This window comes from Erythrobacter sp. QSSC1-22B (assembly GCF_001678665.1).
Lineage (GTDB): Bacteria > Pseudomonadota > Alphaproteobacteria > Sphingomonadales > Sphingomonadaceae > Qipengyuania.
Window position 1 is genome coordinate 112,032 of record NZ_LZRP01000007.1, and the last position, 57,290, is coordinate 169,321.

A 57,290-nucleotide genomic window follows, 5' to 3' on the forward strand; every position below is an offset into this window, starting at 1 on the left:
GGGCAGCCTGTGGGAGCGCGCGATCCAGTCGCTCGCGGATATCACCGATAGCCCCTGCGGCCTGCTCCTGGTCCCGGACGAGGATGGCGCGCTCACCCTTGCGGCGCGCTGGCGTTGGCCGCAAATCGAAGTTCCCGCGCCTGCCCTGCCATTGGAACTGGGCCGCCTGCTGGAGCGCGAAGGGCTGATCGTCGATCTGGACGAAAGCAGGAAAGGTATCTCGCATCACGGCGAAGTGGCGATGGTGCCTTCCTGGCTACTCGAGGAAACGCTTGGCTGGGCGGCGGTACCCCTGAACCACCATGACCGCCTCGTCGGGGTCATCATACTCGGCCGGCCTACCGTTCATCGCGGACTTGACTGGGAGGATTTCGATCTGCTCGGCGTGGCGGGCAAGCAGGTCGCAAGTTATCTCGCCGAACAAACCGGACAGGAAGCGCTCGAGGAGGCGCGCCGCTTCGACGAATTCAACCGGCGGATGGCCTTCGTGATGCACGACATCAAGAATCTGTCGAGCCAGATGGCGCTGTTGCTCGCCAATGCCGAGAAGCACGCGGATAATCCCGAATTCCGCAAGGATATGCTGATCACGCTACGCAACAGCTCGGACAAGCTGAACGCCCTGCTCGCACGGCTTGGCCGTTATGGCGGTACCGATTCCGGTCGGCGCGAGCGGATCGATCTGGTTGAGCTGGGGCGCAGTCTCGTGACCCGCTTCGCTCGCACTCATCCGTTCCAGCTTTTGGACAACGGTCGCTGTCCGGTGCTTGCCGACAGCGAGTGCCTCGAACAGGCGCTCATCCATCTGGTTCAGAACGCTATCGATGCCAGCGCCTCGGATGCTCCCGTGCAGATCGAAATCCGCAACGAGGGCTTGCGCGGCACCATCGTGGTCGCGGACACCGGGCGCGGCATGAGCGCGCCTTTCGTTCGCAACGAGCTGTTCAAACCTTTTGTGTCCACGAAGGAGGGCGGCTTCGGGATCGGTGCGCACGAGGCGCGCGTGATGATCCGGGCGATGGGCGGGCGGCTCGATGTCGAATCGCGCGAAGGCTTCGGCAGCCGCTTCGCGATCAGCCTGCCGACCGACGCCGCGGAAAAGCTGCTCGCCGCGCGGAGCGAGCGGAGTTCGAGCGATGAGTTTGAGATCGCAGCGACCCGCGCCACAACGAACGAGGTCGCATAATGGCAGGTAGCAAACCCAAACTGCTGGTGGTGGAAGACGACGAGGGGCTGCAGGCGCAGCTCAAATGGGCCTACGATGGCTTCGACGTGCTGATCGCTGGCGATCGCGAATCGGCGCTGACCGCGCTTCGTGCCGAAGCGCCAGCGGTGGTCACACTCGATCTCGGCTTGCCGCCCGATCCCGACGGGACCAGCGAGGGCTTCGCGGTGCTCGACGCGATCATGGCCCTGAAGCCCGATACCAAGGTAATCGTCGCCTCCGGGCATGGCGCGCGCGATAGCGCGCTGCAGGCGATCCAGCGCGGGGCCTATGACTTTTACCAGAAGCCGATCGATATCGAGGCGCTGGGGCTGATCGTAGAGCGCGCGCTGCGCTTGCATGAGATCGAACACGAAAACCGGCGCCTGGCCGACCGGGTCGGCGAGGATCGCACGGTTCTAGGGACCATGATCACCGCCGCGCCCGAGATGCTCAAGGTCTCGAGGACGATCGAACGAGTCGCGCATACTAGCGTGTCGGTGATGCTGCTGGGCGCGAGCGGAACTGGCAAGGAACTGCTGGCCCGGGGGCTCCATGATGCCAGCGACCGCCGCGACGCGCCCTTCGTGGCGATCAATTGCGCGGCGATCCCCGAGAACCTGCTCGAAAGCGAGCTGTTCGGGCATGAAAAGGGCGCCTTTACCGGGGCGGTCAAGACCACAGAGGGCAAGATCGAGCTTGCCCATGGCGGCACCTTGTTCCTCGACGAAGTTGGCGACATCCCGCTGCAATTGCAGGTCAAGCTGCTGCGATTTCTTCAGGAGCGCACCATCGAACGTATCGGTGGGCGCAAGGCGATCGCGGTGGATACGCGGATCGTCTGCGCGACCCATCAGGATCTCGAGACGATGATCGGCGAAGCGACCTTCCGCGAGGATCTGTTCTATCGCCTCGCCGAAATAGTGGTGAAAATTCCGACCCTGTCCGAACGCGCCGGGGATTCGATCCTGCTCGCCAAGGCTTTCCTTATCCGCCATGCCAAGGAGATGAACCCGCAGGTGCAGGGCTTTACTCCGGATGCGCTGGCGGCGATCGACGGATGGGGCTGGCCCGGCAATGTCCGCGAGCTGGAAAACCGGGTGAAGCGCTCGGTCATCATGGCCGACGGCAAGCTGGTGACCCCTGATGACCTCGACCTCTCCACTGCGCAAGACGAGGGGGGCGAGTTGCCGCTCAACCTCAAGAGCGCGCGCGAACAGTCGGATCGCAAGGTAATCCGGCAGGCTTTGGCGCGCAGCGAAGGCAACATTTCCAGCACCGCCAAGCTGCTGGGCATCAGCCGGCCCACGCTCTACGATCTGCTCAAGCAATATGATCTCCAGAGCTGACTTTGCGCGCTTGGTGCTGCTGGTGGGGTTGCCCGCGCTCCTGGTTTCCTGCGGGGAACCGGAAGAACAGGCCTCGCCGCTCGAGATCGCACAATCGGCGCTGGCACGCGGTGACGGCCAGACCGCCGAAAGCCGATTGCGCGCCATGCTCGAGCAGGATCATACCGCGCCCGACCTGGCCGCATATCTGGGTCAGGCCGCCTTGCAGCAGGACGATCCGGCCAAGGCGCGCCGCTGGCTGGGCGACGGTGTTTTTTCGCCCGAGACCGCCGGATTGGGCTTTCGCATGCTCGGCCAGCTCGAAATGCGCGAAGGCCGTCTCGCCCAAGCCGGAGCGGCTTTCGATCGGGCTCTGAGGGCCGACCCGGACAATGCCGAATTGTGGACCGATATCGGTCGCCTGCGCTATCGTGGCGGGGAGCAATTTCAGGCGATCGAGGCCGCCGCACGCGCGCTTGCGATCGATCCCGACAATCCCGTCGCGCTCCGCTTTCGTGCCCAATTGGTGCGCGATTCGCACGGGCCGCGTCAGGCGCTCCAATGGTACGAAACTGCACTTGAAGCGGCGCCGGGCGATGCCGGATTGCTGACCGACTATGCCGCGACGCTGGGCGACGCAGGAGAAGCCGCAGAATCATTGGCCGCCTTGCGCCGTGCGAGCGAATTGTCTCCGGGCGACCCGCAGATCATCTATCTCAACGCCGTCGTCGCCGCGCGTGGGGGCAATTTCGACCTCGCCCGTTCGCTGCTTCTGCGCGCGCCCGCTTCGGAACTTGAGAACCCTGCGGGTTCGCTGCTGGGCGGCATTCTCGACCTCGAGCTCGGCTATTACGCGAGTGCAGCGCAGACTTTCGACCGGCTTGTGCAGAACCAGCCCGACAATCGGCGCCTCGTGCATCTGCTGGCGCGCTCGCTGATGCTGAGCGGCGGCGAGCGCGAACTGGTCGCACGCATGTCCGAGCGAGCTTCCGCGCCTCGTGCCTCTCTCTACCTCAAGACCTTGGTAGGCAGAGCGCTGGAAGCGCTCGACCGGCGGGAGGAGGCGGCGGTGCTTCTCGATGCGGCCGCCCGCCCGTCCAACCTGGCCATTGCCCCTCTGCCGAGTCGTACCTTGCCCGCAGCCTTGCGTTTCGAGCAACTCGACAGTGGCACCGATTTGCGCGATTTCGTGCGGGATTACCTGCTCCGGGGGCAGACCGGAAAAGCGGTGACCGAAGCCGGAGAATTTGCGCGTCGGCATGCCCGATCGGGAGACGCCCAGAGCCTGTTCGGCGATGCCTTGCTCGCAGATGGCGAGATCGACCGTGCGATCGAGGCCTATTCGCGCGCGGCACAGGTCCGCCAGGATTGGCCGCTGACCCGGCGGCTGATGGCGGCATATATTATGAAGGACGATTCAGCAGCGGTAGGGGAGGTGCTCGAACGCTACCTTTCTGGCGGTCGGAACAACGTATCGGCTGCGGGCCTCTACGGCGGGTGGCTGACTTCGCGCGGGCAGTTCGGCTCTGCTGCAGCAATGCTCGACAGCGCCATCGCGCACGGCGCGCGACGCGATCCTGCTATCCTTGCGCTGCGTAGCGAACTGGCGGCGCAGCTTGGCGATGCCGCGGGTGCGCGCCAATTTGCCTGGAGCGCGTACAAATTGCAGCCGCTGTATCCTCCGGCGATCCGGGCGCTCGCGCAGGTGAGCGAGGACGAAGCTCTGGTGGCGCGCCTGGAACGCAAGCTCGCCAAGGTGACGGCCCGCTAGGGCATCGCGATCTCGGCCCTCGACAGCTGCGGGTCGGCGGGGCAGGGGCGCAGAGTATGGCGCTGCGCACCGTCCTCTCCGATCCGATGCTGCGCATGCTCGCCGGCTCGGTTCTGCTCGCGGCGATACTTCCGGTAGGTGGCGATGCGCGACCTTTCGCCGATCTGCTGGTCAGTGCGGGCGTTTTCGTGCTGTTCCTGCTCAACGGAATGCGAATTGCCCGTAGCGAAATCGGCGCTGGTCTGCGCAACTGGCGGTTTTTCCTGCCCTTGCTGCTGTGGGTCTTCGGCGCAATGGCGCTGGCCGGACTGGCGCTCGCGAGCGTGGGGCAAGGGCTGGTGCCGCCGCTGATCGCGGTCGGTTTCCTCTATCTCGGTTCGCTGCCCTCGACCGTTCAGTCCGCGACTTCCTACAGCGCGCTGGCCGGTGGGAATCTCGGGCTTTCGGTGATCAGCGCGGCCCTGCTCAACATTGCCGGTATCTTCGTAACCGTCCCGTTGTTCTTCCTCCTCGGTGGCACGGGGGCCGAGGCGCAGATCGGGTGGGAGACCGCGGAACGTATCCTGCTGATCCTACTGCTCCCCTTCGTCATCGGCCAGATCGTCCAGGGGTGGACGCGGGACTTCATCTCCCGGCATGGCAGAAACATCGTCTGGATCGACCGGTGCGTCATCGCGCTGGCGGTCTATGTCGCCTTTTCGGGCGCTGTCGAACAGGGCATCTGGCAGAAGGTCGATGCCAGCGCCTGGGCATGGCTTGGCGGAATGGTCGCGCTGTTCCTGCTGTTCGGCCATGCCGGCTCGTGGCTTGTCGGACGGGCGCTTGGTCTTCCCCACCGCGACCGGATATCGTTCATGTTCGCCGGCACGCAGAAGAGCACCGCAGTTGGCGTGCCGCTTGCCGCAATCCTTTTCGCCCCCGAAGTCGCGGGATTTCTGGTGGTGCCGCTGATGCTCTACCACCTTTTCCAGCTGGTGGTGGCGGCGCCTGTCGCCGGAGCGCTGAAGCGGGAGGGTTAGGCGGTCGCCTCAAGCGTGCCGTGGCGCTTGTTCCAGCGGACAGACCACCACAACGAGATTCCGATCAGCGCTGCCCCGATCAGCCCCGTGATGGCCTCGGGAATATGCACCACCACGGAAGCGAGCATGATCCCCCCCAGTGCGATGATTGCCCAGAAGGCTCCGTGCTCGAGGAAGCGATAGGCCGCCAGCGTCCCCTTCCTGACGAGATGGATCGTCATCGACCGGACGAACATCGCGCCGATCGACAGCCCGAGTGCGATGACGACCATATTGTTGGACAAGGCGAAAGCGCCGATCACCCCGTCGAAGCTGAACGAGGCGTCGAGCACTTCGAGGTAGAGAAACCCGCCGAGCCCCGAGCGCATCACCACCCCGCTCGCGCGCTTGGCCTGCTCGCGCATGTCGAGGAAAGTGCCCAGCGCATCGACCGCGATAAAGGTGACGACCCCGAGCAGACCGGCGGTGAGGAAGGTCAGCGCCTCTTCATCGGGCAGGGCCGTGGAAATCCCCCACATCACCAGCAATAGCATAGCGATCTCGACCGCGGGCAACGCGGAGACGCGGGTGAGCTTTTCTTCGACCACCGCGATCCAGTGCACTTCCTTGTCGGCGTCGAAAAAGAACTTCAGCCCGACCATGGTGAGAAAGGCGCCGCCGAAGCCGGCGATGCCGACATGGGCGCCCGAAACGATCCGCTCGTATTCCTGCGGGTTGTTCAACGACAGGTCGATCGCGGCCAGCGGCCCGAGCCCGGCGGCAATCGCGACGATGGCGAGCGGGAAGATGATCCGCGTGCCGAACACCGCGATCGCGATGCCCCAGACGAGGAAGCGCTGTTGCCAGACTTCGCTCATGTCTTTCAGCACTGTGGCATTGACCACGGCATTGTCGAAACTGAGCGAGACTTCGAGGACCGAGAGGATTACCACGATCCAGAGCAGACCGAGGGTGCCGACCAGCGTGCCGGTGCTCGCGGCGCCGTACCAAACCGCCAGCCCGAGACAGATCAGGGTGAATACGAGCGAGAATTTGTAGAATTGCAGGAGCGTGGACACGCGGGGGTGATCCTTCAGGATTTGGGCTGGTACGTCTGGTCTTCGCTCGGGAAGCTGCGGTTGCGCACTTCCTCGGCATAGGTCGCGGCGGTCCGCTCGATCAGCGCGGCAATGTCCTCATACTTCTTCACGAACCGCGGCACGCGTTCGAACATGCCGAGCATATCTTCGGTAACCAGCACCTGCCCGTCGCAGCGCGCCGAGGCGCCGATCCCGATGGTCGGGGCGGAAACGGCTTCGGTCGCGGCGATGGCGATGCTCTCGACCACGCCTTCGATCACGATCGCGAATGCCCCGGCCGCATCGAGTGCCTTGGCATCGCCGACGATTTTCTGGGCTTCGGCATCGCTACGACCGCGCGCGGCGTAGCCGCCGAGCACATTGACCGCCTGCGGGGTCAACCCGACATGGCCCATCACCGGAATGCCCCGCTGCGACAGGAAGGCCACGGTTTCGGCCATCGCCTCGCCGCCTTCGAGCTTCACCGCCGCTGCGCCACTTTCCTTGAGCAGCTTTGCAGCGCTGTCGAAGGCCTGTTCGGGCGAGCGCTCGTAGCTGCCGAACGGCATGTCGACCACGACCACTGCGTGATAGCTCCCGCGTACGACCGCGGCGGCATGGTTCGCCATCATCTCCATTGTCACGGGGATGGTGGAGGGCAGGCCGTAGATCACCTGTCCCAGCGAATCGCCAACCAGCAGCAGGTCGCAATGCGCATCGAGCAATTGCGCCTGGCGCGCGGTGTAGGCGGTGAGCATCACCAGCGGTTCGCCGGTCATGCCATCGGTCTTGCGCGCCCGTATTTTCGGCACGGTGAGCCGCTTCATCGGTGCCGGCGTGGGATTGGCCCTGCTGGTCGAAGTGTCGATCTGAAAGGTCGTGGACATGGTCGCAACGCCTAGCGCCCTGTGAACGCAAAGGCAAAGCACCCTCGACGCAGACGCGAAAACATTGCAGATGAGCCCTGGGCAACGCGCCGGACTGCAGGCGCGCGATGGAGAGGTTTTGGAATAATGGTCGCGACAACGACAAGCACGAGCGAGGGTTGGTCCTCGCGTTCGGCCTTCATTCTCGCTGCGATCGGCGCGGCGGTCGGGCTCGGCAATATCTGGCGCTTCCCGACGCTGGCGGGTGAAAGCGGCGGCGGCGCCTTTGTGATCTTCTACATCGGCTGCGTGTTCCTGATCGGCCTTCCGCTGATCCTGTCCGAAATCTTCATCGGCCGCGCCGGGCAGACCGATGCGGTGGGCTCGATCAAGCGCGTCGCGGCGCAATCCAATGCCTCGACCAATTGGTCGATCTTCGGCGCCATCGGCGCGATCGCGGCATTCCTGATCCTGTCCTTCTATTCGGTCGTTGCGGGCTGGGTGCTCTACTACGCGGGCGTCATGGGCGGTGACCTGTTGCAGGCGCTCGGCGAAGGCCAACCCTTCCGCGGTGCGCTTGAAGGGGAGAACCAGGCGCAGGTGCAGCAACGCCTCACCGACATGTTTGCCAACCCCGGGCTGCTGCTCGCGATGCATCTCCTCTTCATGGGCACCACGCTCTTTATCGTCGCGCGCGGGGTCCACGCGGGGATCGAGAAGGCGGCGTTGTACCTCATGCCGATGTTCTTCGCTCTGCTGATCGGCCTTGTGCTCTACGGGGCGATCGAAGGCGATATGGGCGATGCCTTCACCTTCCTGTTCACGCCCGACTGGTCGAAACTTACGCCGCAGGTGATGAATGCCGCGCTGGGCCAGGCGCTATTCTCGCTCTCGCTGGGCGTGGCCGGATTGATCACCTATGGCTCCTACATCAAAGAAGGCAGCGCCCTTGGCTCGACCTCGGCAATCATCGCCTTCGCCGATATCGGCGTGGCGCTGCTGGCCGGGCTGATGATCTTCCCGATTGTTTTTGCGGTCGGGCTCGACCCCGCTGCAGGGCCGACGCTGGTGTTCCAGACCTTGCCATTCGCCTTCCAGACCATGCCGGCGGGGGCGCTGTTCGGCTTCCTGTTCTTCGTGCTGATTCTCGTCGCGGCGGTGACCAGCTCGATCTCGCTGCTCGAAGTGCCCACTGCCTGGGGTATCGGGGAGCGCGGCTGGAGCCGATCGAAGTCTGCGACGATCTTCGGAGGCGGTGCCTTCGCGATCGGCATCCTGTGCCTGCTCGGCTACAATGTGCTGTCCGAGGTTCGGCCGCTCGGGTTCTGGTCGCTGTTCGAAGACACTGACATTCTCGACACGATCGACGGCTTCACCGGCAAGGTGATGCTGCCGCTGGGTGCTTTGCTGACCTCGCTGTTCGTCGGCTGGAAGGCCGATCGCACGCTGGTCCGCAGCGTCACCGGCCTGGGTCCGCTGGCGTTCGGCCTGTGGCGGTTTCTGATCGCCTGGCTGTGCCCGATCGCGGTCGCCGTCATTCTTGTCACCGGTCTTTTTCCCGGCCTGCTGGGCGCCTGATCTTTTCTGTTGCCGGTCCCGAAAAAGAGCTTAAATCACGGCGTTGCAGGCTGGCAGGGCGGAAACGTTCCGCTGCGGGCCTGGGGGTCTCCGGCCAATGTTACTGGACAGGGTAAAGCCGCTCGACGCGATTCTCGCGACGGCGAAGAAGAAGGCCCTCAAACGCACACTGGGACCGATACAGCTGATGCTGTTCGGGATCGGCTGCATCATCGGCACGGGGATATTCGTGCTGACCTCGGCCGGAGCGCAGAAGGCCGGTCCCGGGCTGATGCTCGCCTTCGTGATCGCCGGGCTGGTCTGCATCGTGGCGGCGCTGTGTTATGCCGAGATCGCCTCGATGATACCGGTAGCCGGGTCCGCCTACACCTACTCCTACGCTACCATGGGCGAAATGCTCGCCTGGACGGTGGGCTGGGCGCTGATCCTCGAATACGCCATTGCCGCTTCGGCGGTTTCGGTGGGCTGGTCGGGGTATTTCACCGGGACGATCTTGAACGAATTCATCGGAATAGAGCTGCCGCGCTGGCTGGCAGCCGGCCCCCTGGCGCTGGGGGGGCAGCCGGGCGGGTTCATCAACCTGCCCGCTATGGTAATCGCGCTGTTGGTCACCTGGCTGCTGATGGTCGGCACCAATGAGAGTGCGCGCGTCAATGCGGTACTGGTGATGATCAAGGTTGCTGCGCTTACGATCTTCATCGCGCTGACCTTTACCAGCCCCGAGTTCGACGCCGACAAGTTCAATCCTTTCCTGCCCGCGGGCGTGTTCGGCGGCTTTGGTTCGGGGGTCGGCGCGGTCGGCGCGGCGGCGACGATCTTCTTCGCCTATGTCGGCTTCGACGCGGTCTCGACCGCTGCGGAAGAAACCAAGAACCCGCAGCGTAATGTGCCGATCGGTCTGGTGGGCTCGCTGCTGTTCTGCACCGTTTTCTATATCCTCGTGACGGCGGGCGCGATCGGCACGATCGGCGGGCAGCCGATCATGGGTCCGGGGGGCATTCCCTTCCCGGCAGGGTCGGAGCAGCTCGCATTGCAATGCGCGATGCCACAACACGCCGCTGCGCTGGTTTGCTCGGACGAGGCGCTGGCGCATGTGCTGCGCCAGATCGGCTTCTCTGGAATCGGCAACATGCTCGGGATCGCGGCATTCTTCGCGCTGCCTTCGGTGATCCTGGTGCTGCTGTTCGCGCAGACCCGCATCTTCTTCGTGATGAGCCGCGATGGCCTGCTTCCCGAGGTTCTGTCCAAGGTTCATCCCAAGTGGAACACGCCCTATGTGGTTACCGCGATCACTGGAGTGATCGTGGCGCTGGGTGCGGCGTTCTTCCCCGTGGGGCAGCTGGCCGATATCGCCAATGCCGGGACGCTCTACGCCTTCCTGATGGTGGCGGTGGCGGTGATGCTGCTGCGCCGTAGCGACCCCGAGCGCAAGCGCGGTTTCCGCACCCCGGCGTTGTGGCTGGTCGGACCGGCGACGATCTTCGGTTGCGCCTTCCTGTTTCTCAACCTGCCCACCGAGGCGATGCTGGTGTTGCCGGTCTGGTCGCTGATCGGCTTGGTAGTCTATCTGGGCTACAGCCGTCGGCACAGCCATTTGGGCCGCGGCATCGTCGAGGTGCACGAGCCCGAATATGCCGATGTCGAACCCGGTATCCCCGGAGTCGATTCACTCGATCGCTCATAGGGCGCTGCACGAAAAAGGGCCGTTCTCGCGAACGGCCCTTTGATGCGGTAGGGTTCGATGGCTCAGAGCGGCGTGCGCTTGACGTGCTGCTCCTCGGCTTCGTCATGGACATCCATTCCCAGCGCCATCTTGGCGGTGTTGAGCAGCCCCATGTCGCCGTCCCAGATCTCGGCATTGCCCAGATCCATCCGCATGAAGAAGATGTCGGGATCGGTCTTGCCGCCTTCGTACCAGGCCTCGACGAAATTGTTCCAGAACTGATCGAAGCGTTCGCGACTGGTTTCTTCGACCAGCGTACCCCCGAAGCGCGCATAGATACCGTGATCGTTACCCTTGAAGGTCGCGGTGGCCGGACCAAGCGCGCGGAACGGGCTCTTGGTGTGGGTGAAGAACCAGACCGCGCTGTTGGCGTCCTTGTCGAGCTGTGGGCTCATCGGGACCGCGGTGTCGGGCTGGCCGTCGAGCTGGAGGAAGAGAAAAGGCGAATCGGCCAGCGACTTCCAGAACTTGGTTTTGAGTTCGTCGGCATTGCCTGCTGCGTATTTCATGCGTGTCTCCTGTTGGATGGTTCAGTGTTTCAATGATCGAACAAAGCGTTCGGTCCCGGCGGCCTGAGAGTGAGACAGGGATGGCGGGGATGAAAGCGGCACCGGGATTGCGAATCGGAACCAGACGGAACATAAGTGGAACAGATGAATCGTTCCACCATGCCTCTCGAGACGCTTTCGCAGAACTGCGATGTCGCCGCGCTGGCAGCTCGGCGTAGCATTCGCTGGCAACCCGGCCTTGCCGCGCAGTCGGGGCCGGTCTGGCATAGTGAAGTCTTCGCCTCTGCCAATCACGCCGGGGGTGCGGCGGCAGCGCTGGCGCTGGCGCTCGACGACTGGCGCCACACCCCGCGCGGTGAGGCCCGCGAGACGCAGGATTGCCGCGCGATACTCTGGGTGCAGACCCGCGAGGCGGCGCGGCTGACCGGGCGGCCCTATCGCGCAGGCCTGCCCGAAGAACTGCGCCACCGCGTCATCCACGTGCTCGCCGAAAAGCCCGAGGATGCGCTGTTCGCGCTCGAAGAGGGCGTGCGCTGCCGCGAGATCGCCTTCGTGATCGGCGAGGTCTCGGGCAATCCGCGGGCGCTCGATTTCACCGCCTCGCGCCGGCTGACGCTGGCGGCGGAGCGGCACGGCGTCCCGCTCTATCTCGTGAGGCTCGAGGCGGCACGCGATCTCAGCTCGGCGCGGATGCGCTGGGAGGTGGGGTGCGCGCCGTCAGCCGCGCCCGTCTGGAACGCGCAGGCGCCCGGCGCGCCCGTGTGGCAGGCCGAGCTGTTTCGCGCCCGCGCCCACCCGCCGGGCGCCTGGCTGCTGGGCGAGGAGGGCGGGCGATTGTGCGCCGGGCGGAAGCGCGGCCCGGATGGCGAAGGCGAGGACGAATCGCCGCACTACAACTGGACCGGCGGATTGCAGCAACGGCGGCGCTCCCGCGCCGCGAGGCGGTGAGCGGCAGGCAGGGGCCGTCCTCGCCACCGCCCCGCCGCATTCTCTCGATCTGGCTGGGCGCGCTGGCGATGGATCGCTGGCACTCGGCGCAGGAGCAGGTCGAGGACGGGCCGCTCGTACTGATCGCCGACACCGCGCACGGGCCCCGCATCGAGGCCGCCAATGCCGCGGGTCGCGCGGCCGGCGCGCGGGCTGGCATGATGCTGGCCGATGCGCGCACGCTGTGCCCCGCGATACGCACCGCGCCCTCGGACCCCGCCGGCGATCGCGCGCTGCTCGAGAAGCTCGCCGAATGGGCGATACGCTGGGGGCCGTGGTCGGCGCTCGATCCCCCCGACGGCCTGCTGGTCGATGTCACCGCGGTGGCGCATCTGTTCGGCGGGGAGCCGCAGCTGCTCGAGGATGTCGCCGCCGCTTTCGCGCGCCGTCATCTGACCATTCGCGCCGCGATCGCGCCGACCGCCGGGGCCGCCTGGGCGCTGGCGCATTTCGGTGTCCAGCGCAGCATCCTTGCATCCGCTGAGCGGGATCAGGCGGATATGCCCGCGCTTCTCGCCGAACTCCCGGTCGCGGCGCTGCGGCTGGATAGCGATGTACTAACCGTGCTGCGGCGGCTCGGGCTCAAGCGGCTGGGCGAGCTCACCACCATCGGCCGCGATGCGCTCCAGCGGCGCTTCCGCAACCGCCGCTCGCCCGCCGCCAATCCGCTGGTCCGGCTCGACCAATTGCTCGGCCGCGTTCCCGAGCCGCTGCTGCCGGTGGTGCCGCAGCAAATGCCGCTGGTGCAGCGCCGGTTGCTCGAACCGATCCGCCATCGCCCGCTGCTCGACCGGGTCTTGGAGGATCTGGGCGAAGACATGGCGCGGGCGCTCGAGGGCAGGGCGCAGGGCGCGCGGCGACTGGAACTGGGGATGTGGCGCGTCGATGGCGAGGTGATGGTGCGCCGTCTCGAGCTCGCCGCCGCGACCCGCGACCCGGCGCATATCTGTCGGCTGTTTGCAGCCAGGCTCAACGATGTCGATGCCGGTTTCGGGATCGAGATGCTGCGGCTGCGCGCCAGCTGGGCCGAACCGCTGGCGCTCGGGCAGCAGGATCTCGAAGCGGCGGCGGAGCAGCATGGTACTTCGCTTGCCGCGTGCATCGACCGGCTGTCGGTGCGGCTGGGCGAGGGCGCGGTAACCCGGCCGGTGCTCCATCCCAGCCATATCCCAGAACGCGCGCAGCGCTGGCAGCCGCCGCTCGCAGCCCAGGCGCCTGCGCAGGCCGAACTGGCTTTCCACCAGCGCCCGCTCAAGCTGCTCGACCGGCCCGAGCGGATCGCGGTGCTCTACGCCACCCCCGACGGCTATCCCCAGCGCTTCCGCTGGCGCGGGGGCGTCCACGATGTGGCGCGCGTCGAGGGGCCCGAGCGGATCGCGCCCGAATGGTGGCGCGAACGCGGCGCGGCACGGCTGCGCGATTATTACCGCATCGAGGACCGCGAAGGGCGGCGTTACTGGATCTACCGCCAGGGCCTGGTCGGCGACGGCCGCGGCGGCTTGCCCGACTGGTATCTGCAGGGGTTGTGCGCTTGAGCTGACGAAAGGGCTAGGCGAAACCACCAAGGGAACATATAAAGAACAGATGGCGTCGCAAACCCCACTCGAGAAGCTCGCAATCCTGGCCGATGCGGCCAAATACGATGCCTCCTGCGCCTCGTCGGGGACGGCCAAGAAAGATTCGCTCGGCGGCAAGGGGCTTGGCTCGACCGAGAGGATGGGGATTTGCCACGCCTATGCTCCCGACGGGCGCTGCATCTCGCTGCTCAAGATCCTGCTCACCAACCACTGCATCTTCGACTGCCATTATTGCATCAACCGCAAGAGCAGCAATGTGCGGCGTGCGCGCTTCACCCCGCAGGAGGTGGTGGATCTGACGCTGGCCTTCTACCGACGCAATTACATCGAGGGGCTGTTCCTCTCCTCGGGCATCGTCAAAAGTTCGAACCACACCATGGAACAGATCGTAGAAGTCGCCCGCATCCTGCGGGTGGAACACGATTTTCGTGGCTATATCCATCTCAAGACCATCCCCGAAGCCGATGCCGAGCTGGCGCATCAGGCGGGGCTCTATGCCGATCGGGTCTCGATCAATGTCGAACTGCCGACCGATGCCGGCCTCACCCGGCTGGCCCCCGACAAGAATGCGCGCCAGATCGAAGGTGCGATGGGCAAGGTAAAGGCCGACCTCGTCGAGGCGAAGGATGCCCGCAAGCGCTTCCGCCACGCCCCGCGCTTTGCACCGGCGGGCCAGTCGACCCAGATGATCGTCGGTGCGGACAAGGCAAGCGATGCCGATATCGTCGCCAAGGCAAGCCGGTTGTATGACAATTTCGGCCTGCGCCGGGTCTATTACTCGGCCTTCTCGCCGATCCCCGATGCCAGCGCGGTGCTCCCGCTCAGCCGTCCGCCGCTGATCCGCGAGCATAGGCTCTACCAGTCCGACTGGCTGATGCGCTTCTATGGCTACAAGCCCGCCGAGGTGATGCAGGCGACCGATGCCGACGGCAATCTGCCGCTCGATATCGATCCCAAGCTGGCCTGGGCGCTGAAGTTCCGCGAGAATTTCCCGCTCGACGTCAACCGCGCGAGCCGCGAGCAATTGCTGCGCGTGCCCGGGCTGGGGGTCAAGGCGGTCAATCGGATCGTCGCGAGCCGCCGCCATCGCACGCTCAGGCTCGACGATGTGGCCAAGCTCACCGTCTCGATCGCCAAGGTGCGGCCCTTCATCTGCACGGTCGACTGGCGCCCGGTGACGCTGACCGACCGCGCCGATCTGCGCGCGCTGCTGGCGCCCAGGCGCGAGCAGCTCGAGCTGTTCGCGGCGTGACCGCGCTCCAGCATCTCGCCGTCGGCAGCCGCACTCTCGTCCAGCTCGCCGAGCCCGACGATTTCGAGGCCTGGCGCGAGCGGGCGCGGGTGCTGGTGCAGGGCGATGTTCCGCCCGAGCGGATCGCCTGGGTCGAGCCGGGCGGGAGCGGCGATCTGTTTGCATCCGCAGGCGGTGCGGGCCAGCAATGCCTCCCCGTAGCGCCTGCGGATGCGCCGCCGGTGCGCGCCAACCGCCGCTTCGTCCAGCTGGCCCGCAACGCGCTGCTGCACCGCGATCCGGAACGCTTTGCGTTGCTCTATCGCCTGCTGTGGCGGTTGCAGGCGACCCCGCGGATCATGGAGGACCGCGCCGATCCCGACATCCGGCGGGTCGAGGAGCTCGCCAAGGCGGTGCGCCGCGACAACCACAAGATGCACGCCTTCGTGCGCTTCCGGTTGGTCGAGAGCGGGGAGGGCGACGAGGCAGGAGAGGCGAGCGAGCATTACGTCGCGTGGTTTGAGCCCGAGCATCATATCCTGCGCGCCAATGCCGGTTTCTTCATGCGCCGCTTCGCCAATATGCGCTGGTCGATCCTCACCCCGGCGGGTTCGCTGCATTGGGATGGCGCGGTCATGCACGAGGGGCCGCCTGCGCAGCGCGGCGACGCGCCGGCGGGCGATCCGATGGAGGATCTGTGGCGCACCTATTACGCCGCGATCTTCAACCCGGCGCGGCTCAAGGTCGGCGCGATGCTCAAGGAGATGCCGCGCAAATACTGGAAGAACATGCCCGAAGCCGCGCTCATCCCCGAGCTGATCGCTGGCGCGCAGCGGCGCGAGGCGGCGATGGTCGATGCCGGTGCGCTGGAATTCGCCGAGCGGCCCGAGACTTTGGCGGCGATCGACACGGCGATCCACGCCTGCCGCAAATGTCCGATCGGTGCGCTTGAGAACCATGCGGTGATGGGCGAGGGGCCGCAGGACGCCACGCAGGGGTTTTCGGGGCTGATGATCGTCGGCGAGCAGCCGGGCGATCAGGAGGATCTGGCCGGGCGCCCCTTCGTCGGGCCTGCGGGGCAGTTGCTCGACCGGCATCTGGAGAAGGCCGGGATCGACCGGGGCGGCGCCTATGTCACCAATGCGGTCAAGCATTTCAAATACGTCCAGCGGGGCAAGAGCCGGCTGCACCAGAACCCCGGCGCCAAGGAGATCGACACCTGCCGCTGGTGGCTCGAGGGCGAGCGCGCGGTGGTCCGCCCGCGGCTGGTGCTCGCCATGGGGGCGAGCGCGGCGCGCGCGTTGCTGGGCAAGACGGTGAGCATCTCCAAGGCGCGGGGCGCGCCGCTCGCGCTCGAGGACGGCAGCGAATTGTGGATCACCGCGCATCCGTCCTATTTGCTGCGGCTCGACGGCGAGGCGCGGACCACGCAGGCGGCGCTGTTCGACGCCGATCTGGCCGCGGTCAAGGCGCGGCTGACCGAGCTTTGCGCGTGAGAGTGGCGCCATGCCCGAACAGCCTCTCACCCCCGACAAGCGGCGGATCGAGCTCGATCCCGATCTGATCGACGCGCCGCCGCGCGCGCAGTTCGTCGAGCTTGGGATCACCAGCTGTTTCAGCTTCCTGCGCGGGGCGAGCGATGCGGTCGATCTGGTCACGACTGCCCGGGCGCTGGGCTATGACGCGCTCGGGATCGCCGATGCCAATTCGATGGCCGGGGTGGTGCGGCTGCACACCGAGGCAAAAACGCTCAAATTAAAGCCACTTATCGGCTGTCGCTTGGAAACCGTCGAGGGCTTGGCCTTCCTCGCCTATCCGATGGATCGCGCCGCCTATGGCCGGCTGTGCGGGCTGATCAGCGCCGGGCGGATGAGCACGCTGGAAGGCGAATGGCAGGCCAAGGGAGCCTGCGAGATCGATCTCGCGCTGCTGGCAGGACACTGCAAGGATGTGCAGCTGATCCTGCTACCGCCGGATGACCTGGACGCAGAGTTCACGATAGCGGTCGAGAGCAACGTCATCCCCCTCCCGCTTGCGGGAGGGGCTAGGCGTGGGCGCGAGCAAAGCGAGCTTCAGGACCGGCCCACCCCCGATCCCTCCCGCAGGCGGGAGGGGAGTTCGCTCACCGGCCCCTTCGCCGAATTGCTCCCGCAACTCGTCCACCTCCTCCCGACGCTCCGCCATATTGCCGCCGCCTATCTCTACCGCGGCGACGATACCGCCCGCATCGCACGGCTCGATGCGCTGGCGCGCGCCAGTGGCCTGTCGATCCTCGCGACCAACGACGTCCATTACCACATGCCTGCACGGCGGCCGCTGCAGGATGTGATGACGGCGATCCGGCACAAGACCACGGTGGCGGCGGCGGGCCATTTGCTGGCCGCCAATGCCGAGCGCTATCTCAAGCCGCCTGCGACCATGGTGCATCTGTTCGCGCGCTGGCCTCATGCCATCGCCGCGACCCGCGAAGTGGCGGATCGCTGCCGTTTCAGCCTCGACGAGCTCGCCTATGAATATCCCGAGGAGATCCATCCCGACGGCATGACGCCACAGGCGTTTCTCGAGGCCGAGACGTGGAAGGGCGCCGCCTGGCGCTACCCAGTGGACGAGATGGGGGCGGGCCTTCCCGATGCCGTCCGCGAGACACTGGAGCGCGAACTCGCACTGATCGGCAAGCTCGGCCTTGCCCGCTATTTCCTCACCATCAAGGACATCGTCGATTTCGCCCGCGCTCAGGATCCGCCGATCCTGTGCCAGGGGCGCGGCAGCGCCGCCAACTCTGCGGTCTGCTATTGCATCGGTATCACCAGCGTCGATCCGGCTAAGCACGCGCTGCTGTTCGACCGCTTCATCTCCGAGGAGCGCAAGGAGCCGCCCGATATCGATGTCGATTTCGAGCATGAGCGGCGCGAGGAGGTGATCCAGTACATCTATCGCAAATACGGCCGCCACCGCGCGGGGCTGTGCGCCACGGTGATCCACTACCGCCCGCGCATGGCGATCCGCGAGGTCGGCAAGGCGATGGGGCTGACCGAGGATGTCACCGCGGCGCTGGCCAAGACCGTCTGGGGCGGGTGGGGGCGCGAGATCAGCGAACGCCACGCGCAGGAAACCGGGATGGATATCACCGATCCGCACCTCCGACGGGTTCTCAAGCTGACCGAGCAAATGATTGGCATGCCACGCCATTTGTCGCAGCATGTCGGCGGGTTCATCCTCACCGAAGGACCGCTGACCGAGACCGTCCCGATCGGCAATGGTGCGATGCCCGCGCGCAGCTTCATCGAATGGGACAAGGACGATATCGAGGCGCTGGGGATCCTCAAGGTCGATGTGCTGGCGCTCGGCATGCTGACCTGTATCCGTAAATGCCTCGACCTGCTCGAGGATCACCACGGCCGTGCGCTGACGCTGGCCACCGTCCCGCGCGAGGACCCCGAGACCTACGCGATGCTGCGCAAGGGCGATTCGCTGGGCGTGTTCCAGGTGGAAAGCCGCGCGCAGATGAACATGCTTCCCCGGCTGCGCCCGCGCGAGTTCTACGATCTCGTTATCCAGGTCGCGATCGTCCGCCCCGGGCCGATCCAGGGCGACATGGTCCACCCCTATCTCAAGCGCCGCCGCGGCGCCGAGCAGGTGGTGATCCCCGCGCCGTCGCCGCAGCATGGCCCACCCGACGAGCTCTCGAGCATTCTCGAGCGCACGCTGGGGGTGCCGATCTTCCAGGAGCAGGCGATGAAGATCGCGCTGGATGCGGCGCGCTTCTCCGGCACGGAGGCCAACCGCCTGCGCAAGGCGATGGCGACCTTCCGCAGCCGCGGCATGGTCGACGAATTGCAGGATATGATGGTCGAGCGGATGGTGAACCGCGGCTACGACCGCGACTTCGCGCAGCGCTGCTTCAACCAGATCCGCGGCTTTGGCGAATACGGCTTTCCCGAAAGCCATGCCGCCAGTTTTGCGCATCTGGTATATGTCTCGAGCTGGCTCAAGTGCCACTTCCCCGCAGCCTTCGGTTGCGCGCTGCTGAACTCGCAACCGATGGGCTTCTACGCGCCCGCGCAGATCGTCCGCGACGCGCGCGACCACGGGGTTGAGGTGCTGCCGGCGGATGTGAATTTCTCGCAGTGGGATTGCACGCTGGAGGAGGCCGGAGACCAAAAATCCCAAGATCGCCCGCTCGCCCTCCGCCTCGGCCTGCGCCAGGTCGATGGTCTGCCCGAGGCCGTGGCGGCAAGATTGATCGCGCAGCGTGACGTCAACGGGCCCTATGTCGATGTCCGCGCTCTGCGCGACCGGGCGCGGCTGTCGCCGGCGCATGTCGAGCGGCTTGCCAGCGCCGATTGCTTCGGCTCGATGGCGCTTTCGCGGCGTCAGGCGCTGTGGGATGCGCGCAGCCTGGTGGGGGGCGAGGATCTGCCGCTGTTCGCCGCCGCCGCGGCGCGCGACGAGGGCGCCGAGCGCGTCGCCACGCAGCTCCCGCATATGCCGCTCTCCGAGGAGGTCGTCGCCGACTACCAGACCACCCGGTTGAGCCTCAAGGCGCATCCGCTGGCCTTTCTGCGCGCCTCGCTGGGTGACCGCGGTTTCGTGCGCGCCTGCGACCTGCGCGCGCGCAAGTTTCGCAGCATGGTCCAGGTCGCAGGCGTGGTGCTGATCCGCCAGCGACCGGGATCGGCCAAGGGGGTGTGCTTCATCACGCTCGAGGACGAGACCGGGGTGATCAACCTCGTCGTCTGGCCCGATCTCAAGGAGAAGCAGCGCCGGGTGGTGATGGGCGCGCGGCTGATGGAGGTCCGCGGGCGGGTGGAGTATGACGATGAGGTGATCCATGTCATCGCCCAGCACATGACCGATGCCAGCCACGACCTCTACCGCCTCTCGGACGATCTGCTCGACTCGCCGGTGGCGCGCGCGGATCACGTATCCTCGCCACTGCCCGGAAGGCTGATCGCGCCCGGTACCGGGTCTGGTACGGGGCCAAATACCGGGGCGGAGCGCGAAGGCGGGGCGCCACCCTACACCCCCGTCGAACCATGGCAGGAGCCACCGCCCGGCAATCGCGGGTGTGGCTGGCACGATCCGCAATCGCCCGGTCATCCGCGCGATGTCAGGATCATTCCCAAATCCCGCGACTTTCACTGAGCATGACGAAAAAACCGTTTCGTATTTCCACGCGCGTAGGCAGGCTCACCGGCGACCGGCGGGTGATCGGCCTGCTGCTGCTCGTCGCCATTCTGGTCGGCGGGCGCGGCTGGCTGGCCGAAAACCCCCAGCACAGCCCCTGGGCACCGCTCGACCTCAACGATCCGCCGGGCATGGCCACCGCGACCAAGCTCGCCGCGCTGCGCGACGATATCCCCGAATGCCGCGCGGTGCTCGAACGCTCCGAAATCGCGCACAGCGTCCTCGATGCCCAGGGCGAGGGCGAATGCGCGCGCCCCGACCGGACGCGGCTCGACGAATTCCCGCTCACTCCCAACCCGCCACCGACCACCTGCGGGGTCGCGATCGCGCTCGAACTGTGGCGCCGCAACGCCATCGAACCGCTCGCCGAGGAAATCTTCGACAGCGAAATCGAGCGGATCGAGCATCTTGGTGCCTTTTCCTGCCGTCGTCTCTACGGACGCGGCGAGGGCGACTGGAGCGAGCACGCCACTGGCAATGCGGTGGATATCGCGGGCTTCGTGCTGGCCGACGGGACGCGGATCAGCGTGCTGGGCGACTGGGACGATGAGGGCGAAGATGGGGGCGACAAGGGCGCCTTCCTGCGCCGGGTGCGCGACGGCGCCTGCGACAGCTTCGCCACCGTGCTCTCGCCAGACTACAACGCGGCGCATGCCGACCATTTCCATCTCGACATGTCGCCGCGATGGTCGGGATTGTGCCGTTAGCGGCTCAGCTTTGGGCCGTCAGACCGCCTCAAAGGCGTAGCCGGCCGAGCGGACGGTGCGCACGGGATCCTTGGAGCCCCGAACCTCGAGCGCCTTGCGCAGCCGCCGGATGTGCACATCGACGGTGCGCAATTCGATATCGCTGCCCGTACCCCAGACGCCGTCGAGCAGCTGGCTGCGGCTGAACACCCGGCCTGGGCTTTCCATGAAGAATTTGAGCAGCCGGTATTCGGTGGGACCGAGCTGGAGCGTCTGGCCTCGGCGCGAGACCTTGTGCGCCACCGGATCGAGCGTGATGTCGCCGACTTCGATCGTCTCGCCGGCGAGCGCGGGGCGGATCCGGCGCATCACCGCCGCGACGCGGGCGAGCAGTTCGCGCGGGCTGAAGGGCTTGGTGATGTAATCGTCGGCGCCGGTGTCGAGCCCGCGGATGCGGTCGTCCTCGGCCTCGCGCGCGGTCAGCATGATGATCGGGACATGGGCGGTCGCCTTGTCACGCCGCAGCCGGCGACAGACCTCAATCCCACTGGTGCCCTCGATCATCCAGTCGAGGATGACCAGATCCGGCGTTTCCTCGGAGGCAAGAATCAGCGCCTCGTCGCCATCGGCGGTGGTGCGAACCCGATAGCCCTCGTTGTTGAAACGGTATTCGAGAAGTTCCAGCAATGCCGGATCGTCTTCGACCAGAAGGAGACTTGCCGCGTTCACACCATGACCCTGACGTCGGTTGAAAGGTACTGGGATCGCGATATGACGCTCAAGCTACAGTAATGTGTCAGATGTCGATATCGGGCGCATAAACGCCGGTGGCGGCATAATGCACCATTTCGGCAACATTGGTCGCATGGTCGCCGATCCGCTCGAGATTGCGCGCGACGAACAGCAATTGCGCCGCGCTGCTGATCGAGGACGGGTTCTCGACCATGTGGCTGACCAGATTGCGGAAGATCGAATTGTAGAAGGCATCGACCTTGTCGTCGGCCGCGATCACTTCCTTGGCGAGCTCCGGGTCGCGCGCCGCATAGGCGGTCAGCACGTCGTGGACCATTTCCGAGGTCAGCTCGGCCATTGCCGGGAGCAGCGTCAGCGGTTCGTATTTCTTGCGATCGGGGCCGATCTCGCGGCTCGCCTTGGCGATGTTCTTGGAATAATCGCCGATCCGCTCGATCACTCCGGCGATCTTGAGCGCGGCGATGACTTCGCGCAGATCGTCCGCCATCGGCGCGCGCAGCGCAATGATCCGCACCGCCAGCTTGTCGACTTCGCTTTCCAGCTCATCGATCTTCCGATCGCCCTTGACCACGCGCATGGCCAGCTCGTCGTCGCCGCGCACCAGCGCTTCGATGGCGTCCTGGACGGCGACTTCCGCAAGTCCGCCCATCTCCGCGATCAGGCCACGCAGTCTGGTAATGTCTTCATCGAAGGCCTTGACGGTGTGTTGCATATTCAATGGCGGTCCTAGCCGTAGCGCCCGGTGATGTAATCCTTGGTGCGCTCTTCAAGGGGGTTGGTGAAAATGTCGGATGTGCGGCCATACTCCACCACCTTGCCCAGATGGAAGAAAGCAGTCCTTTGCGAGACACGAGCGGCCTGCTGCATCGAGTGGGTAACGATGACGATAGCATAACGACCCGCGAGATCGTCGATCAGTTCCTCGATTTTTGCGGTCGCAATCGGATCGAGCGCCGAACACGGCTCGTCCATGAGGATCACTTCGGGATCCACCGCGATTGCGCGGGCGATGCACAATCGCTGCTGCTGGCCACCCGAAAGCGCGGTCCCGCTGTCGGCCAGGCGGTCCTTGACCTCGTTCCACAGTCCGGCGCGGACCAGCGAGCGCTCGACGATGGCATCGAGATCGTCCTTGTCCTCGGCGAAGCCATGGATCTTGGGGCCGTAGGCGATGTTGTCGTAGATCGACTTGGGGAACGGGTTGGGCTTCTGGAACACCATCCCGACGCGGGCGCGCAATTGCACCACGTCCATCCCCGATTTGTAGATGTCCTCGCCGTCGAGTTCGATGGTCCCCTCGACCCGCGCCGAGGCGATCGTGTCGTTCATCCGGTTGAGCGAACGCAGGAAGGTCGATTTGCCACAGCCCGAGGGACCGATGAAGGCAGTGACGTATTTCTGCGGGATATCGATCGAGACCGAATCGATGGCTTGCTTGTCGCCATAATAGACGTTCACGTCGCGCGCGCGCATCTTGGCCTCGGTGGCCTCGAGGTTGTCGTGGATTACAGTCACCAGCTTTTCTCGAATTTGTTGCGCAGGTAAATAGCGAGGCCGTTCATCAGCAGGAGGAACAGCAATAGCACGATAATGGCGGCGCTGGTGCGTTCAACGAAGCCAAGGTTGATTTCATCGGACCACAGGAAGATCTGCACCGGCAGGACGGTGGCAGGCGAGGTGAAGCCGTCGGGCGGGGTGGCGATGAAAGCGCGCATGCCGATCATCAGCAGCGGTGCAGTTTCGCCCAGCGCGCGCGCCATACCGATGATCGTGCCGGTGAGGATGCCCGGCAGCGCCAGCGGGAGGACGTGGTGGAACACGACCTGGACAGGCGAGGCGCCAATCGCCAGCGCGCCGTCGCGGATGCTGGGCGGGACTGCCTTGATCGCGTTGCGCCCGGCGATGACGATGACCGGCATGGTCATCAGTGCCAGTGTCATGCCGCCGATCAGCGGTGCAGAGCGCAGATTGGGAAATATCCACAGGAACACCGCCAGCCCGAGCAGGCCGAAGATGATCGAGGGTACCGCAGCCAGGTTGTTGATCGAGACCTCGATCACATCGGTCCAGCGATTGCGCGGTGCGTATTCCTCCAGATAGAGCGCCGAGAGGACGCCGATCGGGAAGGCCAGCGCGAGCGTGACCAGCATCGTCAGGATCGAACCCTTGAGCGCCCCCCAGATGCCGACTTGCTGGGGATTGGTGGCATCTGCGCGCAGCAGGAACCCGGGGTCGAAATTCTTGGCGAGCACCCCGCGTTCGCTCAGCTCAGCAGCCAGTTGGCGCATCTCTGGCGAGCCTTCGCCGGCATAGCCCGCGGCGAGGTTGGAGCTGGCCGGGAGTTCGAAGGTCGAAGTTCCTCGCAGAATGCTTTCATCCGCGACGATCGCTTCGGCCACTTCGCGCCAGGCATCGCTGTCTAGTTGCCCCGCGGCCTCTTCGCCGAGCGCTTCGCCGGCATAGAATTCGACCACCGACTGCAGGTCCTGTGCACCCAGGCTCTGGATGGCAGCGCCTTCATCCGCGGGCAGCGAGCCGCCCGTGATTCCGGTCTCGGTAAAATCGATCGGGACCGCAAGCTCGGCGCGCTGGAATCCGCCGATCCCGTTGATCGTCATGGTCACCAGCAGAAAGGCCAGCACCAGCACCGAGAACAGGATGGCGCCCAGGCCCAAAGCCTTGAATCGCCGCTCCGAAGCATAGCGTTGCTTGAGCCGCTTTTCGAAAACCGCGGTCCGGGTGGGGAGGGTGCGATCAGTCATAGGCTTCGCGGAACCTCTTGACGACGCGCAGCGCAATGAAATTGAGCGCCAGCGTAACCAGGAACAGGACGAAGCCGAGCGCAAAGGCGCTGAGCGTCGCGGGATGATCAAAACTGCCTTCGCCCGTCAGCATGGCGACGATCTGCACCGTCACGGTGGTCATTGCCTCGAGGGGGTTGGCGGAGAGATTGGCTGCGGTGGAAGCGGCCATAACGACGATCATGGTCTCGCCGATCGCCCGGCTGACAGCCAGCATCACACCCGCGACGATGCCGGGCAGGGCAGCAGGGACCAACACCTTGCGGATCGTTTCGGACTTCGTGGCACCCATCGCCAGGCTGCCATCGCGCATCGCGCTGGGCACCGCGGCGATGCTGTCGTCGGCCATCGAGCTGACAAAGGGGATGATCATCACCCCCATCACCAGACCCGCCGCCAGCGCGCTTTCGCTGGAAGGATTGGAGGCGCCGAAAAACAGCGCGATGTCGCGGATCGAGGGCGCGATGGTGAGCGCGGCGAAATAGCCATAGACGACCGTCGGCACGCCCGCGAGGATCTCGAGCGCGGGTTTCACCCAGCGGCGCATCGAGGGTGCGGCGTATTGGGTGAGATAGATCGCGCTCATCAGACCCAGCGGTATCGCGACGATCATGGCGATGATCGCGCCGATGAAGATCGTGCCCCAGAACAGCGGCACCGCTCCGTAGCGCGAGGAATCCGGATTTTCGGCGCTGCTCATCGGATCCGGGCCCCAGTGAAGGCCGAACAGGAAATCGAGCGGATTGACCATCCCGAAGAAGCGGATGGTTTCGAACACCAGGCTGACCACGATCCCGATCGTGGTGAGGACCGCGATCAGAGAAGCGAGCAACAGGATCGCCATCACGATCCGCTCGACCCGGGTGCGGGCGCGGAAATCGGGCTTGAGCTTGAGGAACGACCAGGCCCCGCCCAGGAAGGCAAGCACCAGGCTGACCGCAATGCCGATCCAGGCGTAGCGCGTCATGGCCTCGCGGAACGGTTCGACCAGCGCCTGCGCCTTGGGATTGAACACTGCGCTCGATGCGCCGCTGGCGACGTTGCGTGCCTCGGAGAGAATGGTGTCGCGCTGGAAGCCGAAGGCGGGCAGGCTTGCCGCCTCGGGACTGGCGAGCACGGCCTGGTTGACCAGATTTGGCGCCAGGATCGTCCAGAGCACTCCGAACAGCAGCATCGGCAGCGCGATCCACAGCGCGACATACCATGCGTGATAGGTCGGCCGCGCGGCCATCCGCACACCGGGCTCGGCGGTGCGAAAGCTCCACGCGCGGGCGCGGGCGGCCAGCCAGCCGGCCAGCGCGAGCCCTAGCGCGAGGAGGAAGAGAATGGCAGGCGACATGCGCTGGGTGCGACCTATTCGAGCTCGGAGCCGTCGAGAGTGGTGTATTCGGTCGCCACGCGCAGACTCTGGGCCTTCACTTCATCGGGCGAGGGCACAAGGCCGATCCGCGCCAGTGCACCGTCCTTGTCCCAATTGCGCGTCCACTCGAGCAAATACTCCTTGAGCCCCGGGATGGCCGCGAGATGGGCCTTCTTTACGTAAATGAACATCGGGCGCGCGCCGGGATAGGCGAAGCTGGTGATGTTCTCATAGGTCGGGGCAACCCCGTTGACCGGGAGACCCTGCACCTTGTTGGCGTTTTCCTCGAGATAGGAATAACCGAAGATGCCGATAGCGCGCGGATTGTTCTCGATCTTCTGGACGATCAGATTGTCCTGCTCGCCCTGGTCGACGTAAGCTCCGTCTGACCGCAGTTCGGTGCAGGTGCGGGAGTATGCCTCCTTGTCGCTGTCCTCGAGCGCTTCCATCGCCGGATCGGTCTTGCAACCGACCTCGAGGATCAGCTCCTTGAGCGCATCGCGGGTGCCCGAGGTCGAGGGTGGGCCATAGACCAGAATAGGGACATCCGGGAGCGAGGGATCGATATCGGACCAGGTCTCGTTGGTCTGCTCTTCGCCATAGGGATTGGCGGCAATCGCTTCGTATACGATCGCGGGGGTCAGATCCATCATGATGCCACCATTGGCCGAGCCGAATGCAATGCCGTCGAGCCCGACCTGCATCTCCATGATCTCGGTTACGCCATTGCTCTGGCAGCCGGCGAATTCACCCGGCTTCATGCGCCGCGAAGCATTGGCGACGTCGGGGGTGTCAGGGCCGACGCCCTGACAGAACAGTTGGATACCGCCACCGGTGCCGGTCGATTCGATAATCGGCGACTTGATGCCCGAGTTGGAGCGCGCCAGCGATTCGGCCACCGTCTTGGCAAAGGGAAACACCGTCGAGGAACCGACCGAACGCACCCAGTCGCGCGATCCGCCGCCCCCGGCATCGCCGCAAGAGGTCAGGGCCACGGCAAAAATCGTGGCGACTAAAGCTGCTTTGGTCTTACGCATCCCGGAATTTCCTTCAAACGGTGGTATGCCCGCGCGAAAGCGAGGAATTGTTACGTGTTCGCGACAAAAGCATGACTTGTCTTTTTTGTGCTCTCGAAGCCACCGATTCTGTCGGGCGCTCTAGCGCCATCAGGGCCGTAAAGCGAGCAGAGCGCGATTGTCCGTTCAATCCTCGTCTCGGCCCTCGCCCTTGTCGGAGCGCACGATAGGAAACCGGATCGTAACGGTGGTGCCTGAGCCCAGTTCGCTGGCGATATCGAGCTTGGCCATGTGGCGCTCGACGATGTGCTTGACGATGGCGAGACCGAGCCCGGTGCCGCCAGAGGCTCGGCTGCGCCCGGGATCGGTGCGATAGAATCGCCGGGTGAGGTGCGGAATGTGTTCCGCCGCGATTCCTTCACCACGGTCGCGCACCACCAGCCGGACGCGGCGCTTGCCAGAGGGGTGAACCCTGACGGTCACCGGTTGCGCCGGATCGCCATATTTGAGCGCATTGTCGACCAGGTTGCGCACCAGCTGTTCGAGTTGCGGCACATCGCCGAGGATGCGGAATTCGCCCTCGATCGCGAGGTCTAGCCGGTCGGCCCGGTCGGGGCCGGCGCCTTCGTGCGCGGCGCGCGCGACCAGCGGTCCGAAATCGACGATCTCGGTCGGACGATCGTGCTTTTCGGCCTCGATCCGCGACAGCGACATCAGATCGCTGACCAGATACTGGAGCCGCTGCGCCTCGCGGTGGATCGTATCGAGGAACTTGCGCGAGGTTGCGTGATCGAGCGCACTCGCGTCGTCCTGAAGGGTTTCGACATAGCCGATGATCGAGGCCAGCGGGGTACGCAGTTCGTGGCTGGCGTTGGCGACGAAATCGGTGTGCGCGCGGCTGATGTCGGCTTCGGCGGTCTTGTTGATGAACTCGTAGACGCCCATTCCGCCATCGAGCTGCTTGGTGTTGATCCGCCAGATATCCCGCACGCTGGTAAGTCCGCGAACCGTTACCGAACCGCTCTGGTCCGAATCGATGAGCTGAACGGCATCGGGGTAGCGCAACGAGATGCGAATATCCTGTTCGAGAATATGCGCGCCGAAGACATTGCGCGCGGCGCGGTTGGCGATGATCACGCGGTTGCGGCGGGTGACCAGCAACGGGGTGTCGGCACTTTCGAACAATTCCCCCATGCGGTCGGTGGTGAGCGCGGAAGGCGCGACCCTCTCGGCTGGCGGGGGCGGTGAACCGACGCTTAGCCAAAGCGTTCCGACCCAGATCAGGAACACCGACAGCGCCACCAGCGGCGCCACGCCCGTCAGCGGCAAGACCACGCAGCAGACGAATGCCAGCGTTAGACCGGGAAGGGGAAGAGAACGAGCGCTCATGGCGATGCGGGCCTTAGCCGCGGCGTGACCGACTTGCCAAGCCGGGCGGAGATCGTTTCCGGGAGCGCTGCAGGTGGTTGGTGACCCCTACGGGAATCGAACCCGTGTTTCAGCCGTGAGAGGGCCGCGTCCTAACCGCTAGACGAAGGGGCCGTCCGACCGTCACCCCGGTCGTCGGGGTTCGGGTACCAAACGAGAAACGCCACCGTGGTGACCCCTACGGGAATCGAACCCGTGTTTCAGCCGTGAAAGGGCCGCGTCCTAGACCGCTAGACGAAGGGGCCACATCGGTGGCGTGGCGGGCCATCTACGGTCGTGCGGGCAACCCGTCAAGTCCTGCGACTGCCTCAGACGGGCTGGGGCGGTGGCGTCGCTTAATCGGCCCAGGCGGCGTCCTCGAGATGCAGCTCGGCCTGGCGACGCGAACCCCAATCGTCGATCTTGGCGCGGCCCGCCAGCCACAGCCGGCGCCCGTTCGCGCCGTGGAGCAGCGTCTGGCCCAGATCGCTTTCCGCCATGCGAAACCCGATCGCCTTGAAACTGCGCCCGTCGCCGCCCGAAGCGACGATCCGGACATGACCGGTGCCGACGACATCGCATTTGATCAGGCGGACCGGTCCGACTGCGATCCGGGGTCCCGGCCAGCCGACGCCATAAGGTCCGGCGATTTCGAGCGATTCGACCAGCTCGGGGGTCAGGCCCCCGGCGGCGACCGAGAGATCGAGCAGCGTCGTCTGGCTGGCGGTGGCGCGTGCGACCTGCGTCGACAAACGCTCGTCGAGCCAGGCGGCCAGATCCTCGATTCGGTCGGCGGCGACGGTCAACCCCGCCGCCATCGCATGACCGCCGCCCGCGATCAGCAAACCCTGCTGGCGCGCTTCGATGATCGCGGCGCCCAGATCGACCCCGCTGATCGAACGCCCCGAGCCCTTGCCGAGCCCGGTTGCCTCGTCGAGCGCGATCACCAGCGAGGGCTTGCCGCTCGCTTCCTTGATCCTTCCGGCGACGATGCCGATCACCCCGGGGTGCCAGCCCGCGCCCGCGATCACCGCCACCGCCCGGTTGTGCTGCCCGGCAAGCTGCGCTTCGGCTTCTTCCTGGACTGTGGCTTCGATCGTGCGGCGATCCTCGTTGAGTTCGGAAAGCTGCGCGGCGATCGCCTGGGCCTCGGCGGGATTCTCGGTGGTGAGCAGGCGCACACCGAGCGTCGATTCGCCGACCCGCCCGCCGGCGTTGATCCTGGGGCCGAGCGCGAAGCCGAGATCGCTGCAGGCGGGCGCGCGCTTCAACCGGCTGGCGTCGATCAGTGCCGCCATGCCGATGTTCTGCCGCTTTGCCATCACCTTGAGCCCCTGTGCCACGAAGGCGCGGTTGAGCCCATGCAGCGCCGCGACGTCTGCGACCGTGCCCAGCGCCACCAGATCGAGCAGCGCGAACAGATCGGGTTCGGGACGGGTGGCGAAATAGTCGCGGGTCCGCAACACCCGCACCAGCGCGATGGCGAGCAGGAATGCGACGCCGACCGCGGCGAGATGGCCGTGCGAGGCGGCCTCGTCGTCCTCGTCGAGGCGGTTGGGATTGACCAGCGCCACGGTGCGCGGGAGATCGGGCGAGCATTTGTGGTGATCGACGACGATGACATCGATCCCCGCGTCATGCGCCTGTTGCAGCGCTTCATGCGCCATGGCGCCACAATCGACGGTGACGATCAGGCTGCTCCCCGCCTCGCCCAGCCGGACCAGCGCCTCGCCAGAAGGGCCGTAGCCCTCGAGCAACCGGTCGGGGATATAGTAATCGGCGTGATGCCCGAGGTCGCGCAGCAACCGGATCAGCAGCGCCGAGCTGGTCGCGCCATCGACATCGTAATCGCCATAGACGGTGACCTTCTCGCCGCTCAGGACCGCCTGCGCTATGCGGTCGGCGGCGGCATCCATATCGTTGAAGCCGCTGGGATCGGGCAGGAAGGCGCGTAGGGTCGGATTGCGATGGCGTTCCAGATCGCTTTCCTCGACCCCGCGTGCCAGCAACAATTGGGTGACGATGTCGCGATCGAGCGGGATCGCGCCCTCGGTCATCTCCATATTGCCGCGCCGCCAGCGCCAGCCGCGCCCCGAGAGCGAGTGCGAGACGCCGAAGACGTGATTTGCGGCAGGGGTGTTTGCGATGTTGCTGGCCATGGCATCATCCTATCCCGGCCCGAGCTTCAGGCAAAGCCGCGCGTGTTGACAATTCGTTGGCGCAGGCGATGCTCGCGCCCATGTCGACACCCGCGCTTCTCATCGTCTGGCACAGCCGGACCGGCACCAGCGAGGCGCTGGCGCAGGCTGCAAAGGAGGGGGCAGAGGACCGTGCGGTGCTGATGAAGGCGCACGAGGTCGAGCCAGAGCATCTGCTCGATGCGCAGGGTTATCTGTTTGTCTGTCCCGAGAACCTCGCCAGCATGAGCGGCGAGATGAAGGAAATGTTCGACCGCTGCTATTACCCCGTGCTCGGGCGGATCGAGGGGCGGCCCTTCGCCACGCTGATCGCCGCCGGTTCCGACGGGGAGGGGGCGCAGCGCCAGCTCGACCGGATCGCGCAAGGCTGGCGCCTGAAGCGCGTTGCCGAGCCGGTGATCGTCAACACCGAAGCGCAGACTCCCGAGGAGATCCTCGCCCCCAAAACCGTCCCGCAAGCGCGGCTCGACGAAGCCCGCGAACTCGGCGCCGCGCTTGGCGAAGGGCTGGCGCAGGGTATCTTCTAGGCGGTCGCCGCGGTCAGCGCGGTCTTGGCCGCCTCGTACTCACGTTCGAAGCGATCGACCATGTCGGCCACCGGACCCACCGATTTGACCGAGCCGACTCCCTGGCCCGAACCCCAGATGTCCTTCCAGGCCTTGACCTTGGTGTTGCCACCGCTGCCGAAATTCATCTTGCTGGGATCGCTGGTCGGCAACGCCTCGGGGTCGAGCCCGGCGGCCTCGATGCTCGAACGCAGGTAATTGCCGTGAACCCCGGTGAACAGGTTGGTGTAGACGATGCCATCGGCATCGGCCTCGACGATGCCATCCTTGTAACCGGCATCAGCATTGGCTTCCTCGGTCGCGATCCAGGGCGAGCCGATATAGGCGAAATCCGCCCCCAGCGCCTGCGCCGCGAGGATCGAACGGCCATGCGCGATCGAGCCCGAGAGCGCGACCAGCCCGTCGAACCATTCGCGGATTTCCTGCATAAGCGCGAAGGGGCTGAGCGTGCCGGCATGGCCGCCGGCGCCCGCCGCCACCGGGATCAGCCCGGTCGCGCCCTTGTCGATCGCCTTGTGTGCGAAGCGGTTGTTGATGACATCGTGCATCGAGATCCCGCCCCAGCCCTTGACCGCGGAGAAGACCTCCTCGCGCGCGCCGAGCGAGGTGATCACCAGCGGCACCTGCCATTTGGCGCAGGTTGCCATATCGGCATCGAGCCGGTCGTTGGATTTGTGAACGATCTGGTTGACCGCATAGGGCGCGGCGGGGCGATCGGGATGGTCGCGATTGTGCGCCGCCAGCTCCTCGGTGATGCGGTGGAGCCATTCGTCGAGTTCGGACTGCGGCCTGGCGTTGAGCGCGGGGAAGCTGCCGATGATACCCGCCTTGCATTGCGCAATCACCAACTCGGGACCCGAGACGATGAACAGCGGCGAGCCGATCACCGGGAGGCGCAATCTGTCGAAGGGGGCGGGCAGGGGCATGGGTGTTCCTCTCGTCTTGTGACGTTTTCGAAGGTGGGCTTACGAAGCGAGCCGCACGCTGTCGAGATTGACGTTACGGAAGGGAGTCAGGCGGTGGGGAGCACGTGTTCGATATCGTAGATCCGGGCGGCAGTGCCCGCGAACAGCGCGTGCTTCTCGGTGTCGGAGGCGCCGTTGGCCAGCCGCTTGAAGGCGTTCCACAGCACCGCATAGCTCGCACCCCAGCGATCGACCGGGTAATTGCTCTCGAACATTGCGCGGTCGGGGCCGAAAGCTTCGATGCAGGTGGTGATGTAGGGATCCCATTGCTGCGCCAGCTCTTCGGAGCCGCAGCCGCGGTCGGGCCCCTCTTCGGGCATGCCGCAGAAGGCCATCGCCAGCCCGCCCAGCTTGACCGCGACATTGGGACATTCGGCGAGGTCGTGGATGCTTTGCTGCCAGCGGTCGAAATTCTCGGGCAGTGTGCCGCGATAGCAGGCGATGTTGAGCGGGGTGCCGCAATGGTCGAGCACGATTTGCTGCTCGGGGAAGGCGCGCGCCAGATCGAGCAAATCGCCCAGTTGCGGCTCGAGCAGCCAGGCGTCGAAGGTGAGGCCGTATTCGGCATAGGCGGCGAAACCGGCGCGGAAATCGTCGGCGCCGTAAAGTCCCTGCGGTGCGTGAAACGGCGGGCCGAGCACTTCGGGATCGGCATCCCAGGCACCGGCATGGCGGATACCCTTGAAGCGGCCGTTGCCCGCCGCGATCAGCGCCTCGACCACCGGCTTGACCGCATCGCCCAGCGTCAGATCGGCATGGCCGACGATCCCGGCGCAGGGGCGGTAGTCGCCATAGAGCCCGCTCGCGCCCTGCGCCGCGACGCCATTGACGAATTCGACCTCGCCGACCGGCTTCATCGCCTCGCCGCGCGCCGGATCGTAGAATGCGCCGCATTCCATGAACACCGTGGCGATCACATTATGACCGCTGTGGGTGTCGGCGTGGAGCTGGTCGAAGGTGTAGTAAGCCGCCCCGGCAATCGCCTCGATGAAGGCATGGCGCGGCTCGGGAAAGACCGGCACCAGCGCGCGCAAATCCCACAGATGATGATGCGGATCGACGATCGGCAGATCGGGTTCGATTATGGCTTCGGTCACGGTGTTCCTCTCCCAAGGACTGCTGTTTGTGCCGAGCCTATCAAAGCCGGTCCCCGCGCGACAGGCGGATTATCCCGAGCGCGCCGAATTCGCCGCGCTCAGCACCGCGCGGACGCTGGCCGTGGCGACGTCCTCGTCGATCCCGACGCCCCAGATGATCGCGCCCCCTGGGGTCCTGCATTCCAGATAGGCGGCCGCGCGCGCATCGCGCCCGGTGCCCAGCGCGTGCTCGGTGTAGTCGACGACCTCGAGGCTGAGCCCGAAGGCCTGCTCTATCGTCGTCAGCACCGAGGAGATTAACCCGTTGCCGCGTCCGCTGACGGTTTGCTCCTCGCCATCGACCGAGATCGTGCCGGTGAAGAGGCGGGTGCCATCGGCGGCGCGGCGTTCTTCGTAATCGACCAGCTGGAAGTGCTTGTCGGCGGTCTGGACGTGATAAGCGTCGCGGAAAGCCTCCCAGATATCCGCAGCGGTCAGTTCGCGCCCGAGGCGGTCGGCCATGCGCTGGACATAAGGGCTGAAATGCGCCTGCATCCGCTTGGGCAGCTTGAGCCCCTGATCCTGTTCGAGCACCCAGGCGAACCCGCCCTTGCCGCTCTGCGAATTGACCCGGATCACCGCCTCGTAGCTGCGGCCCAGATCGGCGGGATCGATCGGCAGATAGGGCACCCGCCAGCGCTCGTCGTTCTGGCGCTCGGCGGCGGCAAAACCCTTCTTGATCGCGTCCTGATGGCTGCCAGAGAACGCCGTGAACACCAGCTCGCCGCCATAGGGGTGGCGCTCGTGGACCGGGATCTGGTTGCAATATTCCACCGTCTCGATGACCCGGTCGATATCGGAGAAGTCGAGCGCGGGGTCGATCCCTTGCGTGTAGAGATTGAGCGCCATCGTCACCAGGCAGCAATTGCCGGTGCGCTCGCCATTGCCGAACAGGCAGCCCTCGACCCGGTCCGCGCCCGCCATCAGCGCCAGCTCGGCCGCCGCGACCCCGGTGCCGCGGTCGTTATGCGTGTGCAGGCTGATCACCGCGCTGTCGCGATTGGGCAGGTTGCGGATGAAATATTCGACCTGGTCGGCATAGATGTTGGGTGTCGATGCCTCGACCGTGGCGGGCAGGTTGAGGATGATCGGATGATCGGGGGTCGGCGCCAGCACCGCCATCACCGCCTCGCAGACTTCGAGGCTGAAATCGAGCTCGGCGGTCGAGAAGGTCTCGGGCGAATATTCGAAATGCCACTGGGTGCCCGGCTGCTTGCCCGCCTCGTCGCGCATCACCTTGGCCCCCGCCACCGCGATGTCGCGCACCTGTTCGCGGCTCATCCCGAACACGATTTCGCGCCATGCGGGGCTGACCGCATTGTAGAGATGGACGATCGCTGCATGCGCGCCCTCCAGGCTGGCGAAGCTGGTGCGGATCAAATCCTCGCGGCTCTGGGTCAGCACCTGGACCAGCACGTCGTCCTGCACCCGCCCCGAGCGCACCAGTCCGGCGATGAAATCGAACTCGGTCTTCCCGGCGCTCGGGAAGCCGACCTCGATTTCCTTGACCCCGATCTCGCACAGCAGGTCGAAGAAGCGGTTCTTCTTGTGCGCGTCCATCGGGTCGACAATCGCCTGATTGCCGTCGCGCAGATCGGTCGAGAGCCAGCGCGGCGGGGCGGTGATGGTGCGGGTCGGCCACTGCCGGTCGGGCAGGGGCACTTGCGGGAAAGACGCGTATTTGCGGCCGGGATCGCTCAGCATGGGCATGGGACGGACTCTGAAATGGCGAAGATGGGGAGACGGTCGATGGCGGTCCCTTGGGCGTTCAGCGCACCGTAGTGGGCACGCGAACTGTCACGCCCAAGGGCGCGTAAGTCGTAGCAGCAGGCCGGTCTCGCTTCGCATGCTTCGGTCCATGCAGCGGCGCGGCAGGCTTGTAAAGCCAAAGCCCACGCGGCATGGCAGGAAATATTCTTTCGTCTGCTCTCATATCATCGTCCAGCCAGCAACCAGGGGAAACCATGGCCGAACATCACACGCTCTACGAAACCATGGGGCTGATCCGCGTCGTCTCGATGGATCCCGAAGGCCGTGCCACGCTCGAATACGAGGCCAAAGAGGAGCAGTGTCATTCGGGCGGAGTGGTGCAGGGCGGCTTCATCACCGGCTGGATCGACGCGGCGATGGCACACGCGGCGATGGCGAAGAACGGCATGGCTATCGTCCCGATGTCGCTCGAGCTCAAGATCAGCTTCTTCGCGCCGGCACGCCCGGGCAAGGTGATCGCCGAGGGCTGGGTCGAGCGCCACGGGCGGCGCACCAGCTTCTACGAAGGTCATCTGAAAGACGAGCACGGCACGGTGCTGGCCAAGGGCACCAGCACGATCTTGCTGGCGGACAAAAGCCGGGTGGAAGCTTCCGCGCAGGCGGCGCGGGGGGCCTGACGCCCGCTAGCGCCAGCGCAACCGCTCCGGGGTGAGTTGCGAAACGCCGGTCACCCCCATAAGCCGCATCCCGCGCTCGATTTCGTCCTGCAGGATGGCGAGCGCGCGCTCGACCCCGTCCTGTCCCGCCGCGGCGAGCGCGTAGAGATAGAGCCGCCCGCCCGAGGCTGCGGTTGCACCGGCGCACAGGCTCTTGAGCACATGCGTGCCGCGGCGCACCCCGCCGTCGCAGATGATCTCGATTTCGCCGCCGACCGCATCGACGATCTCGCGCAACTGGTCGAAGGGCGCGCGGCTGCCGTCGAGCTGGCGGCCGCCGTGGTTGGAGACCATGATCGCATCGGCGCCGATCTCGACCGCGCGGCGCGCATCGCCCGCGCTCATGATGCCCTTGAGGCAGAAGGTCCCGCCCCAGTCCTGCCGGATTCGCGCCGCGGTGTCCCAGTCCATCCCGGTGTCGAGCATGGTGTTGAAATAGTCCTGGATGCTGACCGGCTTGCCCGTTCCCTCGACCACATGGCCATCGAGGTTGGGGAGCCGGAATTTCGGACTGAAGACATAGCCCGCGGTCCAGCGCGGGCGGGTGGCATAGCTCCACAGCGACGATGCCGAAAAGCGCGGCGGGGTGGTGAAACCCGACCGCAGGCAGCGCTCGCGCTTGCCCGACACGATGGTGTCCACTGTCAGCGCCAGCGCATCGAAACCGCTGGCCTGACAGCGCTGGATCATCGCTGCGTTGAGCCCCTTGTCCTTGTGGACATAGAGCTGGAACAGCTTGGGCCCCGTAGTCAGCGAGGCCACCTCCTCGATCGAATGCGTCGCCAGGCTGGAGATCCCGAACCACACCCCGAACCTGTCCGCCGCCTTCGCCACCGCGCGCTCGCCATCGCGGTGGAAGGCGCGCTGGAGCGCGGTCGGGCTGAGCATCAGCGGCAGTGCGCTCCGGCGCCCCATGATCGTGTAGGAGGTGTCGATGGTGCCGACGCCCGCGAGAACATCGGGCACCAGATCGACATCGTCGAAGGCGCTCGTATTGCGCGCCTTGGTCAGTTCGTCATCGGCGGCACCGTCGATATAGTCGAACACCGGCCAGGGCAGGCGCTTTTTCGCCAGCCGCCGGAAATCGCCGATATTGTGGCAATCGGTCAGACGCATTGCGCGGACGGCCCCCTCAAGATGTCAGGCCGCAACCCGCACTGATCCTCGCCTTACTGTTTTTCAAACGCGACGCTGATCTTGAGGTCGACCGCATCCGAGACCATCGGGATCGCGTAGCCGATCCCCCAGTTCGAGCGGTCGATCGTGGTGGTCGCGGTGAAGCCGACGGTTTCCGCCTCGCTCATCGGGTTGGCGCCCGCACCGCTGAACTCGGTCAGCAGCACGACGGGACCCGTCTGGCCATTCATGGTCAGATCGCCCGCGATCAGCGCACGGGTCGCGCCGAGCTTGGTGACCTCGGTCGAAACGAAGCGCGCCATTCCCGGCTCTGCGCCGAAGAAGTCGGGATCGCCGCCATCCGAGCCGGGACGCAGCAGGTGCTCGCGCAGGCCTGCGCTGGGCACCGCGACCGAGGCGATGGGTATCTGCACATCGACCGTGGCGTTCTCGATCGCCGCAGGATCGAGCGTCAGCGTGCCCGCGACATCACCGAAGATGCCGAAATAGGGATTGAAGCCGAAATGATCGACGCTCCACTGGACCAGCGTATGCGCCGGATCGGTGGTGTAGGTTCCTGCGGTGACGCGCGAGACATCCATCGTGCCGGGCATCGGCGCATCCTGCGCGGTGAGCCCGGTCATGGCGAGCGTGGCCAGGCCGGTAGCGGCGGCGGCGGTGAGGATCGTCTTGCGCATGTCGGGATCTCCGGGTTGAGTCGCTTGGAGCTGCCATTGCGTGGTCGCAGCGTTGCGGCGCACTCTGGCTTGGGTGCGAGGGGTTGTCCACCCGATGGAGGCATTCGTCGGGATCTCTTATAGGATCACGCTGTCGTGGGTTCGGAAGCAGATCCGCACGCGGCAGCTCTCATCTCGCCTTTTGTGCAAAGGCCTGTCGAAGTTCGGCTACTTCTTTGAAATCGCCGTCGCGGGGGAAGAAAACCACCCTGTTCCGGCCCGCTTGCTTGGCAGCGTAGAGCGCACGATCCGCTCGGCCGTAGAGTTCTCGAAACGGCCCATCGGCCATTCCATCGGCCACACCGATGCTGACAGTCACCCGGCGACGCTCCGTGACCGCGCCGAGTTCGCAATCGGCCAACCCCTCGCGGACGGTCTCGGCAAGCTGGCGGAGCGCGGCTGGCTCAAGACCGCTCACTCCCAGAACAAACTCTTCACCGCCTAGCCGGCCTGCTCGACAAGCATAGCGTTTCTCGAACGATTTGAGCCTGGCGCCGAAAGTGACCAGCACCTTGTCACCGGCTTCGTGCCCGAAACTGTCATTGACCGTTTTGAAATGATCGACATCGATTAACAGTAGCCCGAACGGGCTTGTTTTCCGGTCGCCGAACGCCTGCGCGCATCTGGCGATGAAGCCCCTCCGGTTTAACAATCCGGTTAGCGGATCGCGATCGGCCAGTTCGGCAAGCGTATTGCTGGCCTCGACCGCCGAATCCCGTTGAACGCGCAGAGCGCTCAATCGTGCAGTCGCCAGCGCGGACAAGCAGACGGTCTGGAACGCAGACCCGAACAACATGGTAATCTGGGCACCACCGCCCCAAAATACCGTATCCAGATCGATCAGCAGCGTCGCCGCGAGCGTGACCATCGGCAAGGCCCAACTGATTGCCAGATCGCGCCCTTCGACATGGCCGCGCCGCCACGCGGTGGTGATCGAGGCTCCGACCACCGCGAGCGTCAACAAAGTTCCGATTGCCAACAAAACGCCAAACACGACGATATCCGCACCCGGAATGCCAGCGCCGATGCCCAGCGCCGCCACCACGAGGCCAAGCCCCATAATCGATCGCCTGACGGTTTGGGGCAGGGCAGATCGAAGTGCGGAAGCGGCAGAAAACGCGGCAAACATTATTGCGAGACAAGCCAGGGCCGTCGCAATTCGGTTCGACACCGTGCCCGCTGCCTCGGGAAAGATAGGCAGCGCGACTTGCGACCAGACAATGCCCCACAACAGCACCGATGCCGCCCAGCAACCGTGCCATAGAAAAAATCTGCGACGCAGGACCCCGGCGAGGCCGAGATTGTAGAGCGCGGCGATCCCCAGCAAGGCGAGCGCTGCTCCGATTGCGAAAGCAGACAGCTCGAACTGCCGTGAAGCCGCTTCACCCGCGACGAAGCGCACTCGCAGCAGATTGTGATCTTCAAGCTTTTCGAACCGGATCCATGCTGCACTCACGGGAGTGCCCTCGCGGGATGGAAAGGCGATCTGGCCACCGATCCGCCAGTGATGCTGATACACCCCCTGGCTCACGGTCCGGGCGTCGCCAAATCCATCGGAGTATTCGAACATCGCGGTCATCCGCTCGAATCGGGTCGTATTCACGACGAGCGATCCGCCATTTTCAGAGACCGCCGCCGATATCGGCAGCCGCAACCACAAGACCCCGTCCTGGTAACCCGCCGGCGCTTCCGAGCATTGCATTTTGGAGGGGGCGGGTGCGACTTCGGATTGCGACACGACGTAGCAGGTCCCGGCCGGAGGTGTGGCCAACAGCGGAGATCCTGCCGAAATTGTGAGCAACAGCAACATGCCAGTAAGCTGCCGCCGCCATTTGATCAGAAAGTCGATCATATCACTCCGACGGGGAATTATCGAACACGGTAAACGACGGCTGCCTGCCCTACCAAGCACGTCGCAGCGCTACAGGCAAATATCTACCAATTCGATACCTGGCATTGCCTACCGGGCGATTTATCAGCGATTTCGCTTCAATGGACGTTAACCGGAAGCGGATTGGCTGCTTAAGGCGGTTCCATGCCAAAAGCCGACTGGCAGGAAGCGACCCAACAGCAGACGTCCGGAACCTTCCTGCCGAATGCCACTTTTCCCGCGAAGTGGCCGAGTGGAATTCGACAAGGCGGATTCTTCAACTACGATGTTGATGCACGGCACTTTTGTGCCAAAGGGCGTATAGTCAGCCTCTGGTGGCGTGGCGTTGGGAAATGACCATGGAAAACGCGTCGGAGGCCGAAAAGGTCGAGCAGCTTCTGGCTGCACCTGAACTAGCAGGTGCTCTGGAGAGCGATCGTTTCAAACAGTTTTTGGATCATGTCCCGATCGCGATCGCCGTGGCGGAGCTCAAGCCACCCGAAACGATCACCTATTGCAACTTCGAGTTTGAGCGGCTGACTGGGCAAGCGGCTGCGGACATTCAGAACCGGCCGTGGAAATCACTTCCTGGCGTCGCAGCGTCGCAAAATGAAAGCACCTCGCTCGGGGAGGCTATCGTGGGTGACGATGAACATCTTGGGACCTTCACCATCGATACCGGAGACGAGTCTCATGAGGTGGACGCTTGGTCGAACGTGATCGAGAATGACGAAGGAACCCCGCTTTTCCGATTGGTGGCGCTTGCCGCGACCGAAGGACGGGTCCGCATCGCCGGTGAACAGGATCGGCAACTGCTGCGCGACAAAGATGTGCTGCTTCGCGAGTTGCAGCATCGTGTAAAGAACAACCTCCAAATGGTTACCGCCCTAATCAGGTTGGAGGCCCGCAACCTGCCTGAAGGAGAAATCGGAGAGCGATTCGACCGCCTGGCCGGTCGCATCAACTCGCTCGCTCTCCTGTATGACCTGCTCTCTGGTGAGGGCGTCGTCGAGGGCATCGATCTCGGCATCTATCTCAGCAAAATCGCTTCCTCGGTAATGGAGGCGCACGGCGTAGAGGGTGTTCGCCTGGAACTGAAGGTCGATGCATGGCCCGTGTCCATCAATGTTGCCATGCCGACAGGGTTGGTCGTCAACGAGCTCATGACCAATGCGCTGAAGCATGCCTTTGTTGGCAGGGACGGCGGTGTCATCACTCTCTCAAGCCTCGTCGATGAATCCGGTTGCCGCGTGATGGTTTCGGACAACGGCATCGGGCTTCCAGACGGTATAACATGGCCGCACCCCGGCAAGCTGGGCGCCTTGATCACTCAGTCATTAAGAGAGAACGCAAAAGCCTGCGTTGACGTGCATTCCGTAGCCAATCAGGGTCTAAGGGTAACGATCTCCTTTGCGCGCGATGCAGCCAAAGCGACTAAAGCCTGACGTTCGCTGGTTGGCGACGGCAAGGCGACCCGAACCCCGCTTGATGCCAACTTCAACGGTCAGAGCCTTTGGATTGCGTTACCGGGCCGGCCTTTGACAGCGGATCGTCAGCTTACCACCCCAACCTCGGACATGATGCACCCGCGCTGACTGCGTCGAAAGCGGACCCTCGACAATAAGTCGAGGCTCAGTGCTGTCGCGGGGTCCTCGGGTCCGGTCGCGCCTGCCAGGCCGCCCCGTCTGCGACCCTCAGTTCCGCTCCTTGTCGACCAGCCGGTTCGCCCCGATCCACGGCATCATCGCACGCAATTGAGCGCCGGTCTTCTCGATCGGATGCGCCTGCGCGGCCTTGCGGCTGGCCTTGAGCTCGGGCTGGCCGGCCTGGTTGTCGAGCACGAAATCGCGCACGAAGCGGCCCGACTGGATATCGGCGAGGACGCGTTTCATCTCGGCCTTGGTCTCGTCGGTGATGATCCGCGGGCCGGTCTTGATGTCGCCATATTCGGCGGTGTTGCTGATCGAATAGCGCATGTTGGCGATGCCGCCTTCATAGAGAAGATCGACGATCAGCTTGGTCTCGTGCAAGCATTCGAAATAGGCCATCTCCGGTGCGTAGCCGGCCTCGACCAGCGTCTCGAACCCGGCCTGGATCAGATGGGTGATCCCGCCGCAGAGCACCGCCTGTTCGCCGAACAGGTCGGTCTCGCATTCCTCCTTGAAATCGGTCTCGAGGATGCCGGCTCGCCCACCGCCCACTGCGCTGGCATAGGAGAGGGCAAGCTGCTTGGCATAGCCATTGCCGCCGCTGGCGCTGCTCTCCTGATGCACCGCGATCAGGCACGGCACGCCGCCGCCCTTGAGATACTCGCTGCGCACCGTGTGGCCCGGACCCTTTGGAGCGATCATGATGACATCGAGCTCGGCGGGGGGCTCGATCAGCCCGAAATGGACGTTGAGCCCGTGGGCGAAGGCGAGCGCTGCGCCGGGCTTCATTTGACCCGCGATCTCGCCGGCGTAGATTTGTGCCTGATGCTCGTCGGGGGCGAGGACCATCACGAGATCGGCCCATTGCGCGGCCTCGGCGACGGATTTGACCTCGAAACCGGCCTCGCGCGCCTTGGCGGCGCTGGTCGAGCCATCGCGCAGCGCGACGACCACCTCGGTCACCCCGCTGTCGCGCAGGTTCTGGGCATGGGCATGGCCCTGGCTGCCATAGCCGATGATCGCGACCTTCTTGTCCTTGACCAGCTGCTGGTCGCAATCGGCATCGTAATAGACTTGCATAATTACCTCGTTTGTCGTGCCGGCGCTGGCCGGGATTGGGGTGCGAGGGACGCACCCTGCTGAAACTATTTCCGGCCTGCGCCGGGACGGATACTAATCCTGCTGGGCTCCGCGCATCATTCCCACGATGCCCGAGCGGCCGACCTCGACCAGCCCGAGTTCGCGCATCAGCGTGATGAAGCTGTCGAGCTTGGCGGGCGAGCCGGTCAGCTCGAAGACGAAGCTCGATGTCGTGGTGTCGACGACATTGGCGCGGAACAGCTCGGCGATCCGCAGCGCCTCGACCCGTGGCTCGCCCTTGCCGGCAACCTTGACCAGCGCCAGCTCGCGCTCGACATGCGCGCCGTGCTCGGTGAGGTCGATGACCTTGTGGACCGGGACCAGCCGTTCAAGCTGGGCGCGGATCTGGTCGATCACCGGCTCGGGGCCGCGGGTGACGATGGTGATCCGGCTGACCGCGTGGTCCTCCGAAATATCCGCCACCGTCAGACTGTCGATATTGTACCCGCGCGCGGTGAACAACCCGGCGATCTTGGCGAGGATGCCCGCCTCGTTGTCGACGATGACATTGAGGACGTGGCGTTCGGAAGCGGATTGGTCGTGCGGGCTCATCACACCAGCGCCTTGGCTTTGTCGTCCATCGTACCGCCGACCTTGTCGCCATACATCAGCATCTCGGTGTGCGCCGCGCCCGAGGGGATCATGGGGAAGCAATTGGCGTCGGGCGATACCCGGCAATCGACCATCACCGGGCCGTCATGCGCGAGCATCGCCTCGATACCGGAGTCCAGTTCGGATTCGTCGGTGATGCGGATGCCCTTCCAGCCATAGGCTTCGGCCAGCGCAACGAAATCGGGCAGGCTGTCGGAATAGGAATTGGAATAACGGCTTTCGTAGGTCAGCTCCTGCCATTGGCGGACCATGCCCATGTATTCATTGTTGAGGATGAAGACCTTGACCGGCAGACGATACTGGCTCGCGGTGCCCAGTTCCTGGATGTTCATCTGGATCGAGGCCTCGCCGGCGATGTCGATCACCAGCGCGTCGGGATTGCCCAATTGCGCGCCGATCGCTGCGGGCAGGCCATAGCCCATCGTCCCCAGGCCCCCGCTGGTCAGCCAGCGGTTGGGGGAGAAGAACCCGAAATATTGCGCCGCCCACATCTGGTGCTGGCCGACTTCGGTGGTGATGATCGGGTCGCGATCACGGGTCAGCGCGAACAATCGCTCGATCGATTTCTGCGGCATGATGGAGTCGGTACGGTCGGGATAGGCGAGGCACTCGCGCGCCTTCCAGCCCGCGATCCGCGCCTTCCATTCGCTCATGTCCCGCGCGGCGCGAGAGCCCCAGGCCTCGAGCAATTGTTCGAGCACCTGCGCGCAATCGCCGACCACGCCGAGATCGACGCGGACGACCTTGTTGATGTTGGCCCGGTCGATATCGATGTGGATTTTCTTGGCCTGCGGCGCAAACGCATCCAGACGTCCGGTCACCCGATCGTCGAACCGCGCGCCGACCGCGACGATCAGATCGGCGCGGTTCATGGTCATATTGGCCTCGTAGGTGCCATGCATACCCAGCATGCCGAGCCAGTCGGGATGCTCGGCGGGGAAGGCGCCCAGACCCATCAGCGTGCTGGTGACCGGCGCGCCGGTAGCCTGCTGGAGCTGGCGCAGCAGTTCCGAAGCGCGCGGCCCGGCGTTGATGACCCCGCCGCCGGTGTAGAACACCGGACGCTCCGCTGCCGCCAGCATGGCGACCGCTTCTGCGATTTCATCGGGTTCGGCGCGGGTGCGCGGCTGATAACGGGCGGAGGGCAGTGGTGCCTCGCCGTGTTCGGGTGTGTCCACCATGGCGATCTGGACGTCCTTGGGGATATCGATCAGCACCGGGCCGGGGCGCCCGGTGGTGGCGATGCGGAAGGCTTCCTCGATCGTCGCGGCGAGCCGTGACGGGTCCTTCACGAGATAATTGTGCTTGGTGCAATGCCGCGTGATGCCGACCGTGTCGGCTTCCTGGAAGGCGTCGGTGCCGATCAGCCCCGTGGGAACCTGGCCGGTGATCACCACCATCGGGATCGAATCCATCCAGGCATCGGCGATCCCGGTAACCGCGTTGGTCGCGCCCGGGCCACTGGTCACCAGCACCACGCCGGGCTTGCCGGTCGAGCGGGCATAGCCTTCTGCCGCATGCGCCGCGCCCGCTTCGTGGCGGACGAGGATATGGCGCAGGCGCCCCCCGCTCTCGGCATCGGCGAACAGCTCGTCATAGATCGGCAGCACCGCGCCGCCGGGATAGCCGAACACGAATTCGACCTCCTGCGCAGCGAGGCAATCGATCAATATCTGCGCACCGTTGCGCTGGGCAGTCACAGGTCTCTCCATTGGTTGCACGCCCTTGTGGCAATATATTGTGGCAATATGCCGACTGGCAGGCGCAGATCGGCCCAGCGCAGGGGTGACGCGCCGGACCGACGCCAACCGCTATGCAATCCGAAAAGTGCGCTGTCAACGCGTGCTTTGAAACAAAGAAACAAAAATACTGCGGGCCGGACAATCAGCGCTATCCTGTCGCGGCCAATGGGGCGGGGGTTGGTTGCGGAACCAGGTGTACTGCCGTTTGGCATATTGACGCGTCGCGGTCTGGCCAGCGGCGATGGCCTCCTCGCGGGTCAGGTCGCCCTTGATCAGCGCCGCTATCTCCGGAACGCCGATGGCGCGCATGACTGGGAGCGCGGGATCGAGGTCCCGTTCCAGCAGTGCCGCCACCTCGTGCTGGGCGCCACGCTCGAGCATCTCGGCAAAGCGCCGGTCGCAGCGGGCGAACAGCCACTCGCGTTCGGGGAGCAGGATCAGCGGATGCAGCTCGATCTCCTCGCCGATCCCGCCGGTCTTGCGCGCCTGCCAGTGACGCTGGGTGTGGCCGGTCGCGCGGACGATCTCGAGCGCCCGGGTGGTGCGCGAACGGTCGGCGGGAGCGAGGCGGGCCGCGGCTTCGGGGTCCTCGTGTTCGAGCGCGGCGCGCGCATCCTGCGGCGAAAGCGCGCGAACTGCCGATCGCGTGGCTGGATCGATATCCGGAACCGGTGCAATCCCGTCGATCAGCGTGCGCATATAGAGCCCCGTTCCGCCGCACAGCACCGGCACCGCCGCCGCCGCATGCAGTTGGGCGATCTCGCGCTTTGCAGCCGCGGCCCAATCCGCAGCGGAGCAGGGCACCGCGCCGTCCCAGGTGCCGAACAGCCGGTGCTCGATCCCGCCCATCTCGGCCGGTGTGGGCCGCGCGGAGAGTACGCCGAGATCGGCATAGACCTGGGCGCTGTCGCAATTGATCACCACCGCACGCCTGCCGTCGGCCTCGATCTCCTGCGCGAGACGCACCGCCAGATCGCTCTTGCCGCTGGCGGTTGGCCCTGCAATGAGCGCCACCGGCGGGTTCGACGGTTGTTTTTCAGGAGTTTTGCGCGTGCTCATTGTCCGGATGATAGCAGACCAGAGCGGCCTCGAAACCCGCCTCGACGCTGCCATGACAGCGCTGGACGAGGCGGGGATGCCGGTGGCGATGGCAGGGATGCTCGAGTTCTGCGGCGATGTGCTCCAGCTTTCCTTTCCCCATGCGGAACTGGGACCGGTGCGGACGATCCTCGACGCACATTTCGGAACCTGCGACATGCTTGCAGCCGATCACCTGATCGAACTGCCGCGATTGCTCGTCTCGGATATGGATTCCACCATGATCGGACAGGAATGCATCGACGAGCTGGCCGATTACGCGGGCATCAAGGATCAAGTCTCTGCCATCACCGAACGCGCGATGCGCGGCGAGCTCGATTTCGGTCAAGCACTGACGGAGCGGGTAGGGCTGCTAGAAGGTCTCGGCGAAGACGCGATCGCGCGTTGCCTCGCCGAGCGGATCGCGCCGGTGCAGGGGGCGCGCACCTTGGTGGCGACGCTCAAGTCGCGCGGGTGCCGTGCAGTGCTCGTGACTGGCGGATTCCACCACTTCGCCGATGCGGTTGGCGAGCAGCTCGGTTTCGACCGGGTGGTCGGCAATCGCCTCGCGGTAGCGCAAGAAAAGCTGACCGGTAAACTTGCCGGTCCGATCAGCGATGCCACGACCAAACGCGCCACCTTGGCAGATGAGCGGGGGCAATTGGGCGAGGGCGCGCGCGTGCTCGCAATGGGCGACGGCGCCAACGACATTCCGATGTTGCAGGCGGCGGATTACGGGATCGCCTATTGCGCCAAGCCAAAGGCGCGCGACGCCGCCAACGGGCGCCTCGAAAGCGGCGATATTTCTGCGGTACTCAAGCTCTTCGACATTCCGGAAAACGAATGGGTCGCGCGATAGCTTTACCTTCGGTCGGCGATGGGTCTATATTGACATTACTGTCAGTAGAGGCCCGCCGATGACCCACCAGAACCGCATCCAGTCCACCATCGAACGTGCCCGCGACGGGACGCCGTTGCGCGATCCGCGCCGCGTCGAACCGAAATATTCGCTCCCCCGGGCCTATGGCCATTTCCGTGACCTGCTCAAGGATAAGGAAGAGACCAGCCACGTCTTCAAAATTTTCGAAGCGCTTCCGTCCAGGAGCTTCATGCCTCGCGTCCGCGCGCTCACGCTCAGCGAACAGGGCGAGCAGCTGCGCGCCGATGAACCCTTCCTGCCGCCGATCCTCGACGATCACGAGGCATTGCGCCGCCTTCCCAAAGGATCGGTCGCGCAAGCCTATTGCGATTTCATGGAGCGCGAAGGCCTTTCCGCCGCTGGTCTGGTCGCCGAGGCGGACAAGCTGGGGCGTCCCAAATATGGCGATCTGGTCGAATGGTTCGGCTACCGCTCGCGCGACACGCATGATTTGATGCATATTCTCACCGGCTACGGGCGCGACGGGCTTGGCGAACAATGCGTGCTGCTGTTCACCCATGGCCAGTCACCCAGCCACGGCCATCTGCTGATCGGTTACGCCGGTGCGCTCAACATCAAGCAATCGGTCAAGAGCAAGGCGCCGGTCTACCGTGCCTGTCGCCAGGCGCAGCGAACCGGCGCTGCCTGCCCGCCGCTGGTGGGGATTTCGATACGCGAGTTGCTCGCAAAAGGTCTGGAGCAGGTCCGCGCGGAGCTCAACATTCCCGAGCCGCACTGGTACCGCGAATGCCACCGCATCTGGCGCGAGGAGGGGATCGATCCCTACGATTTGCTGGCCAAGGACCAAGAACCGAATCAGGCCAAGGCTGCCTGAGCGCGCACCACGGCGAGGCTCTCAGCGAAGTTCCTTGCGGATCACCAGCTTGATGCTGTTCCAGGCCGGATCGACTGCGGCCTCCTTGGTGTCGACAAAGCCCAGCGGCTTAGCCGCGGCACGCAATCTGTCGGCGTCGATATCGCTTGGCGTTCCCGAAGAAGCTTCGGGCCAGCTGACCCAGAGCTGGCCATCGGGCGCGATCTGCTGGCGCAGCGTCGTCAGCTTGGCGGCCAAATCAGCGAGTTCGGTTACGAAGATATGCGCCGCATCGACGCCCTCGGAGGGGTCGGCTACGAACGTGAGTTCGAGCGCGTATTCGTCGATTTCATCGATCACCGTTTCGGGCATGGCATCGAACCAGACCCGCTGTCCGTCGCGCAGGTCGAGCGTCCGCACCAGCGGTGTGTCCCATCGATTCACACTTCCATCCAGTCGCGGAAAAAGCTCGCATGCGCCTCGCGCAGATCGGCGAGCGAAACCGCGCTGCCGTTGAGCACCAGCGCATCGCCGCCGGTGCGTCCGATATCGGTGAAAGGCACATCCTCGGGGTCGAGCTCGGTGCCATCGCGATAGGTGACGACGTAAAGCGCCTGCGTCTCGCTGAAGGCGAAATCGCTGGTCATTTCCTTCAGTTCCGCTCCAATGCCGCTCGCCAGCGCCATCTCGGCCAGCGCGACCGCGAGTCCGCCATCGCTGACATCGTGGACCGCGGTGACCTTGCCTTGCTCGATCAGCCGGCGGATTATCGTGCCGCACAGCCGCTCGTCCCCGAGATCGACCATCGGGCTCTCGCCATCCTCGCGACCATGGATTTCACGCAGCCACAGCGACTGGCCGATCGCCTCGTGATGGAAGCCGATGGTGGCGATCCGCTCGCCCTCAGCCTTGAAGGGCATGGTCATCATCTTGGCGTAGTCATCGAGGATACCCACCCCGCCGATCGCCGGCGTGGGGAGGATCGCGCTACCACCGCCGGTCGCCTTGCTTTCGTTGTAGAGGCTGACATTGCCGCTGACGATCGGGAAGTAGAGCGCCCGGCACGCATCGCCCATGCCTTCGAGCGCGTGGACGAACTGGCTCATGATCTCGGGCCGCTGCGGGTTGCCGAAATTGAGGCAGTTGGTCACCGCCAGAGGGCGCGAGCCGACTGCGCACAGATTGCGATAGGCCTCGGCGATCGCCTGCTTGCCGCCTTCGTAGGGATCGGCATAGACATAGCGCGGGGTGCAATCGGTGGTGATCGCCAGCGCCTTCTTCGTACCGTGGACGCGGACCACGCCGGCATCGCCGCCGGTCTGCAGCGTGTCGGCGCCGACCTGGCTGTCGTATTGCTCGGCGATCCAGCGGCGCGAGGCGAGTGCGGGGCTCGCCATCATCTTCAGCAGGTCAGCTCCGATGTCTTGGCTTTGCGGCACCTCGCCCAGCGGCGCGACCTTGGCCCAGGCCTGGTATTCCTCCTTGGAGAGATAGGGTCGATCGTATTCGGGTGCATCGGCGGCGAGCGGGCCGAGCGGGATGTCGCAAACGACCTCGCCGTCGAATTCGAGCACCATGTGGCGGGTATCGGTCACCTCGCCGATGACGGCGAAATCGAGCTCCCACTTGGCGAAAATCGCCTCGGCTTCGGCCTCGCGTCCCGGCTTCAGAACCATGAGCATGCGCTCTTGGCTCTCGCTGAGCATCATCTCATAGGGGGTCATTCCCTCTTCGCGGCAGGGGACCTGGTTCATGTCGAGGCGGATGCCCGCCTTGCCATTGGTCGCCATCTCGACGCTGGAGGAGGTCAGCCCCGCTGCGCCCATGTCCTGGATCGCGACGATGGCATCGGTCGCCATCAGTTCGAGACAAGCCTCGATCAGCAGCTTCTCGGTGAAGGGATCGCCGACCTGCACGGTGGGGCGCTTGGCGTCCGAATCCTCGCCGAAATCTGCCGAAGCCATCGTCGCGCCGTGGATCCCGTCGCGACCGGTTTTCGAACCGACATAGACGATCGGATTGCCCAGACCGGTGGCGGCGGAATAGAAGATCCTGTCGGCATCGGCGACCCCGACGGTCATTGCGTTGACGAGGATGTTGCCGTCGTAGGCGGCGTGGAAATTGGTCTCGCCCGCGACGGTTGGCACGCCGACGCAATTGCCATAACCGCCGATGCCCGCGACCACGCCCTGCACCAGATGTTTCATTTTGGGATGCTCGGGCCGCCCGAAGCGCAGGGCATTGGCATTGGCCACCGGTCGCGCGCCCATGGTGAAAACATCGCGCAAAATGCCGCCGACCCCGGTCGCGGCGCCTTGGTAGGGTTCGATATAGCTGGGGTGGTTGTGGCTCTCCATCTTGAAGATGGCCGCCTGGTTGTCACCGATATCGATGACGCCCGCGTTCTCGCCCGGACCGCAGATCACCCAGGGTGCCTCGGTCGGCAGCTTCTTCAGATGCAGCCGCGAGCTCTTGTAGGAGCAATGCTCGGACCACATCACCGAGAAGATGCCGAGCTCGACCATATTGGGCTCGCGCCCTAGCGCGTGCAGGACGCGCTCGTATTCCTCGGGGCTGAGACCATGCTGTTCGACGGTCTCGGCGGTGATTGGGGGGGTGATCGCGGACGGGGTGTTTGCCATGCGCGCGCGCTTAGCGCCGCACGCTCGCCACCGCTAGCCCCACGTGGCGCTTGTGCCACCGCGTCCGCCCGACCCAGAACGCCAGCGCGGTGACAATTGCAAAGGCGAAGATCATGGTCAGCACCATTGCCACGGGCGATCCTTGCGGCTCGGGGCCGAACCAGCTGAAGGCCTGGAGCGCGAGCATCACCGCGATCAGGATCAGCGGCGGCCCCAAAGGACCCTTGGTGGCGCGGAGGTACCAGATGAACGCGCCAAGCGTGAGTGCCAGCTCGAGCGGAATGGCGATTCCGGGATAGTCCCACAGTCCCCAGCCGAGCTTCTCGTCTCCGCCAGCCAGCGTGAGATCCGGGCGGTGGACCAGAAGATCAAGCAGCCAGTGGCTGAGCACCACCACCGCGGCCCATGTCCCGGCAACCGCATTGCGCAGCCCGACGCCGATCGCCACGCCGAACACCAGAGCGAAAACTGCGGTTCCCAGCAGGCTGTGCGACAGCGGCATGTGGTAGAGGTCGAGCGGGTTCATTGCGGTGATGCCGGGGACCAGGCGCAGATTTTCGAACCCGCCGAGAACGAAGAGCGCGAACGCCCAGTCGACCAGCTGCGCGGCGATGAACAGCGTGCCCAACCGCGGGCTTTCGGGGGCGACGGCTGCGGCGGCGAAGGCAGGGGCCCAATGTCCGATGAACATCGCTCTACTCCGGGATGGTCGGCTTGACCGGTGCAAGGCCACCGGCGGCACGGATAGCGACAATCCACTTCATTAAGCATTCCCCCTGGGTTGGTTACTTGACCCCGTGGAGCCGCGCGGTCAATGCTCCTGACCCATGGATACCGGACAGGCAGGAGGGGGCGCTGCGGATATCGCCCCGATGAATTTCGAGGATGCGCTGAAAGCGCTCGAAGAGGTCGTGCGTCGGCTCGAAAGCGGCGATGTGCCGCTCGATGAAAGCATCTCGCTCTACGAGCGCGGTGCGGAATTGCGCAAACATTGCCAGGCGCGGCTCGATGCTGCCCAGGCGCGGATCGAAAAGATCGTCACCGATGGCGCGGGCAAGCCGTCGGGCACGGAACCCTTCGACGCCGAAGGATGAGCGTGACCGCAGTCCCGAATTCGCACGCCGAGCTCAAATCGGCGCTGGAGCGGATCCAGACCGACATCGATGCCGCTTTCGATGCCTATCTGCCGGTCCCCAACGACACCAGCGCGCGACTGGTCGAGGCGATGCGCTATGCCACCATCGGCGGCGGCAAACGGGTCCGCCCGCTGCTGCTGGCAGCGGTCGCCGAGCTTTATGGCGTCGACCGGACCGCCGCCATCCACGCGGGCTGCGCGGTGGAAGCGATCCACGCCTATTCGCTGATTCACGACGATCTGCCCTGCATGGACGACGACGATCTGCGCCACGGCAAGCCCACCGTCCACCGTGCCTTCGACGAGGCGACTGCGGTGCTGGCGGGCGATGCCCTCCACGCGCTCGCCTTCGACATTCTGGTCCGCCCCGAGATCACCGGCGATCCCTTCGTCCGCGCCGAACTGGTGGCCGCGCTGGCGCGCGCCAGCGGGCACGAGGGGATGGCGGGTGGCCAGATGATGGACATGGCTTCCGACGGGCAGGATTACGATCTGCGGCAGGTCACCCGGCTGCAGCAGCTAAAGACCGGCGCATTGCTGGCGGCGAGCGTCGAGATGGGCGCGATCCTCGGCCGGGTGGCTCCCGAGGGACGCGTTCACTGGCGCGCCTATGCCCGCGATATCGGGCTGGCTTTCCAGATCGCCGACGATCTGCTCGATGTCGAGGGCGACCCCGACAAGGCCGGCAAGGCGCTGCGCAAGGACGAGGGGCAGGGCAAGGCGACCTTCGTTACGCTGATGGGGGTCGAGCCGGCGCGCGCGCAGGCCAGGATGCTCACCGAACAGGCGATCGCGCGGCTTGCATCGCATGGCGAGGACGCCAGTCTGCTGAAGGCGCTGGCGCGCTACATCGTCGAAAGAGACAGGTAATATCTATGAGCAAGCGCATCGGCATCTATCCCGGCACCTTCGATCCCATCACCCTCGGCCATGCCGACATATTGCGGCGTGGCAGCAAGCTGGTCGACTGGCTGATCGTCGGGGTGACCACCAACCCGTCCAAGAACCCGATGTTCGACACCGCGGAGCGCCTCGCCATGGTCGAGCGCGAAGTTGCGACTTTGGGTCTGGGCAATGTCGAAGTGGTGAGTTTCAATGCGTTGCTGATGAAATTTGCCAAGATGCAAGGGGCTAGCGTCATCGTTCGCGGGCTGCGCGCGGTCGCGGACTTCGAATACGAGTACCAGATGGCGGGGATGAACCAGCAGATCGACGACGATATCGAGACGGTGTTCCTGATGGCCGATGTCTCGCTCCAGCCGATCGCCTCGCGGCTCGTGAAGGAGATCGCGCTCTATGGCGGCGATATCTCGCCATTCGTCAGCACCCAGGTGCGCGACGACGTGGTGGCCCGGGTCGACGAGATCGGGCGCAAGGGCGACTACTGAACCATTCATTGAACCGACAGCGGGTCGGGGCTAGACCGCGCTCCGATCTCAGATTTCATCAGACGCCCATATTCCAACCGACGGATATTCCATGTTGAAGCTTTCGCCTGCACTTGTCGCGCTCGCAGCGCTGGTCGCCACGCCGATGGCGGGACTTTCCACGATGGCTCAGGCCCAGGAGACTCCGGCCCAGGAAGCTCCGTCCGAGGAGGCTGAGGTCGAAGCTGCAGCGGATGAAGCCGCGCCGGTCTATGCGCCGATCAACTACAGCATGGAGGAAGATCGCGAGAACATTCTGCTGCTCGATCTCTCCAACGGCGAGCGGGTTGCAATCCGCCTGATGCCGAGCTGGGCGCCCAGCCATGTCGAGCGGATCAAGACGCTGACCCGCGAGGGGTTCTACGACGGCGTGATCTTCCACCGCGTGATCGACGGCTTCATGGCGCAGACCGGCGATCCGACGGGAACCGGGCAGGGCGGCTCGTCGCTTCCCGACCTGACGGCCGAGTTCAACCCGATGCCGCATGTGCGCGGCACGCTGTCGATGGCGCGCGCGCAGGGCGAGGACAGCGCAAACAGCCAGTTCTTCATCGTTTTCTACCCCCGCTTCAGCCTCGACAAGCGCTACACCAATCTCGGCCGGGTTATTTCCAACATGGCGGCGGTCGATGTCATCAACCGGGGCGAGCCGCCCGCCGATCCGACCCGGGTCGTCCAGGCTTCGCTTGCGAGCGACAATCGGCCGGTTCCTCCGCCGCAGGCGCCGCAACCGGTTCCGACGGCCGAGATCACCGCCGACGATCTCAACGCGCCGATCGCGGAGTAACTCTCGCGAGCGGCTTGCCCGAGTTGCCGGGACGGGTTGTGCCATGAATATCGACCTTTTCGATTTTGCGCTTCCACCCGAGCGGATCGCGCTGCGCCCCGCGCGTCCGCGCGATGCGGCGCGGATGCTCGTGGTGCGCGGCACTGGAACAAGGCCCTTCGAGGATCGCGGTGTCGGCGACCTGCCGCAATTGCTGCGCGCCGGCGACGTGCTGGTGTTCAACGATACGAGGGTGATCCCCGCCCAGCTCGAAGGCCGCCGGGGCGAGGCGAAGATCGGCGCAACGCTGCACAAGCGTATAGATCTGCGCCGCTGGCAGGCTTTCATCCGCAACGCCAAGCGGCTGAAGGAGGGCGATCTCATCACATTCGGTGGCGGGGTGAGCGCGCAGGCCGAGACCCGCCACGAGGATGGCAGCTTCACGCTGTGTTTTGGCGGCGACGAACCGGTCGAGCTCCTGCTCGAGCGCGCCGGGACGATGCCGCTGCCGCCTTATATTGCCGGTAAACGCGGCACCGATGCGCAGGACCGCGAGGACTACCAGACGATGTTCGCGCGCGAAGATGGCGCGGTCGCGGCGCCGACGGCCTCGCTGCATTTCACCGACGCGCTGGTTGCGGCGCTCGACGAGGCCGGGATCGGGCGCGAGATGCTGACGCTGCATGTCGGGGCGGGGACCTTCCTGCCGGTCAAGGCGCAGGACACCGCCGACCACAAGATGCACAGCGAGTGGGGCCGGATCGAACCCGCGGTTGCGGACCGGCTCAACGCGGCACGGGCTGCGGGCGGGCGGATCATCGCGGTGGGCACCACCTCGCTGCGACTGCTCGAAAGCGCCACCGGCGAGGACGGTGTAATCGCACCCTTCGCCGGGGACACCGACATCTTCATCACGCCGGGCTACGCGTTTCGCGCGGTCGATGGCTTGATGACCAATTTCCACCTGCCGAAATCGACGCTGTTCATGCTGGTCTCGGCGATGATGGGCCGCGAGCGGATGCAGGACGCCTACGCCCATGCAATCGCAGCGGAATATCGCTTCTACAGCTATGGCGATTCGAGCCTGCTGCTGCCCTGATCCGCGTTTCCGCTCCGCTGCATTTGCTTCGCCGCTTGCATTCCCGCCGCGTCGGGCACAACTGCACCCGATGCCAGAACCAATTCTCGAACTCGCCGGCCTGACCAAGGTCTATCCCGGCGGGCTCAGAGCGCTCGACAATGTCGATCTCACCATCCGCAAGGGCGAAATCTTCGCGCTGCTCGGGCCCAACGGGGCGGGCAAGACGACGCTGATCGGCGCGGTCTGCGGGCTGGTGACACCGTCGTCCGGATCGATCCGTGCATTCGGCCACGATCTTTCGGGCGATTGGCGCCAGGCGCGCAAGCGCATCGGGCTGGTGCCGCAGGAACTCGCGACCGACATGTTCGAACCGGTGCGGCGCGCGGTCGCCTTTTCGCGCGGCCTGTTCGGCCTGCCGCCGAACCCGGCGCGGATCGAGGAGATCCTCCGCTCGCTCAGCCTGTGGGACAAGCGCGACGAGCGGATCATGGCGCTGTCGGGCGGGATGAAGCGCCGGGTGCTGATTGCCAAGGCACTCGCGCACGAGCCCGACCTGCTGTTCCTCGACGAGCCAACCGCGGGCGTCGATGTCGAACTGCGCAAGGGCATGTGGCAGCTGATCGACCAGATGCGCGCGCGCGGCGTAACCGTAATTCTGACCACCCATTACATCGAGGAAGCCGAAGAGATGGCCGATCGCGTCGGGGTGATCCGCAACGGCCGTCTGTTGATGGTCGACGAGAAGAGCGCGATGATGGCGCGGCTCGGACGGACCGAAGCGCATATCACATTGGCCGAGCCCCTGGCCGCCATCCCGCCCGCGCTGGCGCAGTTCCCGATCGAGATCGAGCAGGGTGGGCTGGGCCTGTGCTATCGCGGCGGCGACGGCACCGGGAAGGGCAAGGAAGAGGTGGCAGCGCTGACCAAGGCGCTCACCTTCGCGGGGATCGACTACACGGGAATCGACGTGCGCGAGAGCAGCCTCGAGGATATCTTCGTCTCGGTGCTCGGCGAGGACGCCGTACCCCACGAGACGACCAGCGAAAGTGAGCCCGTCTGATGCATTTCAGTGTCCGTTCTGCCTGGTCGATCTTCATCCGCGAGATCATGCGCGCCCTGCGCACGGTCTTCCAGTCGATCATCGCCCCGGTACTCACGACTTCGCTCTATTTCATCGTCTTCGGCGCTGCGATCGGCGCGCGGATGCCCGATCTCGGCGGGGTCGATTACGGCGCATTCATCATCCCCGGACTGCTGATGCTGACGCTGCTTGGGGAGACGACCAGCAACGCCAGCTTCGGTATCTATATGCCGCGCTTCACGGGTACCATTTACGAACTGCTGTCAGCACCTGTGGGAGTTGGCGAGACGTTGGCGGGCTTCGTCGGCGCAGCGGCGGTCAAGAGCCTGATCCTCGCGGCGATCATCCTTCTGACCGCGCGATTGTTCGTCGACTATTCGATCGCCCATCCGGTGCTGGCGGTAATCTATATCGTTCTCGTGGCGGCCAGCTTCAGCCTGTTCGGTTTCATCCTCGGCGTCTGGGCGGACAATTTCGAAAAGCTGGGGATTATCCCGCTGCTGTTCCTCACCCCACTGACCTTCCTCGGCGGGACTTTCTATTCGATCGACATGCTGCCCGAGCCCTGGGACACGATCGCGCTCTTCAATCCGATCGTCTATCTGGTCAGCGGATTGCGCTGGACCTTTTACGGCAGCGCCGATGTCGACATCTGGATCAGCTTTGCGATTACGCTGGGCTTCCTCGCGACCTGCATCGCGATCATCGCCACCATCTTCAAGACGGGCTGGCGACTGCGCGCCTGATTGGCTATCGGCGCTGGCGATGATCCTGCACGCCCGCCATTCGCTACTCGCTGCCGCACTTCTCACTTGCTGGGCCACGCCCGCCCATGCCGAGCTACCCGAAGGCGTGCGCGCAATGATCGAGGCTGCACGCGAAACCGGCGACGCTGCGAAAGTTGCCACGGCCTTTGAACTGGCTCGCACCGCCTACCCTGACGAGGCTGAAGACATCGCCGCGATCGAGGCGGAGTGGACCGCTGCAAAGGCCGAGCGCGATGCGCTTGCGGCTGTAGAGCAGGAAGAGACCTTGCGCCGCGCCGGACCGCTCGACCTTTGGAGCGGCGAAGGCGAACTGGGTGGCTTCCTGTCGAGCGGCAACAGCGACACCGCCGGGCTGGCAGCTTCGCTCTCGCTCCTGCGTCAGGGTATCGACTGGACCCACCGGGTGCGCGCCCGCGTGGATTACCAGCGTCAGAACGGGGTCACGAGCCGCGAGAGCTTCGTCTTCGCCTACGAGCCGCGCTGGCAGTTCGACGAGGACATGTTTATCTACGGCCTGGCACAATACGAGCGCGACAGGGTGCAGGGCTTTACCGGGCGCTACGCCGTCTCGGGCGGGCTGGGCTACAATCTCGTCCAGTCCTCGGACGTGTCGCTTTCGCTCAAGGCTGGCCCTGCCTTCCGCATCACCGAATTCGTCGACGGACGCAGCGAGAGCAGGCTCGGTGGCCTCATTGGTCTCGACTTCGACTGGCGCATCATCGACCAGCTGACATTGACCCAGGATGCCAACGCGCTGGCGGAAACCGGAGGCCAGGCGGTGGTGGTGTTCGACAGCGCCAACACCACGCTCAATCTCGTCACCGGGCTCGATTTCGCGGTCACCCCGCGCCTGCGGACACGTCTTTCCTATCAGGTGGATTACGACAGCAACCCGCCCGCCGGCGCGGTGACTACCGACACGCTGACCCGCGCCACCATCATCTACGGGTTCTGATCATGGCCGAACGGTTTGACTTCCGGATCGATGCCATCGACGGCAAGGCGCGCACCGGGCGCATTGCGATGCTCCGCGGCGAGACCCGCACCCCCGCCTTCATGCCCGTGGGGACAGCGGCGACAGTCAAGGCGATGAAGCCCGAGGCGGTGCACAAGACCGGCGCCGATATCATCCTGGGGAACACCTACCATCTGATGCTGCGGCCCGGCGCCGAGCGGATGGCGCGGTTGGGCGGGCTCCATTCCTTTATGAACTGGTCGCGCCCGATCCTGACCGATAGCGGCGGCTATCAGGTGATGAGCCTGTCGGATCTCAACAAGCTGACCGAGGAAGGGGTCGAGTTCCGCAGCCATCTCGACGGCTCCAAGCACATGCTGACCCCCGAACGCTCGATGGAAATCCAGC

Annotated in this window: 51 protein-coding genes and 2 tRNA genes (2 of these 53 cut by a window edge); 27 read left to right on the forward strand and 26 right to left on the reverse strand. The window is 65.0% G+C overall.

The annotated features are described in order from the left end of the window. The 4 genes in view from prsK to A9995_RS12535 are tightly spaced (at most 56 nt apart) and all read left to right on the forward strand, a layout consistent with a single transcriptional unit that may run on beyond the window. Window positions 1-1,186 carry the 3' portion of an XrtA/PEP-CTERM system histidine kinase PrsK gene (gene prsK / locus A9995_RS12520; protein ID WP_067613501.1) on the forward strand. The gene continues 956 nt to the left of window position 1, outside the view, so the window shows 1,186 of its 2,142 coding nt (coding positions 957-2,142); its start codon lies beyond the left edge, outside the window; the stop codon is at window positions 1,184-1,186. After that, entirely contained in the window at window positions 1,186-2,553 is a 1,368-nt protein-coding gene (gene prsR, locus A9995_RS12525) for a PEP-CTERM-box response regulator transcription factor (protein WP_067613503.1), read from the forward strand. The genes prsK and prsR overlap by 1 nt, the downstream gene beginning before the upstream one ends. After that, window positions 2,537-4,303, forward strand: coding sequence for a tetratricopeptide repeat protein (locus A9995_RS12530; protein WP_082992703.1), 1,767 nt, complete (start codon window positions 2,537-2,539; stop codon window positions 4,301-4,303). Before prsR ends, A9995_RS12530 begins: the two co-directional genes overlap by 17 nt. Before the next feature lie 56 nt (window positions 4,304-4,359). After that, complete coding sequence (locus A9995_RS12535; protein WP_067613507.1) at window positions 4,360-5,322, forward strand: bile acid:sodium symporter family protein; 963 nt, start codon at window positions 4,360-4,362, stop codon at window positions 5,320-5,322. Here the strand turns inward: A9995_RS12535 and A9995_RS12540 are convergent. Together A9995_RS12540 and panB are read right to left on the reverse strand one after the other, a co-directional pair. After that, complete coding sequence (locus A9995_RS12540; protein WP_067613508.1) at window positions 5,319-6,380, reverse strand: DUF475 domain-containing protein; 1,062 nt, start codon at window positions 6,378-6,380, stop codon at window positions 5,319-5,321. The two genes, A9995_RS12535 and A9995_RS12540, sit on opposite strands and share 4 nt — an antisense overlap. A 14-nt stretch (window positions 6,381-6,394) precedes the next feature. Next, window positions 6,395-7,267 (reverse strand): 3-methyl-2-oxobutanoate hydroxymethyltransferase, encoded by an 873-nt coding sequence (gene panB, locus A9995_RS12545; RefSeq protein WP_067613509.1) that lies wholly within the window; start codon window positions 7,265-7,267, stop codon window positions 6,395-6,397. Window positions 7,268-7,393: 126 nt separating this feature from the next. Between panB and A9995_RS12550 the strand changes: the two genes are divergently transcribed. Continuing rightward, window positions 7,394-8,824 (forward strand): sodium-dependent transporter, encoded by a 1,431-nt coding sequence (locus A9995_RS12550; RefSeq protein ID WP_067613510.1) that lies wholly within the window; start codon window positions 7,394-7,396, stop codon window positions 8,822-8,824. Window positions 8,825-8,921: 97 nt separating this feature from the next. After that, a complete protein-coding gene (locus tag A9995_RS12555; protein WP_067613512.1) occupies window positions 8,922-10,508 on the forward strand; it encodes an amino acid permease in 1,587 nt (528 codons plus the stop codon). Between the two features lie 62 nt (window positions 10,509-10,570). Here the strand turns inward: A9995_RS12555 and A9995_RS12560 are convergent, their stop codons facing one another. Next, on the reverse strand, window positions 10,571-11,056 hold the full coding sequence (locus tag A9995_RS12560) for a pyridoxamine 5'-phosphate oxidase family protein (protein WP_067613514.1): 486 nt from the start codon (window positions 11,054-11,056) through the stop codon (window positions 10,571-10,573). A gap of 144 nt (window positions 11,057-11,200) precedes the next feature. On the opposite strand from A9995_RS12560, the gene A9995_RS12565 reads away from it, so the two are divergent. The 6 genes from A9995_RS12565 to A9995_RS12590 all read left to right on the forward strand — a co-directional run bounded on the left by A9995_RS12565 (window position 11,201) and on the right by A9995_RS12590 (window position 20,745). Continuing rightward, the gene (locus tag A9995_RS12565) at window positions 11,201-12,004 is read left to right on the forward strand and encodes a hypothetical protein (RefSeq protein WP_233998209.1); all 804 of its coding nucleotides are present in this window, start codon (window positions 11,201-11,203) and stop codon (window positions 12,002-12,004) included. A 68-nt stretch (window positions 12,005-12,072) separates the two neighbouring features. After that, entirely contained in the window at window positions 12,073-13,578 is a 1,506-nt protein-coding gene (locus tag A9995_RS12570) for a DNA polymerase Y family protein (protein ID WP_082992704.1), read from the forward strand. A 49-nt stretch (window positions 13,579-13,627) separates the two neighbouring features. Continuing rightward, complete coding sequence (locus tag A9995_RS12575; RefSeq protein WP_067613516.1) at window positions 13,628-14,872, forward strand: putative DNA modification/repair radical SAM protein; 1,245 nt, start codon at window positions 13,628-13,630, stop codon at window positions 14,870-14,872. Next, window positions 14,869-16,347 carry a UdgX family uracil-DNA binding protein gene (locus A9995_RS12580; RefSeq protein WP_067613518.1) on the forward strand — a complete coding sequence of 493 codons (1,479 nt, stop codon included), beginning with the start codon at window positions 14,869-14,871 and terminating at the stop codon, window positions 16,345-16,347. The genes A9995_RS12575 and A9995_RS12580 overlap by 4 nt, the downstream gene beginning before the upstream one ends. Before the next feature lie 10 nt (window positions 16,348-16,357). Beyond that, complete coding sequence (locus tag A9995_RS12585; RefSeq protein WP_067613520.1) at window positions 16,358-19,996, forward strand: error-prone DNA polymerase; 3,639 nt, start codon at window positions 16,358-16,360, stop codon at window positions 19,994-19,996. Window positions 19,997-19,998: 2 nt separating this feature from the next. After that, window positions 19,999-20,745 carry an extensin family protein gene (locus A9995_RS12590; protein WP_082992705.1) on the forward strand — a complete coding sequence of 249 codons (747 nt, stop codon included), beginning with the start codon at window positions 19,999-20,001 and terminating at the stop codon, window positions 20,743-20,745. 18 nt (window positions 20,746-20,763) lie between these two features. Here the strand turns inward: A9995_RS12590 and phoB are convergent, their stop codons facing one another. The 10 genes from phoB to recJ all read right to left on the reverse strand — a co-directional run bounded on the left by phoB (window position 20,764) and on the right by recJ (window position 30,220). Further along, window positions 20,764-21,453 (reverse strand): phosphate regulon transcriptional regulator PhoB, encoded by a 690-nt coding sequence (phoB, locus tag A9995_RS12595; protein WP_067613525.1) that lies wholly within the window; start codon window positions 21,451-21,453, stop codon window positions 20,764-20,766. A gap of 67 nt (window positions 21,454-21,520) precedes the next feature. Next, complete coding sequence (gene phoU / locus A9995_RS12600; protein WP_067613527.1) at window positions 21,521-22,189, reverse strand: phosphate signaling complex protein PhoU; 669 nt, start codon at window positions 22,187-22,189, stop codon at window positions 21,521-21,523. A 14-nt stretch (window positions 22,190-22,203) separates the two neighbouring features. Beyond that, window positions 22,204-22,950 (reverse strand): phosphate ABC transporter ATP-binding protein PstB, encoded by a 747-nt coding sequence (pstB, locus tag A9995_RS12605; RefSeq protein ID WP_067613671.1) that lies wholly within the window; start codon window positions 22,948-22,950, stop codon window positions 22,204-22,206. Between the two features lie 38 nt (window positions 22,951-22,988). Beyond that, a complete protein-coding gene (gene pstA / locus A9995_RS12610) occupies window positions 22,989-24,239 on the reverse strand; it encodes a phosphate ABC transporter permease PstA (RefSeq protein WP_067613529.1) in 1,251 nt (416 codons plus the stop codon). Next, complete coding sequence (gene pstC / locus A9995_RS12615) at window positions 24,232-25,617, reverse strand: phosphate ABC transporter permease subunit PstC (protein WP_067613531.1); 1,386 nt, start codon at window positions 25,615-25,617, stop codon at window positions 24,232-24,234. The genes pstA and pstC overlap by 8 nt, the downstream gene beginning before the upstream one ends. A 14-nt stretch (window positions 25,618-25,631) precedes the next feature. Further along, window positions 25,632-26,675, reverse strand: a complete 1,044-nt coding sequence (locus tag A9995_RS12620) for a substrate-binding domain-containing protein (RefSeq protein ID WP_067613533.1) — start codon at window positions 26,673-26,675, stop codon at window positions 25,632-25,634. Between the two features lie 165 nt (window positions 26,676-26,840). After that, entirely contained in the window at window positions 26,841-28,043 is a 1,203-nt protein-coding gene (locus tag A9995_RS12625) for a cell wall metabolism sensor histidine kinase WalK (RefSeq protein WP_067613535.1), read from the reverse strand. A gap of 78 nt (window positions 28,044-28,121) precedes the next feature. Then, window positions 28,122-28,196: transfer RNA gene (locus A9995_RS12630), tRNA-Glu, on the reverse strand. Between the two features lie 55 nt (window positions 28,197-28,251). Next, window positions 28,252-28,327, reverse strand: a tRNA-Glu gene (locus A9995_RS12635). A 90-nt stretch (window positions 28,328-28,417) separates the two neighbouring features. After that, window positions 28,418-30,220 (reverse strand): single-stranded-DNA-specific exonuclease RecJ, encoded by a 1,803-nt coding sequence (gene recJ / locus A9995_RS12640; protein ID WP_067613537.1) that lies wholly within the window; start codon window positions 30,218-30,220, stop codon window positions 28,418-28,420. A gap of 80 nt (window positions 30,221-30,300) precedes the next feature. Here recJ and A9995_RS12645 point away from each other — a divergent pair, with 80 nt between their 5' ends. Further along, window positions 30,301-30,786, forward strand: a complete 486-nt coding sequence (locus A9995_RS12645; RefSeq protein ID WP_067613673.1) for a flavodoxin family protein — start codon at window positions 30,301-30,303, stop codon at window positions 30,784-30,786. Here A9995_RS12645 and A9995_RS12650 read toward each other — a convergent pair. From A9995_RS12650 to leuA, 3 genes are all read right to left on the reverse strand, one after another. Next, window positions 30,783-31,751, reverse strand: a complete 969-nt coding sequence (locus A9995_RS12650; protein WP_067613539.1) for a nitronate monooxygenase family protein — start codon at window positions 31,749-31,751, stop codon at window positions 30,783-30,785. The two genes, A9995_RS12645 and A9995_RS12650, sit on opposite strands and share 4 nt — an antisense overlap. An 86-nt stretch (window positions 31,752-31,837) precedes the next feature. Beyond that, the gene (locus A9995_RS12655) at window positions 31,838-32,887 is read right to left on the reverse strand and encodes an amidohydrolase (protein WP_067613541.1); all 1,050 of its coding nucleotides are present in this window, start codon (window positions 32,885-32,887) and stop codon (window positions 31,838-31,840) included. Window positions 32,888-32,956: 69 nt separating this feature from the next. Next, entirely contained in the window at window positions 32,957-34,636 is a 1,680-nt protein-coding gene (gene leuA, locus A9995_RS12660; protein ID WP_067613543.1) for a 2-isopropylmalate synthase, read from the reverse strand. A gap of 254 nt (window positions 34,637-34,890) precedes the next feature. On the opposite strand from leuA, the gene A9995_RS12665 reads away from it, so the two are divergent. Beyond that, the gene (locus tag A9995_RS12665) at window positions 34,891-35,313 is read left to right on the forward strand and encodes a PaaI family thioesterase (RefSeq protein WP_067613545.1); all 423 of its coding nucleotides are present in this window, start codon (window positions 34,891-34,893) and stop codon (window positions 35,311-35,313) included. A 6-nt stretch (window positions 35,314-35,319) separates the two neighbouring features. Here the strand turns inward: A9995_RS12665 and A9995_RS12670 are convergent, their stop codons facing one another. From A9995_RS12670 to A9995_RS12680, 3 genes are all read right to left on the reverse strand, one after another. Further along, window positions 35,320-36,468: an alpha-hydroxy acid oxidase gene (locus tag A9995_RS12670; protein WP_067613547.1), complete on the reverse strand. Its 1,149-nt coding sequence runs from the start codon at window positions 36,466-36,468 to the stop codon at window positions 35,320-35,322. Between the two features lie 53 nt (window positions 36,469-36,521). Beyond that, window positions 36,522-37,166 (reverse strand): YceI family protein, encoded by a 645-nt coding sequence (locus tag A9995_RS12675; RefSeq protein WP_067613549.1) that lies wholly within the window; start codon window positions 37,164-37,166, stop codon window positions 36,522-36,524. A 169-nt stretch (window positions 37,167-37,335) separates the two neighbouring features. Continuing rightward, window positions 37,336-39,057 (reverse strand): diguanylate cyclase, encoded by a 1,722-nt coding sequence (locus tag A9995_RS12680; protein WP_067613551.1) that lies wholly within the window; start codon window positions 39,055-39,057, stop codon window positions 37,336-37,338. Window positions 39,058-39,240: 183 nt separating this feature from the next. Between A9995_RS12680 and A9995_RS16760 the strand changes: the two genes are divergently transcribed. Then, window positions 39,241-39,432 (forward strand): hypothetical protein, encoded by a 192-nt coding sequence (locus A9995_RS16760; protein WP_145916944.1) that lies wholly within the window; start codon window positions 39,241-39,243, stop codon window positions 39,430-39,432. Beyond that, window positions 39,429-40,520 carry a sensor histidine kinase gene (locus A9995_RS12685; protein WP_067613554.1) on the forward strand — a complete coding sequence of 364 codons (1,092 nt, stop codon included), beginning with the start codon at window positions 39,429-39,431 and terminating at the stop codon, window positions 40,518-40,520. The genes A9995_RS16760 and A9995_RS12685 overlap by 4 nt, the downstream gene beginning before the upstream one ends. A gap of 249 nt (window positions 40,521-40,769) precedes the next feature. Here A9995_RS12685 and ilvC read toward each other — a convergent pair whose 3' ends face one another. The 4 genes from ilvC to miaA form a co-directional block, all read right to left on the reverse strand. Beyond that, window positions 40,770-41,804, reverse strand: a complete 1,035-nt coding sequence (gene ilvC, locus A9995_RS12690) for a ketol-acid reductoisomerase (RefSeq protein WP_067613555.1) — start codon at window positions 41,802-41,804, stop codon at window positions 40,770-40,772. 93 nt (window positions 41,805-41,897) lie between these two features. Next, a complete protein-coding gene (gene ilvN, locus A9995_RS12695) occupies window positions 41,898-42,416 on the reverse strand; it encodes an acetolactate synthase small subunit (RefSeq protein WP_067613557.1) in 519 nt (172 codons plus the stop codon). Continuing rightward, window positions 42,416-44,188, reverse strand: coding sequence for a biosynthetic-type acetolactate synthase large subunit (ilvB, locus tag A9995_RS12700; protein WP_233998210.1), 1,773 nt, complete (start codon window positions 44,186-44,188; stop codon window positions 42,416-42,418). Before ilvB ends, ilvN begins: the two co-directional genes overlap by 1 nt. Window positions 44,189-44,311: 123 nt before the next feature. After that, window positions 44,312-45,277 carry a tRNA (adenosine(37)-N6)-dimethylallyltransferase MiaA gene (gene miaA / locus A9995_RS12705; protein WP_067613560.1) on the reverse strand — a complete coding sequence of 322 codons (966 nt, stop codon included), beginning with the start codon at window positions 45,275-45,277 and terminating at the stop codon, window positions 44,312-44,314. Between miaA and serB the strand changes: the two genes are divergently transcribed. Further along, on the forward strand, window positions 45,270-46,154 hold the full coding sequence (serB, locus tag A9995_RS12710; RefSeq protein WP_067613675.1) for a phosphoserine phosphatase SerB: 885 nt from the start codon (window positions 45,270-45,272) through the stop codon (window positions 46,152-46,154). The genes miaA and serB overlap by 8 nt on opposite strands. 58 nt (window positions 46,155-46,212) lie before the next feature. Further along, window positions 46,213-47,049 carry a Coq4 family protein gene (locus A9995_RS12715; protein WP_067613562.1) on the forward strand — a complete coding sequence of 279 codons (837 nt, stop codon included), beginning with the start codon at window positions 46,213-46,215 and terminating at the stop codon, window positions 47,047-47,049. A gap of 21 nt (window positions 47,050-47,070) precedes the next feature. Here the strand turns inward: A9995_RS12715 and A9995_RS12720 are convergent, their stop codons facing one another. Genes A9995_RS12720 through A9995_RS12730 form a run of 3 tightly spaced genes read right to left on the reverse strand, consistent with a single transcriptional unit; the run spans window position 47,071 to window position 50,361 of the window. Continuing rightward, complete coding sequence (locus tag A9995_RS12720) at window positions 47,071-47,472, reverse strand: DUF3052 family protein (protein ID WP_067613564.1); 402 nt, start codon at window positions 47,470-47,472, stop codon at window positions 47,071-47,073. Then, on the reverse strand, window positions 47,469-49,670 hold the full coding sequence (gene purL / locus A9995_RS12725) for a phosphoribosylformylglycinamidine synthase subunit PurL (protein WP_067613565.1): 2,202 nt from the start codon (window positions 49,668-49,670) through the stop codon (window positions 47,469-47,471). The genes A9995_RS12720 and purL overlap by 4 nt, the downstream gene beginning before the upstream one ends. A gap of 10 nt (window positions 49,671-49,680) precedes the next feature. Then, window positions 49,681-50,361 (reverse strand): hypothetical protein, encoded by a 681-nt coding sequence (locus tag A9995_RS12730; protein ID WP_067613567.1) that lies wholly within the window; start codon window positions 50,359-50,361, stop codon window positions 49,681-49,683. Window positions 50,362-50,497: 136 nt separating this feature from the next. Between A9995_RS12730 and A9995_RS12735 the strand changes: the two genes are divergently transcribed. The 9 genes from A9995_RS12735 to tgt all read left to right on the forward strand — a co-directional run. Then, the gene (locus tag A9995_RS12735) at window positions 50,498-50,764 is read left to right on the forward strand and encodes an exodeoxyribonuclease VII small subunit (protein WP_067613569.1); all 267 of its coding nucleotides are present in this window, start codon (window positions 50,498-50,500) and stop codon (window positions 50,762-50,764) included. Then, window positions 50,761-51,675 carry a polyprenyl synthetase family protein gene (locus A9995_RS12740; RefSeq protein WP_067613571.1) on the forward strand — a complete coding sequence of 305 codons (915 nt, stop codon included), beginning with the start codon at window positions 50,761-50,763 and terminating at the stop codon, window positions 51,673-51,675. The genes A9995_RS12735 and A9995_RS12740 overlap by 4 nt, the downstream gene beginning before the upstream one ends. 5 nt (window positions 51,676-51,680) lie before the next feature. After that, complete coding sequence (gene coaD / locus A9995_RS12745; protein ID WP_067613572.1) at window positions 51,681-52,193, forward strand: pantetheine-phosphate adenylyltransferase; 513 nt, start codon at window positions 51,681-51,683, stop codon at window positions 52,191-52,193. A gap of 91 nt (window positions 52,194-52,284) precedes the next feature. Beyond that, complete coding sequence (locus tag A9995_RS12750; RefSeq protein ID WP_067613574.1) at window positions 52,285-53,019, forward strand: peptidylprolyl isomerase; 735 nt, start codon at window positions 52,285-52,287, stop codon at window positions 53,017-53,019. Window positions 53,020-53,062: 43 nt separating this feature from the next. After that, complete coding sequence (gene queA / locus A9995_RS12755) at window positions 53,063-54,097, forward strand: tRNA preQ1(34) S-adenosylmethionine ribosyltransferase-isomerase QueA (RefSeq protein ID WP_067613576.1); 1,035 nt, start codon at window positions 53,063-53,065, stop codon at window positions 54,095-54,097. A 70-nt stretch (window positions 54,098-54,167) separates the two neighbouring features. After that, a complete protein-coding gene (locus tag A9995_RS12760; protein WP_067613578.1) occupies window positions 54,168-55,139 on the forward strand; it encodes an ABC transporter ATP-binding protein in 972 nt (323 codons plus the stop codon). Next, entirely contained in the window at window positions 55,139-55,906 is a 768-nt protein-coding gene (locus A9995_RS12765) for an ABC transporter permease (protein ID WP_067613581.1), read from the forward strand. The genes A9995_RS12760 and A9995_RS12765 overlap by 1 nt, the downstream gene beginning before the upstream one ends. Before the next feature lie 19 nt (window positions 55,907-55,925). Further along, a complete protein-coding gene (locus tag A9995_RS12770) occupies window positions 55,926-56,882 on the forward strand; it encodes a DUF481 domain-containing protein (RefSeq protein WP_067613583.1) in 957 nt (318 codons plus the stop codon). 2 nt (window positions 56,883-56,884) lie between these two features. After that, window positions 56,885-57,290: the start of a tRNA guanosine(34) transglycosylase Tgt gene (tgt, locus tag A9995_RS12775; RefSeq protein ID WP_067613585.1), read on the forward strand. Its footprint extends 722 nt past the window's final position; 406 of the gene's 1,128 nt are visible here — the first part of the coding sequence; the start codon lies at window positions 56,885-56,887; its stop codon lies beyond the right edge, outside the window.

Coding starts and splice junctions, on each gene's coding strand:
- pstA (WP_067613529.1), bottom strand. CDS start 24,239: ATGACTGATCGCACCCTCCCCACCCGGACCGCGGTTTTCGAAAAGCGG.
- miaA (WP_067613560.1), bottom strand. CDS start 45,277: ATGAGCACGCGCAAAACTCCTGAAAAACAACCGTCGAACCCGCCGGTG.
- ilvB (WP_233998210.1), bottom strand. CDS start 44,188: ATGGAGAGACCTGTGACTGCCCAGCGCAACGGTGCGCAGATATTGATC.
- A9995_RS12590 (WP_082992705.1), top strand. CDS start 19,999: ATGACGAAAAAACCGTTTCGTATTTCCACGCGCGTAGGCAGGCTCACC.
- ilvC (WP_067613555.1), bottom strand. CDS start 41,804: ATGCAAGTCTATTACGATGCCGATTGCGACCAGCAGCTGGTCAAGGAC.
- coaD (WP_067613572.1), top strand. CDS start 51,681: ATGAGCAAGCGCATCGGCATCTATCCCGGCACCTTCGATCCCATCACC.
- recJ (WP_067613537.1), bottom strand. CDS start 30,220: ATGGCCAGCAACATCGCAAACACCCCTGCCGCAAATCACGTCTTCGGC.
- A9995_RS12740 (WP_067613571.1), top strand. CDS start 50,761: ATGAGCGTGACCGCAGTCCCGAATTCGCACGCCGAGCTCAAATCGGCG.
- phoU (WP_067613527.1), bottom strand. CDS start 22,189: ATGCAACACACCGTCAAGGCCTTCGATGAAGACATTACCAGACTGCGT.
- panB (WP_067613509.1), bottom strand. CDS start 7,267: ATGTCCACGACCTTTCAGATCGACACTTCGACCAGCAGGGCCAATCCC.
- A9995_RS12570 (WP_082992704.1), top strand. CDS start 12,073: ATGGATCGCTGGCACTCGGCGCAGGAGCAGGTCGAGGACGGGCCGCTC.
- A9995_RS12750 (WP_067613574.1), top strand. CDS start 52,285: ATGTTGAAGCTTTCGCCTGCACTTGTCGCGCTCGCAGCGCTGGTCGCC.
- ilvN (WP_067613557.1), bottom strand. CDS start 42,416: ATGAGCCCGCACGACCAATCCGCTTCCGAACGCCACGTCCTCAATGTC.
- A9995_RS12765 (WP_067613581.1), top strand. CDS start 55,139: ATGCATTTCAGTGTCCGTTCTGCCTGGTCGATCTTCATCCGCGAGATC.
- A9995_RS12730 (WP_067613567.1), bottom strand. CDS start 50,361: ATGTTCATCGGACATTGGGCCCCTGCCTTCGCCGCCGCAGCCGTCGCC.
- queA (WP_067613576.1), top strand. CDS start 53,063: ATGAATATCGACCTTTTCGATTTTGCGCTTCCACCCGAGCGGATCGCG.
- A9995_RS12530 (WP_082992703.1), top strand. CDS start 2,537: ATGATCTCCAGAGCTGACTTTGCGCGCTTGGTGCTGCTGGTGGGGTTG.
- A9995_RS12665 (WP_067613545.1), top strand. CDS start 34,891: ATGGCCGAACATCACACGCTCTACGAAACCATGGGGCTGATCCGCGTC.
- A9995_RS12760 (WP_067613578.1), top strand. CDS start 54,168: ATGCCAGAACCAATTCTCGAACTCGCCGGCCTGACCAAGGTCTATCCC.
- A9995_RS12770 (WP_067613583.1), top strand. CDS start 55,926: ATGATCCTGCACGCCCGCCATTCGCTACTCGCTGCCGCACTTCTCACT.
- A9995_RS12535 (WP_067613507.1), top strand. CDS start 4,360: ATGGCGCTGCGCACCGTCCTCTCCGATCCGATGCTGCGCATGCTCGCC.
- A9995_RS12620 (WP_067613533.1), bottom strand. CDS start 26,675: ATGCGTAAGACCAAAGCAGCTTTAGTCGCCACGATTTTTGCCGTGGCC.
- A9995_RS16760 (WP_145916944.1), top strand. CDS start 39,241: ATGCCAAAAGCCGACTGGCAGGAAGCGACCCAACAGCAGACGTCCGGA.
- A9995_RS12560 (WP_067613514.1), bottom strand. CDS start 11,056: ATGAAATACGCAGCAGGCAATGCCGACGAACTCAAAACCAAGTTCTGG.
- A9995_RS12565 (WP_233998209.1), top strand. CDS start 11,201: ATGAATCGTTCCACCATGCCTCTCGAGACGCTTTCGCAGAACTGCGAT.
- pstB (WP_067613671.1), bottom strand. CDS start 22,950: ATGCGCGCGCGCGACGTGAACGTCTATTATGGCGACAAGCAAGCCATC.
- A9995_RS12625 (WP_067613535.1), bottom strand. CDS start 28,043: ATGAGCGCTCGTTCTCTTCCCCTTCCCGGTCTAACGCTGGCATTCGTC.
- leuA (WP_067613543.1), bottom strand. CDS start 34,636: ATGCCCATGCTGAGCGATCCCGGCCGCAAATACGCGTCTTTCCCGCAA.
- A9995_RS12550 (WP_067613510.1), top strand. CDS start 7,394: ATGGTCGCGACAACGACAAGCACGAGCGAGGGTTGGTCCTCGCGTTCG.
- A9995_RS12670 (WP_067613547.1), bottom strand. CDS start 36,468: ATGCGTCTGACCGATTGCCACAATATCGGCGATTTCCGGCGGCTGGCG.
- A9995_RS12645 (WP_067613673.1), top strand. CDS start 30,301: ATGTCGACACCCGCGCTTCTCATCGTCTGGCACAGCCGGACCGGCACC.
- A9995_RS12675 (WP_067613549.1), bottom strand. CDS start 37,166: ATGCGCAAGACGATCCTCACCGCCGCCGCCGCTACCGGCCTGGCCACG.
- pstC (WP_067613531.1), bottom strand. CDS start 25,617: ATGTCGCCTGCCATTCTCTTCCTCCTCGCGCTAGGGCTCGCGCTGGCC.
- purL (WP_067613565.1), bottom strand. CDS start 49,670: ATGGCAAACACCCCGTCCGCGATCACCCCCCCAATCACCGCCGAGACC.
- A9995_RS12555 (WP_067613512.1), top strand. CDS start 8,922: ATGTTACTGGACAGGGTAAAGCCGCTCGACGCGATTCTCGCGACGGCG.
- A9995_RS12715 (WP_067613562.1), top strand. CDS start 46,213: ATGACCCACCAGAACCGCATCCAGTCCACCATCGAACGTGCCCGCGAC.
- A9995_RS12585 (WP_067613520.1), top strand. CDS start 16,358: ATGCCCGAACAGCCTCTCACCCCCGACAAGCGGCGGATCGAGCTCGAT.
- A9995_RS12650 (WP_067613539.1), bottom strand. CDS start 31,751: ATGCCCCTGCCCGCCCCCTTCGACAGATTGCGCCTCCCGGTGATCGGC.
- prsR (WP_067613503.1), top strand. CDS start 1,186: ATGGCAGGTAGCAAACCCAAACTGCTGGTGGTGGAAGACGACGAGGGG.
- A9995_RS12735 (WP_067613569.1), top strand. CDS start 50,498: ATGGATACCGGACAGGCAGGAGGGGGCGCTGCGGATATCGCCCCGATG.
- A9995_RS12680 (WP_067613551.1), bottom strand. CDS start 39,057: ATGATCGACTTTCTGATCAAATGGCGGCGGCAGCTTACTGGCATGTTG.
- A9995_RS12575 (WP_067613516.1), top strand. CDS start 13,628: ATGGCGTCGCAAACCCCACTCGAGAAGCTCGCAATCCTGGCCGATGCG.
- A9995_RS12685 (WP_067613554.1), top strand. CDS start 39,429: ATGACCATGGAAAACGCGTCGGAGGCCGAAAAGGTCGAGCAGCTTCTG.